This is a genomic window from Terrabacter carboxydivorans (genome assembly GCF_039532035.1).
Lineage (GTDB): Bacteria > Actinomycetota > Actinomycetes > Actinomycetales > Dermatophilaceae > Terrabacter > Terrabacter carboxydivorans.
In genome coordinates, this window is sequence record NZ_BAAARE010000006.1 from 56,556 (window position 1) to 114,226 (window position 57,671).

A 57,671-nucleotide genomic window follows, 5' to 3' on the forward strand; every position below is an offset into this window, starting at 1 on the left:
AGCCCCCGACCTGTCGCCTGCTCGAGAGCCAGGATCGTGGCGCGCTTCGAGAGGCACGCGAACATGCCTGTGGCACATGGGAATCGGGCGACACCGGCTGGTATGCCCACCTTCACCCGATGCGTCCCGCCAATCCTGACCGGTCCGTCGGGAAGGGCGTACGGCCGACCACGCCGAGGTCTAGTTTTGGGCTCGTCCAACAGGGGTCACTCGACGGCCCCTCGTGGCCGTCAAAGCTAGGAGCAGAGATGGCCAGGACATGGCACCATGCACGGTTGTTGCTGGCAGCCGGGGTCGCGGGGACCCTGCTGTTCGGGGCACAGGCAGCAGCCGCCCCAGGGGGAGTCGGGTGGAACTCGGCCGGCGGGGACCGGCAGAACACGAGAGACGCCGCCAACGAGTCGAAGATCTCGCCGACGACCGTCGGCGGGCTGACGAAGAAGTGGGAGCTGACGACCGGAGGGGACGTGTCGGCCACTCCCGCCGTCGACGGCAACCGGGTCTACGTGCCCGACTGGGCCGGGAACCTGTATGCCGTCAACCGCACCACCGGCGCTGTCGTGTGGCAGCACACGATCTCGGACTACACCGGGATCCCCGGTGACAAGGCCCGCGCCACCCCGGCGGTGACCGACGACGCCATCGTCATCGGCAACCAGGGTCCCTTCGGTGGCGGGGGCGCCGTCATGGCGATCAACAAGGACACGGGCGCCCTGCTCTGGAAGACCCAGGCCGACCCCAACCCCGGAGCGATCATCACCCAGTCGGCAACCGTGTTCGACGGCGTGGTCTACGTCGGGGTCGCGTCCCAGGAGGAGGCCTACTCGGCGCTCACGCCGGGCTACGTCTGCTGCAGCTTCCGGGGGAGCATGCTCGCGCTCGACCTCGCGACGGGTCACATCCTCTGGAAGACCTACACGACTCCCGAGGGCTACCCGGGCAACGCCGTCTGGGGCAGCTCACCGGCCATCGACACCAAACGCGGGTCGGTCTACATCGCCACGGGCAACAACTACGACGTGCCGGAGTCGGTGCTGCAGTGCGTCACGGACGCGGGGACCGACACGACGGCCCAAGCCGCCTGCCTGCCCGCGAACGACTACTTCGACTCGATCCTCGCTCTCGACATGAGGACCGGGGCCGTCAAGTGGGCGACCCGTGCCCTGCCGTTCGATGCGTGGACGGTCTCGTGCATCTTCGGCAACCCCGCCAACTGTCCACAACCGTCGGGACCGGACTACGACTTCGGCCAGGCACCAGCCCTGTACACAGCCGTCGTCGAGGGCAAGCGGCGTGACTTCGTCGGGGCCGGCCAGAAGAGCGGGGACTACTGGGCGCTCGACCCGGACACGGGGGCGGTCGTGTGGAAGACGACCACGGGTCCCGGCGGCACGGCCGGCGGCCTGCAGTGGGGCTCGGCCGTGGACGGCAAGCGGATCTACACCGCCAACGCGAACAGCGACCGCAAGCCGTGGCCGGTCGGCTCGACCGACACGCGCGGCATCTGGTCCGGCCTCGACGCGGTGACGGGCGAGATCCTCTGGCAGACCCGTCCGCCCCACGGAGGTGGCACGTCAGGGCCGGCCACGACCGCGAACGGCGTCGTCTTCGGCTGCTCGCTCGACCCCGGGGGCTGGATGTATGCGCTCGACGCGGAGACGGGCACCATCCTCTGGAGCTTCGAGAGCGGTGGGTCGTGCCTGTCGGGCGCAGCCATCTCGAACGGCACCGTCTACTGGGGGTCCGGCTACAGCAACTTCGGTTTCGGCACCCCGAACCACAAGCTGTACGCCTTCGGCCTCTGACGTCCTGACGCCGGAGGAGTCCGTCCCGTCGTGGTGCTCCCGCCACGACGGGACGGCCCGCTGCCCCGGGAAACCTGTCCCTTGCGGTCCGTCGTGAGCATGCGGCCCGCCGAGGTCACCGGGACCACCGGGCCCATCCGGACCATCAGGGTCAGGTCGAGGAGGCCAGTGCGGCGAGGGCCGCACGGGTCGACTCGGCCCGGGCCTCGCCCAGCTCGTCACGGATCACGAGGCACGCCTCGAAGCACGCGACGGCCTCGTCGAGGCGTCCCTCGTCGACGAGGAGCCGGCCCAGGTGGTGCAACGTGTAGTGCTCGAGCACCCGGTCGCCGGACGCGCGGGCGTGCTCGAGCGCCTCGCGGAAGCGCGTCTCGGCATCCGACGCCTCGCCGGCGTAGTGCTCCGCCGTCGCGAGCACGAGCAGGGCCCAGCGGAGCGTCTCGCCGTGGCCGCCGTGGCCGCCGTGCCTCGCGACGCGGACCGCTGGACGGGCCAGCGCCAGGGCCTCCTGCTCGTGTCCCGCGACGGTGAGCGCCTCGGCCAGGTCGACGGCCGCGTCCAGTACTGCGCCGCCAGCCCCGGCGCCCGGCGCTGCCTCGACGGCGGACGTGAGGTCGCGGCGAGCGGCCTCGACAGCCGCTTCGTTCTCGTCCGCCGTCCGGGTGAACCGCCCGAAGTGGGGTTCACCGACGACGAACCTCGCACCGCTCATGCCCGCACGCTACCGACCGGGCGGCCCTGGCGTCCGTCGTGCGTCGTGCGTCGTGCGGGCGGGCGGCCGGTGCGCGGTCGGCGCACCCGGCCACACGGCATACACCCGCGGCTGGTGCCGGGTCAGAAGACGATGGTCCGGCGGCCCGAGAGGAAGATCCGGGACTCGGCGTGGTCGCGGACCGCGCGCGAGAGCACCCGGCGCTCGACGTCCCGCCCGATGGCGACGAGGCGCTCCGGCGACTCGGCGTGGGTGACCCGGACGACGTCCTGCTCGATGATCGGCCCCTCGTCGAGGTCGGCCGTGACGTAGTGCGCCGAGGCCCCGATGAGCTTGACGCCCCGGTCGTGAGCCTGGTGGTAGGGCTTGGCGCCCTTGAAGCCCGGCAGGAAAGAGTGGTGGATGTTGATGGCGCGTCCCTCGAGGGCACGGCACAGGCCGTCGCTGAGGATCTGCATGTAGCGGGCGAGCACGACGAGGCCGACGTCCTCGGTCTCGACGAGGCGCAGCAGCTCGGCCTCCGCGTCGGCCTTCGTGTCCTGCGTGACGGGGATGACGGTGAACGGCAGGCCGTAGTACTCGACGAGCCCGCGGCAGTCCTCGTGGTTGCTGACGACGCCGACGATGTCGATGGGCAGGTCGCCGGACTTCCAGCGGTAGAGCAGGTCGAGCAGGCAGTGGTCGAACTTGCTGACGAGGATGACGGTCCGGCAGTGCTCGTCCTCGGGGCGTGCCGAGAGGTGGTGGTGCGCGATGGCGGGGCTGTCGCGGATGGCCGACAGGACCTGCTCGACCTCGTGCGGCTCGGCGTCGAAGACGGTGCGCATGAAGAAGAGGTCGGTGTCCTCGTCGGAGTACTGCTGGTTCTCGACGATGTTCGCGTCGACGGCGAGCAGCGCCGCGGACACGGCCGCCACGATGCCGGGTCGGTCGTCGCAGGTGAGGGTCATGATGTGCCGAGCCATTGGAGCAGTCTGGACCAGCCGGGCGCGGGGGAGTGAATCGACGCGCGGGGCGTCTCGGGCTGTGGCCGTCCACACCCCTTCAGGCGCAAGGCGGGTTGTCCCCAGCGGGCGCCGGCCGCCCGGTCGAGGGGTCGGCGGGTTCCTAGCGTCGGGGTATGCCGTTCCGACCCTCCCAGCGACCACCTGACCTCGAGCGGGTGGCCCGGGTGCTCGGCGCGGGGGGAGACCGTGGCGGGGCCCGGCCGCGCGACCCGAAGGTGGACCTGCAGCAGCGCGGGCGCGACGGCGGCGGCTGGGTACCGCGAGCCCCGGGGACGCCGGACCCGAGCGGGCCGGATCGGAGTGGGCCGGATCGGAGCGACCCGGACTGCCTTGCCGCCGATGACTGGGACCACGACCCCGGGTCGCTCGTCAGGAGTCCTGAGACGGGTGGGACGAACGGCACAGGGTCTGGCGCGGTCGAAGCGGTGGGCTCGGTGTCGGCTGCCGTCCGACGGCTGACCCAGCGGGCGACCGAGGACGACGAGGTGGCCCGGCTCGACGCGGACCTGCGCCGGGCACGTCGACCAGGTGTGCTGACGGTGCCCGACGAGCTGCGGACCGGACGGCGCACGGTGAGCAGCGCAGCGGTCGTGTCCCTGCTGGCGCTCGCTGTCGCCGTGGGGTGCGCGTTCGTGCTGCGGGTCCTCTGGGCGGAGCGGTCGGCGTCGGTCCCTGACCCGACCGGCGGCCCGTCCCGCTCGGTCCAGGTCATCGGCGGTGCGGCCGCCACGGCGCCGTCGGTCGGCAGGCCGTCGGGCGCCACCGGCGGTCTGGCGAGCCCGTCGAGCGCTGGGTCGGCCACGCAGACGACCGGCGGCGAGCTCGTTGTGCACGTCGTCGGGCAGGTGCTGCGACCGGGCCTGGTCCGGCTTCGGCAGGGCGCCCGCGTGGCCGATGCCATCGCGGCCGCCGGCGGCACCCGCCCGGGCTCGGACCTGGCAGCCCTCAACCTCGCGCGACCCGTCGTCGACGGCGAGCAGATCCGGGTGCCGAAGCCGGGCGAGACGCCGGGACCCGGCAGCGCTGCGGGGGCCGGGACGTCCGGCGCCGGCGCGGCAGGTGGCTCCGGGTCAGCGGGAGGCTCCGGAGCCCCGGTGAGCCTCAACTCGGCCGACGCCGCGGCGCTCGACTCGCTGCCCGGGGTCGGGCCCGTGCTCGCACAGCGCATCATCGACTGGCGCACCGAGCACGGCCGCTTCTCGTCGGTCGATGAGCTCGGGGAGGTCAGTGGCATCGGCGACAAGCTCATGGCCCAGCTGCGCCCGAAGGTGACGTTGTGACGGCGCCGCCGACCCGGCCACCTCGGCCACCTCGGCCACCTCGGCCGGCCAGAGAGGCCAGAGAGGCCAGGGAGCGCGAGCAGCGTCCCCGCGGACCGTCGCTCGTCGTCCTGACCGGTCGTCGAACGGTGCGCCGGGTCCGTCCCCGGTCCGCCCTCCGGCTCGACCTGCGCCTGCTGGTGCCGGTCGTGATCGCGTGGCCGGTCGTCGCGTTCTGGGGACTCGTCGCGCCGGTGTGGCTCGTGACGACGGCTGCCGTCGTGGCGCTCGCGCTCGGTGTCCTGACGGGGGTCGCCGGCACGACTCGTCGGCCCTCGGAGCAACCGGGTGCGCGCGGGGCCTTGCCTCGGGGTGCGGAGACTCGCGCGCCACGGACGGCCGGTCGTCCCGGCCTTCGCGCCGTTGCAGCCGCAGCTGCGGTGCTCGGTCTGCTGCTGGGCGCGGCGGCCGGCCATCGAGCGGTCCGGACTGCCGGTCCCGTCGAGGCCCTCGCGTCGGACCGGGCCGTCGTCACCCTCGATGCCGTGGTCGCGGCCGAACCGCGTGCCGTACGCGGTTCCGGGCCGGCCGGGGCCGGGCGCCCAGCCCCGGCGGTCACGGTCGTCCGGCTCGAGGTGTCGCAGGTGACCGGTCGCGGTCGCACGACGAGCGTCAGTGCGCCGGTCCTCGTCATCGGTCGAGGGCCGGCGTGGACGGCCATGCGTTGGCACGACCACGTGCGGCTCGTCGTGCGCCTGGGGCCGGCAGAGCCGGGCGACGACGTCGTCGCCGTGGCGACCCCGAAGGGCCCGGTGCAGGTGGTGGCCGGAGCGGGCGGGGTCTTCGAGGCCGCCGACACCGTGCGCGACCGGTTCCGTTCGGCCACCACCGCGCTCTGGCCGGATGCCCGGGGTCTGGTCCCTGCGCTCGTTGTCGGCGACACTTCTCAGACCCCGCTCGACCTGACCGCCGCCATGCTCGACACCGGGCTCAGCCATCTCAGCGCCGTGTCCGGGAGCAACGTGACGTTCGTGCTTGCCGCCGTGCTCTGGCTGTGCGGCCTGGTCGGCGTCCGACGCCGCTGGCGACCTCCCGTTGCCGCGCTCGGACTGCTCGGCTTCGTCGTCCTCGCCCGGCCGGAGCCGAGCGTCGTGAGGGCAGCGGTCATGGGGCTCGTGGGTCTGCTCGCACTGTCGACCTCACGACGACGCGCCGGGGTGCCGGCTCTGGCCGGTGCCATCGCCGTGATGCTCGTCTGGGACCCGTGGCTCGCCCGCTCCTATGGCTTCGCCCTGTCCAGCGTCGCGACCCTCGGTCTGCTCGTGCTCGCCCAACCCTGGGGGCGCACCATCGCGAGGCGCCTGCCGGGTCGGTTGAAGCCGCTCGGGCCGGTGCTCGCCATCCCGGTGGCGGCCCAGGCCGTCTGTGCTCCACTCGTCGTGCCGCTCCAGGGCAGCGTCTCGGTCGTGGCCGTCCTCGCCAACCTGCTGGCCGCACCCTTCGTCGCCCCGACGACCGTCGTCGGGGTGGTCGTCGCGCTCGTGTCGGTGCTCTGGGTGACCGGGGCCGGGTGGCTGGCCTGGGCCGCAGCGGTGCCCGCCCAGGCCATCGCGGCTGTGGCCCGGTGGTCGGCCGACCTCCCTTTCGGCAGCATCGGCTGGGGCGACTCCGCAGGTGCCGCAGTGCTGCTCGCGCTCCTCACCGCGGGGGTCGTCGCCACTGCACCGTGGGCGTGGCACCGCACCCGGCACCGGCCCACGGTCGCCCTCGCGGTCGTGGTGCTGACCGCCGGGGTGGGCCTGCCGACCGCGCCGATCGCGTGGCCTCCGCCGGGGTGGGCCGTCATCGCCTGCGACGTGGGTCAGGGGGACGGCCTCGTCGTCGACAACGGCGGCGGCCATGTCGTCGTCATCGACTCCGGCCCGGACCCCGCGGCCATGCGTTCCTGTCTCGACCGGCTCGGAGCCCGGGCCGTCGACCTCGTGGTGCTGACCCACTACCACGCCGACCACGTCGGTGGCCTGGCGGCGGTCCTCGAGCTGCCGGTCGCCGAGATCAGGGCGTCGCCGGTGCTCGACCCGCCGGCGGAGGCGACCCGCGTGGCCCGCTTGGCGGCAGCGGCGAAGGTGCCGATGGGTGAGCTGCGCGCCGGACAGCAACTGACCGTGGGGGCGGTCACGGCCGACGTCTGGTGGCCGGCGCGTCGCATCGACGCGGGATCGGTGCCCAACAACGGCTCCGTGGTGCTGACGATGCACGTCCGCGGGATCTCGATCCTGCTCGCGGGTGACATCGAGCGAGAGGCTGCCGCGCAGGTGCTGAAGGAGGCAGAGCGGGATCCCCGGCTCTGGGGACACATCGACGTGCTCAAGGTGGCGCACCACGGGTCGAGCAACCGCGACGACCGGCTGCTCGACCGGGTCGACGGGCGTCTCGCGCTCATCAGCGTCGGTGAGGGGAACGACTACGGTCATCCGGCACCCGCGACCCTCGATGCCTTGCAGCAGAGGGGGTTCGAGGTCCACCGGACCGACCTCGAGGGCGACGTGGCCGTCGTCGCCGAGGGCGGTGAGGTGAGGGCGGTGGGTCGTTGAAGCGCCGGTGACGAGCTCTCGCCGAAGCTGCGACGGCCCGGGGCTGAAGCCGCGCCGCACAGGGCCGGCGACGAAGCACGCCACCCGGGGCCGAGCCGATGCGAGGCGTGGACCGAGGGGGGCCTGCTCAGGCCGGGTTGGTCGGCTCCGACGGGTCGACGGGCGCGTCGTCGGGACCGGCCGAGGCTCGCTGCACCTCGTCGTCATGGGCCGCCGGGGCATTGAGCTGGAAGTCTGCGAAGTCGAACCCGGGGGAGACCAGGCAGCTGACCAGGGCGTCGGCCGAGCCGGGCACGGTGCGCTGCCACACACCAGCCGGCACGACGACCTGGGCCACGTCGCCCGCGGCCAGGTCGAGACCGAGGGTCGCGACGCTCGCTCCGGCGTCGGCCGGGGGCCGGGCGCCGTCGCCCCCGAGCTCCAGCACGACCGTTCCGGTGTGCGCGAGCCAGACCTCGTCGGAGGAGACGCGGTGCCAGGCGGAGGACTCCCCGGCGGGCAGCAGGAAGTGGATGAGCGTGGCGGTCGCCCGCACCCGGCCGTCCGGCAGGGTCACGCTCTCGGGCGAGACCCACGTCTGGCGGTACCACCCACCCTCGGGGTGCGGCTGCAGGTCGAGGAGGTCGGCGAGTGGCGGGCGCATGCGGTCCATCATCCCCGACCTGCAGCTCGTGCCGTCAGTCGCGGGCCACCGAGGGATCGGCAGGCTTCGGCGGCCACGGGAAGAAGCCGCTCGTGCGTCGCACGTAGTCGGCGTAGTCCGGTCGGCGGTCGCCGATGTCCTTCTCGAGCAGCTTCTTGCCCGTGCCCCCGTAGAGGTTCCACACCATGACGGCCGGGGACAGGATCGTCAGCACGCCCGGCCAGGCGCTGGCCGCCACGAGGAAGAGTCCTGTCCAGACGCTCGCGTCGCCGAAGTAGTTCGGGTGCCGGGTGTAGCGCCAGAGACCGGTGTCGAGCACCGTCCCCTTGTTGGCCGGGTCGTTGCGGAAGCGTGTCAGCTGCAGGTCGCCGACCGACTCGAAGAAGAAGCCGACCGCCCACAGGACGACGCCCACCCACAGCACCGCGCCGACGCCGCCCTCGACGAACATCGCGATCTGGACCGGCAGGGAGACGAACCACATGATGAGGCCCTGCGGGAGGTAGATGCGCAGCAGGGCGTAGACGTTCGTGTTGCCGTCGACCCGCTCGAGCATCGCCTCGTAGCGCGGGTCCTCGCCCTTGCCCCGCGACCGGCTGAAGATGTGCGCGGCGAGCCGCAGCCCCCACACGGCTGTGAGGCCGAGGGCGAGCCAGCGTCGCAGCCCGTCCCCGTGGCCGCCGCTCGTCGCGAAGGCCGTGAGCGCGATGGCGACGAAACCGAGCCCCCACGTCACGTCGATGACGGCCTGCTTGCCGACGCGCAGGGCGACGGCGAACGTGATGCCGAGGACTACGACGACTGCCAGCGCCGTGAGCAGCAGGGTGCGCCCGAAGGCCCCGCCGTCGAAGCCCGCGGCTTCGGCGGCGGGAGCGACGACGGGGGCGATCGTCGTCCGGACCGACGACACGACGGTCACCAGGCCCGGACGGGCGGCATACCGCTGCGGCCGTCGGCCGTCGGCTTGACCGCGAGGATCTGGTCGACGCCCATGCGGCCCTCCTCGAAGGCGAGCGCGCCGCCGACGAGGTAGAGCCGCCAGACCCGCCCGACCTCCTCGCCGACCATCTCGACGACCTTGTCCCAGTTGGCCTCGAACGTGTCGTACCAGGCGTTGACGGTCCACACGTAGTGCTCGCGCAGGGCGTGGACGTCGCGGACCTCGAGGCCGGCCTGCTCGATGAGGTCGACGGTCTCCCCGACGGGCCGCATGTGCATGTCGGGCGCGATGAAGGCCTCGATGAAGGGGCCGCCACCGGGACGGGTCGTGCGCGACATCTGCTGGATCAGGGCCCGGCCTCCCGGCTTCAGCAGACGGTGGATCTGGCCCGTGAAGGTCGGGTAGTTGCGCTGTCCGACGTGCTCGCCCATCTCGATCGAGGAGATCGTGTCGAAGGGTCCGTCGGGGACCTCGCGGTAGTCCTGGAGCCGGATCTCGACCCGGTCCTGCAGGCCCCGCTCGCGGATGCGCTCGTCGATGAAGGCCTTCTGCTCACTGGAGATCGTGACGCCGACGACCTGCGCGCCGAACTTCTCGGCGGCGTGCAACGACAGGGAGCCCCAGCCGCAGCCGATGTCGAGGTGGCGTCCGCCGGGCTCGATGCCCAGCTTGCGGCAGACGAGGTCGAGCTTGTCGCGCTGCGAGTCCTCGACGGTGTAGCCGGGCTCGGTGCTCGTCCAGTAGCCGCAGGAGTAGGCCATGTGCGGGTCGAGGATGAGGGAGTAGAAGTCGTTGGACAGGTTGTAGTGGTGCTCGATGGCGCTGCGGTCGCGGCTCTTGGTGTGCAGGCGCCCTCGCAACCGGGCCTGCGAGACGGGCGGCTCGGGCGGGAGCCCGACGACCCCGAGGTCGAAGGCGGTGCGGATGCCGTTCTTCGCCACGGCGGCGACGGTGATCGCGGACGGCCGGCCGCCCGCGAGCGTGCGCGCCGTCGACCACACGCGGCGGAAGCCGTCGAGCAGGTCGCCCTCGACATCGAGCTCGCCGGTGACGTAGGCCTGGGCGAGACCCAGCTCGCCGGGGTGGCGCACGAGGCGACGGAGGGCAGCGGGGTCGCGGAGCACGACGGTGGGTGCGTCGGTCGGTCCGGCGACGCTGCCGTCCCACGCCTTGAGGCGCACCGGCAGCTGGCCGCCGAAGAGCGGCTCGACGACGGCCGCCAGCCGGGCGCCGATGCCGTTCGGGCGGGAGGACGCTGCGGAGGGGGCGGGAGCGTCGGGGCGGTCGTCGGTCATGGTCATCGGGGTGGCCTCTCGTTGGGGGTCGACGCGAGATGATTCGGTGCCGGCCGCGCGTCGGATGGGGCGGCGCTGCGCACCCTCATGGAGATACCCCCACCGCCGCCTCCCGTCTCGCGTCCCCGGCCGCCACGAGCCCGTCCGGACCCAGCACCGCGGCACCGACGCCGCCGAAGTACATGTGAGGACCGGGATAGCGGTGCGAGGGCAGGCCGCTTGCCTCGACGGCCGCGGCGATGTCGTCCGACGGCTCGTGCTCGACGCGCGGGGAGCCGTCGTCCATGAACCGCACGTGCAGCCGTGGCGCGTCGATCGAGTGCTGGAGGTCGTCGCCGCGCAGGAGTCCTCGCCCGAGCACCTGCATGAGCGCAGTGGTGATCCGGTCGGCCCCCGGCGACCCGACGGCGAGGGCGGCACCTGAGGAGCTGCGTCCCGTCGTCGGCGCCATGTTGGAGGCGAGGCGCGTGCCGGGCGCGACGGCGTGCACGCCGAGCCGGTTGAGCTCGGGCTCACCGAGCGCGTTGTTGAGCAGGATGCCGGTGCCGGGGATCACCATGCCGGCGCCGTAGCCGGCGGACATCGTGATCGCACAGGCGTTCCCGTGCTCGTCGACGGCGGACACGTGCGCCGTGGACGCCGACGTGGGCAGGCCTGCCAGTCCGTGTCGTTCGACCGCCTCGAGGAGGGCGTGCCCGTCCGCATCGAGGTCTCGGGACCGGTCGTGGACGGACAGCCGGTAGGCGAGCACGCGGCGCTGGATGTCGATGACCTCCGCCCAGGTCCAGCTCTCGTGCCGCGCGAGCTGCCCGAGCATCGCGGCGAGCATGGGCCCGCCCACGGAGGGAGGTGGGTTCAGGGCGATGTGCCAGGCCCCGACGGTGCGCATCGTCGGTTCGCGCACGACGGCCTCGTATGCCGTGAGGTCGGCCGCCGTGATGAGGCCGCCGTTGGCGGCCATGTCCTCGACGAGCACCCGTCCGACGGCGCCCGTGGTGAAGAGCGAGGCTCCCTGTGCCGCAAGCAGGTCCAGGATGTCGGCGAGGTCGAGGTTGAGCGAGGTCTCGCCCGGCTCGAGCGGGCCGCCGTCCGCCCCCGTGACGAGTGCGTGCGCTTCGGGGTTGTCGCCGAAGAGCGTGTCGCGGACGATGCCGAGGTAGAGGGCGGCGGCAGCGCCGACGCGGTAGCCCTCGCGGCAGGCTCGTGCCGAGGGCTCGACGAGCCGACGCCACGGCACCTGCCCGAAGCGGTCCCTGGCGGCCGAGAGCGCCTGCACCGCACCGGAGTTCGCCACCGCGGCGTGCCCCGCACCGATGGTCACGCCGCCGCCGTAGTCGGTGGGGACCTGCCGCACGCCGTGACCGAAGGCCGACGGCGCGAGTCCCCGGCCGGGCATCTCGACGTTGCCGTCGATGACGACGGGCGTCTCGCCGGCGAGCCACACGTTGACGAAGGCGCCGCCCATCAGGCTGACGACGCCGGGCTCGGTGCTCATGGCCGCCAGGGAGGCGGAGACCGCCGCGTCGACGGCGTTGCCACCCTCGGCGGCCACCTCGAGCCCGGCCTGCAGGGCGGACGGGCCGGGCGCTGCGAGCGCCACCCGGGTCATGAGGTCGCTCTGCCGCTCGAGTGGTACTCCGGGTTCGGCACGAAGCCGAGCGCCGTCGACACGCGGTTGGTGAGGTTGAACATCCCGACGACCTGGACGAGCTCGACCACCTGGTGGTCGTCGAGGCCGACGTCGCGCAGCGGCTGCAGGTCCGCCTCGGTGACGTCGGCGGGGTGCAGGGTGAGCTTCTCTGCGTAGGAGGCCATCGCCTGCTCTCGGTCGGCGAGCCCGGCCTGGCGCCAGTTCGAGGCGATGAGGTCGGCCGTCACGGGGTCTCCAATGTGCTCGCGCAGGGCCGCTCCGTGGCTCACCTCGCAGTAGGTGCAACGGTTGACGCTGCTGACGACGACCGCGAGCAGCTCGCGGTCGGCGTTGCTCAGGTGTCCCTCCTTGTTGACGAGGAGGTTGAAGTAGCCCCACCACGCCAGGAACTGCTCACCGTTGACCGCCTGGGCGCGGAAGACGTTCGGCACGAAGCCGAAGGCGTCCTGCGCCTTGTCCCAGAGGCGGCTCACGCCCTCCGGGACCGTGTCGCGGTCGGGCACGGGCAGGTAGGAGATGCGCTCGCGGTCACCCATGGAGCCACCGTATGCCGGGTGCGACCTCCGCGCCCGTGGCGCGCCCGATCGCGCCGCCGTGGTGCTCCCTGCCCGTCAGTGGCCGGCCAGCGGCGTTCCAGTGGTTGGCCGGCTATCAGGCCTTGGCGCCCACGAGCTGGGCGGGGGAGACCTTGGGGTCGGATCCGGCGGCCTCGCACAGGGCGTCGAGGGCTGCTGCGACGGCGGGGACGCGCAGCAGGTCCGGAGTGGTGACGGCCAGGATCTGGCGGCGCGAGGCCGGCGAGAGCGGCAGGGTCGCGACCTCGTCGTGCTTGGCGGCGTTGAGGATCAGGTCCGGCACCAGGGCCACGCCGAGGCCGGCGGTGACGAGGCCGAGCTGGGCGACGTAGTCCTCGGTCTCGAAGGCCACGTTGGGTCGGAAGCCGGCGGTGTCGGCCAGGGAGAGCAGGTGCCCGCGGCAGCGGGGACACCCGGCGATCCACTCCTCACCGGAGAAGTCGGCGAGCGTCGCGGCCTCGTCGCCCGCGTGCGGGTGGGTGCCGGGCACGACGAGCCGCACCTCGTCGTCCATGAGGCGACGCGTCACGAGCAGGGAGAGGTCCTCCTCGAGCTCGCCGAGGTCGCCCCCCTCGTAGGCGAACGCGACCGCGACGTCGCAGTCGCCGCGCCGAAGGGCGGCGAGCGACTCGGGCGGCTCGGCCTCGGTGAAGGTGACGGTGATGTCGGGGTGGCGGGCCTTGAGGATGGCGAGCGTCCGAGGGACCAGCGTCGCCGAGGAGCTGGGGAAGGCCTGCAGGCGCACCCTCCCGGCCCGGAGCCCCGCGATGGCCGTGATCTCCTCCTCGGCGGCGTCGAGCGCGGCGAGGACGCCGACGGCGTGGCGTGCCAGCACCTGACCCGCCTCGGTGAGGCGGACCTGGCGACCGTAGCGCTCGACGAGGACCGTCCCCGTGCGCTGCTCGAGGCGCCGGACCATCTGGGAGATGGCCGGCTGGGTGAAGCCCAGGGCGTTCGCGGCGCTCGTGAAGCTTCCCTCGTCGGCAATGGCCTTCATGACCCGCAGGCCGGCAGCATCGATCATGGGAAAATCATAACCGGTGATTATGGAAAAGCGGCGAACCTGGCGGCACGCGAGGGGTCGTCGATCGGCACGTAGGCTGACCGGGTGAAGCAGCCGAACGGCATACCCCCGCAGTCGACCGCGGTCACCCGGCTCTCCACGACGCGCACGCTTCCGCTCGAGACGCACGACCTCGGCACGTTCGACGACCTCGTCGACCTCGTCAGCGGCGGGGGCGTGGTCGTCCTCTCCGGGGCAGGGCTCTCGACCGAGTCGGGCATCCCCGACTACCGGGGGCCGGACGGCACGCGTCGGGTCGAGCCGATGACCTTCGGCGAGTTCGCCGGGTCGAGCGCTGCCCGGCGGCGCTACTGGGCCCGCAGCTACATCGGGTGGCAGCGGTTCAACGCGGCCCGGCCCAACGAGGGCCACCGCGTCGTGACCGACCTGCAGCGGGCGGGCTACGTCGGGCCGATCATCACCCAGAACGTCGACGGTCTGCACCAGGCCTCGGGAGCCACGGACGTCATCGAGCTGCACGGCTCGCTCGATCGTGCCGTCTGCCTCACCTGCGGTGAGAGGACGACGCGAATCGGCTTGCACGAGCGGATGACCGAGGCGAACCCCGGCTTCATGGAGCGCTTCGCCGACGCGGCGCGGACGGTGGGCTCGCAGTGGGGCGAGCAGGTGCGACCCGACGGGGACATCGTGCTCGCCGACTCGCTCGTCGAGTCCTTCCACGCGCCCCGCTGCCTCGTCTGCGGCCACGACACGGTCAAGCCCGACGTCGTCTTCTTCGGCGAGTCGGTGCCCAAGGCCCTGGTCGAGCAGTGCTTCTCGCTCGTCGAGGCAGCCGGGGCCGTGCTCGTGCTCGGCTCGTCGCTGTCGGTGATGAGCGGCTACCGCTTCGTGCGCCGGGCCCACCAGCGGGACGTGCCGGTCGCGATCGTCACCCGCTCGGCGACGCGCGGCGACGCGGAGGCGACGCTGCGCCTGCACGCTCCGCTCGGCCCGACCCTGACCGACCTGCGGGGTGCGCTGGGCCACTGAGCGCCGCGGCTGCCGTGGCGCCGGCTCGTCGGATTGTCCGCTCGTCGGGCTCGGGGTTCGCCCCGTCGCCCGGTCCGTCCGGGCGGCTACTCGACGACGCCCTGAGTCGGCCGGGCCTCGAGGCCGTCGGCGGCACGCAGGTCCCAGAGCTCCTTGGTCTGCACGCCCCAGTAGGTGGCGAAGAGCACGATGACGATGACCTCGGCGATGAGCACCAGGTGGTCGAAGCCGTGCACCGTCAGGGCCGCCAGGACCGTGGTCCCGAGGGCGGCCGCGAGAGCCACGGCGATCGCGATGTATATGCGCTTGTAGACCGTGCCCGCCCCGGCACCCCGGTGCCGGTCCTCGGCGCGCAGCGCGCTCAGCACCATCACGGCGATGACGCCGGCCACCATGGTCCCGGCGGCGATGTCGTGGCTCAGCGCGATGAACCGGTCACGCAGGGCGAGGAAGAGGACGAGCTCGCCGAGCAGGATCGCGCCGCAGACGACCGTCACCACGACCGAGCGCACGGTCGGCCGTTCGGACGAGTCGCGCGTCACGGTGCCGCGCTTGAGCCAGGCGGTCACGCCGGCCGCGAGGGCCGCCACGACGACGAGCGACCAGATGTTGTTGCGCACGGCCGCCGCGATCTCGGCGGGGGTCTGGCTGTAGGCGTTGGGGCCGCAGCGTCCGTCCGGGACGGTGGGCACGAAGGCGACGACGAAGGCCATGAGCCCCGAGAATCCCAGCAGCACGTCCTCCTCCGGTGAGTGGCCCTTGTAGGCGACGAGGCTGGCCCCGAGGGCGCACAGCGAGCCGACGAAGACCGCGCGGGCCGGGGTGTAGTAGTAGGCGCTGATCGACCCGAGCCAGCACGAGTGGCCCCGTCTCCCACCACCACTGGTAGCCGACCGAGAGCAGCAGCATGAGCAGCAGCGCGATCATCGCACCGCGCAGGTAGCGGTAGGTCAGGACGACGTCTCGGGTGCGTGACGAGGGCATCGGCCCGGCCTCAGATGCGGCGCAGGACCGCGGTGACCTTGCCGAGGATCGTGGCGTGGTCGCCGTCGATGGGGGAGAAGTCGTCGTTGTGCGGCATGAGCCACACGTGACCGTCCTTGCGCTTGAAGGTCTTCACCGTCGCCTCGTTGTCGAGCATCGCGGCCACGACGTCGCCGTTGTCGGCGTGCTGCTGCTGGCGCACGACGACCCAGTCGCCGTCGCAGATCGCGGCGTCGACCATGGAGTCGCCGTTGACCTTGAGCAGGAAGAGGTCGCCCTCGCCCACGAGCTGCTTGGGCAGGGGGAAGACGTCCTCGACGACCTCCTCGGCGGTGATGGGGACGCCGGCCGCGATCTGGCCCAGCACGGGGACGTAGGAGGCCTCGGGGCGGGCGTCGCCCGAGTCGGTCTCGGTGTCGTACTGGTCGCCACGGGGTCGCAACGGGGTCGCGTCACCGCCGCGGTAGCCGAGCTCCTCGGCCTTCGCGTCGGGGGAGACGACCTCGAGGGCTCGCGGCCGGTTGGGGTCGCGCCGCAGGTAGCCCTTGGCGACGAGCGCGTTGAGCTGGTGCGAGACGCTCGAGGGGCTGGCCAGCCCGACCGCGTCACCGATCTCTCGCATGCTCGGCGGGTAGCCGCGCCGGTCGACGGAGTTGCGGATGACCTCGAGCACTCGCCGCTGGCGGACGGTCAGGCCGTCACCGGTCTCGCGGTCGGGAAGCTCGGTCACGCCCATGGTGTCCCCTTCGTCGGCTCGTCAGGCCGTGCTCCGACGCTGGGCGGGAGGCCAGTGTCAGTGGTGGCTGATGAGGTCTGTGGTGTGAGGAAAGACTACGGAGTTCGAACACAGTTGCCAAACACCTGTTCGAGGCGTGTCTCGACTTCATCGAACATACGTGCTACAACTCGTACAGACGTTCTATCGAACATGTGTTCGCAAGTTCAGGAGCAAGGGGAGGTCACCATGAGCGCCATCGTCCTCGAGGCCGTTCGTCACCAGCACGCCGAGGGGCCCGCACGGCTCGCGCCGACCGGCCGGCCCCGGCTCGTCCTCGTGCCCACCGGGCCCGACGCTGATCGCCAGGTGCGACGGTCGCGCGCCGTGGGGGACGCACAGCCGCCGCTGCGGCTGACCCGCTTCGGACGGCTCGTCGTGTCCCTGTTCGTGGCGACGGTCGTCTCCGTCCTGGGCGTGGGACTCGCCGGCCAGCTCGCCTCGGCCTCGGGTGAGCCGCGCACCGTGACGGTCCAGTCGGGCCAGACGCTCTCGGGGGTCGCCGCCCGCGAGCTCCCGGAGCTCGCCGTGTCCGACGGTGTCGTCGAGCTCCAGGTCGCCAACGGCCTCAGCACGACGGCGCTCCACGCCGGCCAGCAGCTGGTCATTCCGGCGCGCTGAGTCCGTCGGCCCCTGGGGCCGGTCGATCGCGTATGCCGTGTCCCTGGCAGCCGATCCACCCGTCCCTCCCGATCTGCCGCGTTGGCTCCACCTTCAGCGGCTGGCGGTGGCGGCGCTTCGACCCCGTCGCTCCTGCCCGGACGCCGCACCCCTGACCAGGGGTGCGGCGTTCTGCTGTCCCGTGTCGCTGTCTCGTCTCCCTGTCTCGTCTCACCGTCCCGACTCGGGTCTCGTCTCGCTGTCCCGTCGCGAGTAGGTGCCGTCCGAGTCCCCTTGCGGCGCAACGGCTTCCGTTGCGGTCAGGCGCAACCGTCGATGGTCCTGGCCCGCCGCACGGCGCCGGGGGCAAGCCTGTGGATGGCGCCGGTCCGCCACCCTCCCGTCGGCCTAGCGTGGCAGTCCTCGGGAAGGAGAGAGCATGCGCTACGACGTGGACACGGCGGACCTGCGCGACGACGTCACCTCGATCCGTGAGGTGGTCCTGCGCGTGCAGACACTCGGGATCACCGACGAGCTGGCGCCGATCGCGGCCGCGCTCCCGGAAGGCCGGTGCGCGCCGGGTCTGCGTGACGTCTCGGCGGCCTGGGCTGCGCGGCTGGCGGCGACGCGCTGGGAGCTGCAGGAGCTGGGGCGTGCCCTGGCCGTGGCGGCCGACACCTACGACGCCGTCGAGCAGGTGGCTCGGGCCGGCGTCGGTCGAGCGTCGGGGGCCTCCCGGTGATCGGCGGGGGATCGGCGGTGACCCTGTCGGTGCGGGACATCCGTTCGAGCCGTCCCCAGACCCTGGCGGCCGTCGGCCGCGGACTCGAGGATCGCCGACGACGGGTGCTGGTGCTGGCCGAGCTGGTGCTCTGGCGACGCTCGGCCGCGCCGCGATGGTTGGGTGCCGCCTCGTCTGCCGCGGCGGACCGCTACGGCCTCGTGGTGGCCGGGCTCGGCGGGTTGGCCTCGAGCATCGCCGTCGCCGGCCAGGCCCTGGGGCGGGCCGCGGCCCAGCTGCAGGCGGCGCTGGACCTCATCGGTCGCGCCGACCGACGTGCCGCGGAGGAGGGCGCGTGGGTCGACGGCGAGGGGCGCCTGTTCCTTCCGGTCCGAGCGGTGCTCGGCGAACCGTTGCTCGAGGCGCATCGGGCTTGCCTCGACGAGCTGCTCCGCGCCGAGGTGCATGCGTGTCTGGACCAGGCCCGCCGCGCCGCCGGCCTGGCCGACGAGGAGCTGCTGCGGCAGCTCCTCTCCTCCGCGCGCGGGGCGACGGCCGCCGGCGGGGGCAGCGCGTCGATCCCGGCCACCCTACCGCCACCGCCTCCCGCCGCAAGTGTGGGCGTCGGGGGACAGGCGTTCGCCTCAGCGGCGTGGTGGCGGTCCCTGACCGACGAGGAGAGGCGCACGGTGGTCCGTGACCGGCCCGAGTGGGTGGGTCCTCGCGACGGTGTTCCCGCCGCGGCACGCCACGCGGCGAACCTCGTGCTCCTCGGGCGGGCCGAGCAGGCAGCCCGGGTGCGCTACCTCGAGGCACGTGACGGCGGGTGGGTCGGCAGCGAGCCGCGGCGCCGCCTCGCCTCGCAGGAGGTCGCTGCGTTGCAGGCGATCCGAGACGTCCTGAGCCGCAGGGACGGCGGAGAGCGCCGCCTCCTGCTCGTCGACACCACCGGGCTCCATCCGAAGGCCGTGGTCGCCATCGGGGACGTCGACACCGCCGAGCACGTCGTGACGTTCGTCGGGGGTCTGTCCACGATGGTCGACACCGACCTGCGTCGCTACGACGACACGTTCGTGCGCCTGCGGGCCGAGACCAGGGCGGCGGCTCGCGGGCAGGACGTCGCGATCGTGACGTGGATGGGCTACGAGGCGCCACAGGTGCGCGAGATCGTGACCTCTGTCGACCGGAACGTCCTGAACGCCAAGCTCGCCCGCGACAACGCGGCATCACTGGCCGACTTCGCGACAGGGCTGGAGGCCGCGCGGGACCGGCCTGCGCACCAGACCGTGTGGGCCCACTCCTATGGGGGCCTGCTCGCAGGTTTCGCCTCCCTGCGCACGAGTGCCGTCGACGACGTCGCGGTCTTCGGTGCGCCGGGCCTGCCGTTCTCCGACGCGTCGGCGACGGCGCTCAAGCCCGGCTCCCTCAACGTGCTCGGGGCGCTGGGCGACGACGTGTTCGACTACGGGTCGATCGTGCACGGCACAGCCCCCGGTGAGGTGGTCGGAGCCACGCGCCTGTCGACGTTCGCGCTGAAGGAGCCCGGGACGGGGTGCAACCACTGGCTGCGCGCCCGGGCGGACTTCGTCGACGTCGGCCGAACCTCCGTCGGGCACTCCGACTACCTGCGTGCGGGGACCGAGAGCGCCCGCAACCTCATCGCCGTGGCTGCCGGCCGCCCCGACCTCCGGGTGCTCCAGGGCGCCGACGAGCGAGCCTGCACCACCGTCGGCCCGGGACTCGGGTTCGACGTCCTCCACCTACCGAGGCTGGTCCCGTGAGTGCCGACACCGATCCCTTCCGCGGCGGTCCCTTTCGACTCGACCCCTGCCGCATCCACTCCTGCCGCAGCGATCCGGTCGGCGCCGGCCCGGTCGGCCTCGATGCCGGTTCGGTCGAGCACGGACTCGCCGTGAGCGCACGCCGTGACCGAATGGTCCTGACGGCGTGCCTCGTGCTGACCGTGCTGCAGGCGCTGCCGCTCGTCGCCGTCGCCTACCTCCTCGACGGAGGCCGATCAGCCGGATCGACCGCGCTCTACGCCCTGTCCGCCGCGCCGCTCGTCGGCGTCGTGGCGTTCGGGCTCGTGCTGGCTGCCGGCTTGTCACGTCCCGGCCTGCGTCCCGGCCTGCATCCGGGGCTGCGTCCCGTGCGCAGCCTCGACGGTGATGGCGGGCGTCACTCGGGCGGTTCCCGTCCTGCCCAGGGTCCTGGTCCCGATCCCGGCCCCTCCGCCGCCTCGTCCTCGAGCCCGGCGGATCGCCGCCCTGATAACGGGCTTCGAGAATGGCAGGTGCTCTCGGGCGGTCGGGGGAGTGACCGGCTGCGCCGACTGTGCTGGGCCGTGGGTGCCGCCCTGGCCATGGCGGCGGGCTCGAGTGCGGCCTCTCTGGCCGACCGCATGGCCTACTCCGATGCCCTGGGCGGGGGCGGTCCTGCAGGCGGGCAGTCGGTGTGGTCCCTCTATCCCGTCATCGTCGCCGAGGCCGCCGTCACGGACCCGCGGACGGTCATCGCCCTGGTGGTGGGCGCCGTCGTCCTCATCCGCGCGCGCGCGTCGGTGCCGAGCCGGCGGGAGCTGCCGGCTCCGCGTCCCTGACGACCTCGACCGGCAGCTCGAACCACACGACGGTCCCCGGGCCCTCGGCCCCGCTGATCCCGATCGTGCCTCCGTGGGCCTCGATGATCCGCTTGACGGTGGCGAGGCCGATCCCGCTGCCGTCGACCGACGTCTCGACCCGGTTGAAGAGCTCGAACACCCGGTCGCGGTCCGCTGAGGAGATGCCGATCCCGTTGTCGTGGACCTCGATGTGCCAGCGGTCGCCGCGGCGCTCCGAGCCCACGCGGACCGCGGGCGCCACACCTGGCCGTGCGTACTTCACCGCGTTCGAGACGAGGTTGAGCAGCACCGAGTAGAGCTGCTGTTCGTCGGCCGGCAGCGTCGGCAGGTCTCCCGCCACCACCGTGGCCGAACGTGACTCGAGGGTCGGGGCGAGGTCCTCCAGCACCGAGGCGAGCACCGTCCCGAGGTCGGTGTCGGTCCGGTGCAGCTCGGCCCCGACCTTCGCGTGGGCGAGGATCTGCTCGATCATGCCGGCCATCCGCGTCGCCGAACGGTGCGCTGTGGCGACAAGACGCTCGGCCCACACGTCGCCGGCGACCCCCGCCTGCTGCCCGAGCATCTCGGTGCTCGCCATGATCGCGGTGAGCGGTGTGCGCAGGTCGTGGCTCACCTGGCCGGCGAAGACCGACAGCGCCTCGTTGGAGCGGTGCAGCTCGTCCCTCGTCTCGGTCAGGGCGACGAGTGAGTCCTCCAGCTCGCGCGTGCGCAGCCGCAGCTCGAGCACGTCGACGACGCGCTCGGCGATCGCGACGAGGGCGTCCTCCTGGGCCTCGACCAACGCCCGCGGTTGCGAGTCGAAGACGCACAGGCGGCCGATGATGACACCCCCCGGCGTCGTCAGCGGCGCGGACGCGTAGAAGCGGACGGTCCCGAGAACCCCTGTCACGAAGGGGTTCTCACGGAAGCGCGCATCCAGGCTGGCGTCCGGGACCACGACACGGTCGGTGTGGTCGAGCACCGCCGCGCACATCGAGTCCTCGCGGGCGCAGATCGAGGCGGCGAAGCCGGTCGTGGCGATCTGCTGCTGCTGCGTCGAGGTGATGATGTTGATGGCGGCGCGCGGGACCGCGCACACCTGGGCTGCGATGTCCACCAGAGCCTGCAGCTCGCGCTGCGGCGCGTTGCCGAGGACGTCGTAACCGGCGAGCGCCTCCTCACGTCGCTGCAGCGCGTCGAGGACGTCGTTCGCTGATGTCCGGATTGTCACGGTAGGAGACTCTGTCATGGAGGGCGCCGAGGGCAAGGACCTGCCCAGGTCATGTCGCGGGCGACCCTCGGGTGACAAGTCATACAAGAGGTCTTGTGCATGTGGCCGGGTCGAGGCGAAGGTGGCGGACATGCCTCGACGCCCTGCATCCGAACGACACGACCGGACGACCCCCGTCGCCGAGGGGCAGCTCGGCAGCGAGACGGGCAGCGCGCTCCTCGACGTGCTGACCGCCTTCCACCACCCGACGCGCCGGTGGCTGTGCGAGCTGCTGCTGGTCGAGGGCCCGGCCTCCGTCGGGCAGCTGGCCCGGCGCACCGGTCTGGCGGTGGGGTCGGTCAGCCACCACCTCGGGACGCTGCACCGCTACGGCTTCGTCGAGCCGGCCCCCGAGCTGGCCCGCGACACCCGTGAGAGCTGGTGGCGCAGCCGCCCGCGCCAGGTCTCGTGGGACTCGACGGACTACGGCGAGGGGACCGTGGCGCGCCGGATCGCCTCGAGTGCCGAGGCGGAGAACTTCCGGCACCACGTGCGCGCCGTGCAGCGGTGGCTCGCCGATGGGGAGTCCGCGCCTCCGGACGTGCGCCGCGCAGCCGTGGCCACCGACTCCCTCGTCGCTGCCACCCTCGAGCAGATGGCCGAGCTCAGCCGTCGGCTCACCGAGCTCGTGGTCGAGTGGGGGCAGGAGTGCCGCGCCGACGCCGAGGCGCGTCCCGACGTGCCGCGACTCCCCGTGCGTGTCTCGGCGCGCGTCTTTCCGAGCGCCCCGGCAAAGCCGTGAGCCCCGGCTCCGACGCGCGGGTGCCGAGCCCGACGCAGCCGACACTGCCGATCAGGCCGGAAGGAGCGACCGAGCCGGCGGATGCGACCGAGCCGGCGGATGCGACCGAGCCGGCGGATGCGACCGAGCCGGCGGATGCGACCGAGATGCTCGAGGCAATCCAGCCGGCCCTTCTCGGGCCCCCGCCGCCGCCCCTCACCCGGGACCGCATGGTGCAGACCTGGGTGGGCACGCTGGCCCTGTCGTGGTTCGGCGACGCCGTGTGGACGGTGGCCCTGGCATGGACGGCGGTCCACTCGCTCTCACCCGCGATGGCGGGGGTTGTCCTGGGCGCCGAGATGCTTCCGCAGGCCGTCTTCGTGCTGGTGGGCGGCGTCATCGCCGACCTTTGGGACACCCGGCGGGTCCTCGTCGTGGGCCGCCTCGTGCAGGCGGCCGTCCTGCTCTCCGGCGCCGTCGCGTGGGCCGCCGGCGTGCGGGGTGCGGCGCTGCTCATGACCATGGGGATCCTGCTGGGCACCGCGACCGGCCTCACCCTTCCGGCCGGAGCCACGCTCTCGCGGCAGCTGGTGCGCTCGTCCGACCTCGCCACCGTGAGCGGCTGGAGCCAGATCGGCGGCCGACTCGCCCGCCTGCTCGGCGCTCCCGTGGGTGGGGTGGCCGTCGCCGTCGTCGGCCCTTCTGGGGCGATGCTCGCGAATGCCGTCACCTTCGTCGCGGTCGCGGGCGTCCTGGCGCTCGTCGTGCACCCGCGCTACCGCATGCCACGGTCGCCGCACGCGACCTGGCTCGCGAGCCTTCGGGACGGCGCGGCATACCTGCGTCGCGACGAGTCCGCGCGGCTGCTCGTGCTGGGGCTCGCGGCCCTCAACGTCTTCGTCTCGCCCGTCATCGCCCTGGGGGTCGCCCTGCGCGTCAGCACCTCCGGGTGGGGGCCGGGATGGCTCGGCGCGGCCGACGCGGCGTTCGCGACCGGTGCCATCGCCGGGAGCGTCGTCGCGATCCGCTGGCGCGTCCGGAGGCCGGCGCAGGCGGGGTTCACCGTCCTCGTGGTGCAGGGCGCGTGCATCGCGGCCACCGGGATCGGCTCACGGGTGACGCTCATGGGGGCCATGGCGCTCATCGGGGTGGCGGCCGGCACGGCGTCCGTGTGGCTCTCGGGGACCTACCAGCGCACGATCGCGCCGAGCCACCTCGGGCGGGTGTCCTCGGTCTCCAGCCTCGGCGACATGGCGCTCGTGCCGCTCGCGATCCCGGCGTTCGGGGCCCTCGCCGCGGGCGCCTCCGTGCTCGTCGCGGCGTGCGTCTACGGGGCGGCCATGGCGGCGCTCTGCCTGTGGTTCGCGTGCCGCCCCGGGATCGCCCGGTTGCGCTGAAGGGGACCCGCCCGCCCGCCCGGGCACCCGGCATACGCAAGGGTCGACGCAGCCGCGCCACGGCGGTAGATGCGGGATGCGCGGGCGGGTCGGACCCCAACATGTGGTGGACGACCTGCCCGACACGCCCGATGCCGATGTGACTCGAGTGGCGTTTGTGCAGGTCAGCGACACGCCACGCCGGACGTCGGCGATTCGCTTGCGATCGGGGTCACACCATGCCTACAGTTACCCCAACATCTAGTAGTTACACAGATGTAAGACGTCCACATGTAGTCCCCAGGCAAACGGGGGGTTACGCACAGGTCATCCCCACGTCATCCCCAGCCCCATCCCCAGCCTCGGCCGGCGCCACGAACCCGGCCGGTCGCCCGGTACGGCGTTGGGACGGCATGCGGGAGGGCTGTCCATCGTTGAACGACTGGGTCTCGGGGAAGGGAAGGTGACCAGACGTGCACTGTCCGTTCTGTCGCCACACCGACTCGCGGGTCATCGACTCGCGCACGACCGACGACGGCGCCTGCATCCGCCGGCGTCGCCAGTGTCCCGAGTGCAACCGCCGCTTCACCACGCTCGAGACCTCGAGCCTCAACGTGATCAAGCGGTCGGGCGCCTCCGAGCCGTTCAGTCGGGCCAAGGTCCTCACCGGCGTGCGCAAGTCATGCCAGGGCCGACCCGTCAGCGAGGACGACCTCGCCCTTCTCGCGCAGAAGGTCGAGGAGGCCATCAGGTCGCAGGGAAACGCCGAGATCGAGGCGCACGAGGTCGGCATGGCCGTCCTCGAACCGCTCCGCGAGCTCGACGAGGTCGCATACCTCAGGTTCGCCAGCGTCTACCAGGCGTGGGAGAGCCTCGAGGACTTCGAGGGAGCCATCGCGCTCCTACGAGCCGAGCGCGACGCGCTGGGGGAGGAGCCCACCGCTCCGACCCCGCTCGACGCCCAGCGGTAACCACCCTCCACGCACCACCGGAGCACCCGCCCACTGTCGGTGCTCCACGCAAGACTCATCCCCAGCAGCAGATTCGGTCAGGGAGGCCGCACGACATGACGGAGATCGGTAACCGCAGCTCACGCTCGAAGGCTGGCGCCAAGGGCGTCAAGATCGAGCGCATCTACACCACGCCCGGCGTGCACCCGTACGACGAGGTCACGTGGGAGAAGCGCGACGTCGTCCAGCAGAACTGGAAGACCGGCGCGACGATCTTCGAGCAGCGCGGCGTCGAGTTCCCCGACTTCTGGTCGGTCAACGCCAGCACCATCGTCACCACCAAGTACTTCCGCGGCGCTGTCGGCACCGCGGCCCGCGAGGTCTCGCTCAAGCAGCTCATCGACCGCGTCGTGCTGACCTACGCCGCCGCCGGCAAGAGCAACGGCTACTTCGCCTCGCCCGACGACGCCGAGATCTTCGAGCACGAGCTGACCCACGCGCTGCTGCACCAGGTCTTCTCGTTCAACTCGCCCGTCTGGTTCAACGTCGGCACCAAGAGCCCGCAGCAGGTCTCCGCCTGCTTCATCCTCTCCGTCGACGACTCCATGGACTCGATCCTCAACTGGTACAAGGAGGAGGGGAAGATCTTCCAGGGCGGCTCCGGCGCCGGCCTCAACCTCTCCCGCATCCGCTCCTCCAAGGAGCTGCTCTCCTCCGGTGGCACGGCCTCGGGCCCCGTCTCCTTCATGCGCGGCGCCGACGCGTCCGCCGGCACCATCAAGTCGGGCGGCGCCACGCGTCGTGCCGCCAAGATGGTCGTCCTCGACGTCGACCACCCGGACATCGAGGAGTTCGTCGAGACGAAGGCGCGCGAGGAGGACAAGATCCGCGCCCTGCGCGACGCCGGCTTCGACATGGACCTCGGCGGCAAGGACATCGTCTCCGTCCAGTACCAGAACGCCAACAACTCGGTCCGCGTCAACGACGAGTTCATGAAGGCCGTCGAGGACGGCACCGAGTTCGGCCTGCGGTCGCGCTCCGACGGCTCGGTCATCGACACCGTCGACGCGCGTGAGCTCTTCGGCAAGATCGCCAAGGCCGCATGGGAGTGCGCCGACCCGGGCATCCAGTACGACGACACGATCAACGCGTGGCACACCAACCCCGAGACGGGCCGCATCACCGCCTCCAACCCGTGCTCGGAGTACATGTCGCTCGACAACTCCTCGTGCAACCTCGCCTCGCTCAACCTGCTGAAGTTCCTGCGCGACGACGACACGTTCGACGCCGTCACCTTCCAGAAGGTCGTCGAGCTCGTCATCACGGCGATGGACATCTCGATCTGCTTCGCGGACTTCCCGACCGAGCCGATCGGTGAGACGACGCGCAACTACCGCCAGCTCGGCATCGGCTACGCCAACCTCGGCGCGCTGCTCATGGCCACCGGACACGGCTACGACTCCGAGGGTGGCCGCGCGCTCGCCGCCTCGATCACCTCGCTGCTCACCGGTGCCGCCTACAAGCGCTCCGCCGAGATGGCCTCGGTCGTCGGCGCATACGCCGGCTACGCCCGCAACGCGGACGCCCACAAGCGGGTCATGCGCAAGCACCAGGCCGCCAACGACAACATCAAGACGCTCGACGCGATGGACTCCGACGTCCACAAGCTCGCGACGAAGGCGTGGGACGACGTCGTCAAGCTCGGTGAGAAGCACGGCTACCGCAACGCCCAGGCGTCGGTCCTCGCGCCCACCGGCACCATCGGCTTCATGATGGACTGCGACACGACCGGCATCGAGCCGGACTTCTCGCTGGTCAAGTTCAAGAAGCTCGTCGGTGGCGGCTCGATGCAGATCGTCAACCTCACCATCCCGCGTGCGCTCAAGAAGCTCGGCTACCAGCAGGAGTCGATCGAGGCCATCGTCGAGTACATCGCCGACAAGGGCCACGTCATCGACGCTCCCGGCCTCAAGACCGAGCACTACGAGGTCTTCGACACCGCCATGGGTGCCCGCTCGATCTCGGCCATGGGCCACGTCCGCATGATGGCCGCGACGCAGCCGTTCCTGTCCGGTGCCATCTCCAAGACGGTCAACCTCCCCGAGACGGCCACGGTCGAGGAGATCCAGGACGTCTACATGCAGGGCTGGAAGCTCGGCATCAAGGCGCTCGCCATCTACCGCGACAACTGCAAGGTCGGCCAGCCTCTGTCCGACGGCGGCTCGACGGCCAAGGACAACAAGGCCGCCGCCGACGCCGCTGCCGCGGACATCAAGGTCGAGAAGGTCATCGAGTACCGCCCGGTCCGTCGCCGCCTGCCCAAGCGCCGCAGCTCGCAGACGACGTCGTTCGCCGTCGGCGGGGCCGAGGGCTACCTCACGGCCGGCACCTACGACGACCAGCAGCTCGGCGAGATCTTCCTCAAGTTCGGCAAGCAGGGCTCGACCCTCGCCGGCGTGATGGACGCCTTCTCGATCGCGGTCTCCATCGGCCTGCAGTACGGCGTGCCGCTCGAGACGTTCGTCGAGAAGTTCACCAACCTGCGCTTCGAGCCGGCCGGCCTCACGGACGACCCGGACGTGCGCATGGCGCAGTCGATCATGGACTACGTCTTCCGTCGCCTGGCACTCGACTACCTCGACTTCGACACCCGCTCCTTCATGGGCATCCACACGGCGTCGGAGCGGGCCCGTCAGGTCGAGACCGGCTCCTACGAGGCCACCGAGTCCGACGACTCGGAGGACCTCGAGGACGAGCTCGAGTCGCTCCAGCAGTCGGCGCCGGTCTCCAAGAAGGCCGAGCCGAAGTCCGACGACTCGACCAAGGGCAGCGAGCTCGACGCGACCGAGGTCAAGTCCGGTGCCGGTGCAGCCTCCGCCCGTGAGGCGTCCTCGGACGTGCACAGCTCGGCCGAGCTCCTCGAGAAGTTCGGTGGCATCACGGCCGACGCTCCGATCTGCATGACCTGCGGCACCAAGATGCGTCCCGCCGGCTCCTGCTATGTCTGCGAGGGCTGCGGAAGCACCAGCGGCTGCAGCTGATGTCATCGGCCAAGGAATGTCATCAGGGCCGTGGTCACAGATGACATTCGTCTGGTCAGCACCGTCACGGGTCTGGTCACCCTGACATAGAGACTGCGCTGGGGCGGCACCGTTCATCGGTGCCGCCCCACGTGTCTTCCGCATCGGGGATGACGGTCAGTCCGCCCCGACGATCGCCGAAGCGAGCCGGGCATTCTTCTCAAAACGGCTCCGCGACAGCTGGGCGCCTCCTACGATCCGGGTGAACCCCAGCGCCGATCCCCTCACCGCGCCGCGAGGGTCCGGCTGATCGTTCAGACAGCCGGGACACCGTCGACGTCGTCCCTGACGTCGCACCAGCTGGGAGTCACTTTGAACCAGGTCCGAATCGCCGCGTCGTTCGCCACGTCCGTCGCACTTCTCGCCGTCATGTCCGGCACGGCCAGTGCCGCCACGGGGGGCAACCCGGCCTCCGCGGTCCCGGCCGGCTGCTCCTTCTCACGGGGCATCACCACGTGTACGACGACGACGAGCACGGTGGGGACCCCGATCGTCACCGTCACACCGGCTCCCGCGACGTTCACGTCGACATCCGGACCGGCCTACGACCTCGAGTACGCAGTGAACATCGCGGGCGCCTGCACCCCGGGTGCGCCAGTCCTGACTGCCTGGACGACGACCACGACCACACCCTCGAGCGTGACCACGACCACGACCGCGCACCACGGCGCCCCCGGCAGCCACGGCGAGGAGCTCCCGACCCAGACCAGCACCGTCTCTGGGCCCACGACCACCACGATCAGCACGACGCAGCCCCCTTCGCCCGGCACCATCACCCTCGCCGGCACCACCGCCACCGCGGTCTTCACGGGGCTGCGAGCCAACGCCCTCTACGGCGTCGGCGTCCGTTGCGCCGGCCACGCGGTCGCCTTCTGGACTGACGCGACCGGGGCCGCCACCGTCACCCTTGACCTCAGCCCGTTCACCGGCCAGCAGATCCAGCTCGAGATGTTCGCCGAGCCGAACGACTACTTCGGTCCCGACTATGCCGTGATCGCCCCGCTCACCCCGAGCGCCCCCTGACTGATTCGTGTCCGGCAGCACGGACGTACACCGACGGACTTCGCGCATGCGGCAGCTCCGAGGCCCAGAATGTCACGTGACTGTCGAACGGACATGGTGTGACCGATGACAGCTGACTCGTCGGTCGGCGGATGTCACGAACAGCTCTGCGACGAGTGACGTCCGGTTGGTCGGCAGTGCCACTGACCTGGCCAGCGTGACCCTGAGCTAGCGCGAAGGCCCCGGTTTCCTCGAGGAAACCGGGGCCTTCGGCGTGGACGCCACGTGGGCGATGCAACGGCTGCCGCACTCGCTCGTGGTTCGGGTGGATGCGGGCAGGCTTCATCGAAGCAGACGGGCTTTCTGCCCTGCCATGCCCTGCGGCGGGAGCGTCGTCGAGCTGGTCGACGACGCGCCCGCACGACCGTCAGATGCCGGGCCGGGGCTCGCACCAGGCCCGGACGGGCGAGAGGTGGCGCACCCGCGAGACTGCGAGCGCGAGCGGCTTGCGCAGGACGAGCCAGCCGACGCCCGCCACCCCCGCGCCGAGGACCAGGCCCGCAAGGACGTCCATGGGGTAGTGGGCGCCGACGTACACGCGAGTGGCCGCCATCAGCAGCGCCAAGGCCGCGGCGATGATGCCGAGTCGTCGCGAGGCGATGAGCAGCCCGACAGCGCAGGCGCCGGCCATGACGGAGTGGTCGGACGGGAAGGACCAGTCGGTGCTGCGCGCGACGAGCACGAGGATGCCCGGATGGGTCTGGTAGGGCCGGGGCTCGGCCACCATCGACACGACGGGCTGGTTGACCCCGACGGCCAAGACGGTGGCGATGCCGGCCCACAGGGCAGCCGCGAGCCGCCCGTGATCTGCGTGGCGGGCCTGCCAGACGCCGACCAGGACCAGGACGCCGAAGAGGGCGACGCCGTACTCGGCGTAGCCCGAGGCGAGGCCGTGCAGCCACGGGGTGTGCCGGGCCAGGTCGTTGACCTGGCTGAAGAGGTTCTGGTTGGCGTCGGCGGGTGCAGTCACCGGTGTCCTTCTCGAGAGCAGGGGCAGGAGACGACCACTCGGGCACGGGTTCGTGCCCGGGTCGTCTGGTGGGCCACACGAGAATGCCCCCCGCGGCCTGAACCGATGCTGAACGACGCCGGGGTCCCACCACCCGAGGCACGAGCATCGACCTCTCCAGCCTGCGGTGTCCCGCCCCAGGAGAGGGTGACGACCCCGTCGAGGTCAGGCGTCGTTGCCGCCGGTGCCGCCGGTGCCGCCGTTGCCGGCGGTGACGGCGCGCAGGCGGTACCCCCGGCCGCGGACCGTCTCGAGCGACTCGGTCCCGAACGGGGCGTCGATCTTCTTGCGCAGGTGACCGACGTAGACCTCGACGATGTTGTCGCCGCCCTCGTAGGTCGGGTCCCAGACGTTGTCGAGGATCTGGGCCTTGGAGACGACGTCCCCGACGTGGCGCACGAGGAAGTGCAGGATCGCGAACTCGCGCGCGGTCAGCTGCAGCACCGTGCCGGCGCGCGTGGCCACGTGGCGGGCGGGGTCCACGTCGAGGTCGCCGGCTGTCAGCGTCACCGGTCGCTCCGGGGCGCCTCGGCGCACGAGGGCGCGCAGTCGCGCCACGAGGACCGGCAAGCTGAAGGGCTTGGACAGGTAGTCGTCGGCGCCGAGGTCGAAGGCGTCGGTCTGGTCGTACTCGCCGTCCTTGGCCGTCAGCATCAGAACGGGTGTCCACACCTGCTGGGTGCGCAGGTTGCGCAGCACGTCGTAGCCGTTGCGGCCCGGGAGCATGATGTCGAGGACGACCACGTCGTAGGGGTTCTCGGTTGCCAGCCACTGTCCGGTGACCCCGTCATGGGTCACGTCCACGACGAAGCCCTCGGCGGTCAGCGCCTGCTTGAGCGCTCCGGCGATGTTCACCTCGTCCTCGACGAGCAGCACGCGCATCGGTATGGCACCTCCTTCAGGCGGCACAGTAGCCCGCGAACCCGAGCCAGGACGGACGTGCCGTTCAGCAAGGCTTCAGCAGGGGCCCGCGATCGTGGGTGGTTCATCCGCGCGTGGTTGCACGTGGCGGGTACCGAGCACGTGATCGAAGGAGCACCAGATGTCGTCACGACCGTGGGCTGCCGAGCCCCCGTCGTCGCCGCGCCGGCGTGATGCCGCCCGATGGGCATGGGCGGGGGCCGCCCTGGTCCTGGTGGCCGTGCCCTTCGCGCTGCTCCTCCTGCTCGTCGAGGACCACTTCGGTCCCATGCTGGCAGCGGACCAGGGCGCCCGGGACAGCCTGCATCGCTTCGGGCTGACCCGTCCGCTCTTCGTCGAGGTCATGCGGGTGCTCAGCGACTCGGGGTCGGCGCTGGCGTGGCAGGTCGTCATCGGTGCCTGCGTCGTGTGGCTCCTCTGGCGTCGCCTCTGGCGGCTCGCCATCTTCACCGCGGTGACCGTCGCCGGCTCCTCGCTGCTCAACAGCGCCGTCAAGGCCCTGGTGCACCGGACCCGACCCGTGGTCGACCACCCGTTCGTCCACGAGGCCGGGGCCAGCTTCCCGAGCGGGCACGCCCAGGCGGCGATCGTGGGCTACGGCGTCCTGCTGCTGGTCTTCCTTCCGGTGCTGCCCGTCAGGTGGCGACGTCCCGTCGTGGCGGTGGCGGCGCTTGTCGTCGTGGGGATCGGCTTCTCCCGGGTGGCCCTCGCCGCCCACTACGTCTCCGACGTGGTCGGCGGGTTCGTCCTGGGTGCAGCGTGGCTCGCGGCTCTGACGGCGCTCTTCAGCGCCTGGAGGCTCCAGCGGGGCAGGGCGCCCGTCTCGCCGCGGGAGGGTCTCGCGCCGGAGGATGCCCCCCGCCTCGACCCGACGTGACCTGACAGCACGCCGCGTCAGGCCGGTGCCGGCAGCCGGACCTCGAAACGGCACCACCCGTCCGGGGCGACGTCCGTCCTGACGGACCCGCCATGGGCCTCCGCCAGAGCCTTCACGATGGACAGGCCCAGGCCACTTCCGCCGGTGTCCCGGTCCCGGGACTCCTGGAGGCGGATGAAGCGGTCGAAGATCGCCTCACGCCGATCGGCCGGCACCACGTCGCCGTCGTTGTCGACCGTGACGACGACACTGGCATCGGGTCCCGGCCCGCACTCCAGCCGGATGGAGCTGCGGGCGTGCCGCGACGCGTTGTCGACGAGGTTGCGCACGACCTGGGCGAGCCGGTCCGGGTCTCCGCTGACGCGGGCGGCATGGATGTCGCCGGTGACGGTGAGCGCGCTCGTCGCCCGAAGGTGTCGGATCTCCTCGATCAGCAGGTCGTCGAGGTCGACGTCCTTGTGCTGCAGCACGATCCCCTGGTCGTCCGCCTTGGCGAGGGTGAGCAGGTCCTCGACGAGGCGCTGCATGCGCAGGGCCTCGCCGCTCACGACCGCGGTGCCCGCCGCGTCGATCCCGTGAGGTGAGCTCTCGCTGATGACACGGATGGCGGTCAGCGGGCTGCGCAGCTCGTGCGAGGCGTTGCTGACGAAGGCGCGTTGCGCAGCGTCGGCGCGCTGCAAGCGGTCCAGCATCTCGTTCATCGTCTGGGCCAAAAGGGTGATCTCGTCACCGCCCGGGGGGACAGGCACGCGCACCGGGGATCGGGTCGCGCCGATCTCCGAGACGGAGGCCCTGATCCGCTCGACGCGTCCCAGGGCGCTGCTCAGCACCCGGTTGATCAACCAGAGCAGGCCCGCGAGCAGCAGCAGTGCGAGCACGCCGAGCGCCGTGGTCGCCCCCTCGATGAGCAGCGACTCGGTCTGCAGCGGGGTCGCCACGAGCAGGGTCGTCCCAGTCCCGACGGGGGCACCCTCGGAGCCGGTGCCGAGTCCGCGCCCGACGACGACGTATGCCTCGTGCTCGTTCGTCGGTATGCCGTCGACGCGCGTGCTCACCACCTGACCCGGGGCTGGGTGCAGGTCGGCGAGCGGCTGGTTCGCCGCAGCGACGTCGTTGTACGACAGCACCCGCCCGTCGCTTCCGAGCAGCTGCAGGACGGACCCTCGCGCCGGCACCGAGCGCAGCGTCGAGGCCGGTTCCTTGGCGGCGACGATGATCGAGGCGATCTGGTTCGCCTGCTCCGTCACCGCCGTGGTCGTCGTGTTCCCCACGACGGCCTCGAGCGTCTTCTCGTAGGCACCGAGGGCCACTACGAGGGCGACGGAGGCCGCCGCCGCGGTGACCGCGAGGATGCGGAAGCGCAGCGACCGCACGCGCCACCGGGTCAGCAGGGAAGAGGCCGTCACCTCGACATCGTCTCGCGTGTCGTCACACGCGACATCCTGGGGGCGGACGGCTGAAACACGCCTGAACGCCGTGTGCCGCACTCAGCGCATCAGGTCGACCAGCCGGGTCATGGTGTCGATCTCCTTGGTCTGGCCGTCGATGACCGCCCGGGAGAGCGTCTTGACCTCGGGGAGCCGCCCCTGCTCCAGCTGCGTGCGGGCCATCGCGACGGCGCCCTGATGGTGCTGGATCATCATCTGCAGCCACATCCGGTCGAAGGCCGCGCCGGACGACTGCTCGAGGTCGTGCATCTGCTGGTCGGTCATCATGCCGTCCATCTCCATGCCGCCCATGTCGTGGCCGCTGGGCATCGGGGCGCTGCCCCACGAGGTGAGCCATCCCGTCATCGTCCTGATCTCGGGGTCCTGGGCGTCCTTGATCTGCGCGGCAAGCTGCTTGACGCGCGGGTCCGTCGCCTGGGCCAGGGCGAGGTCGGCCATGGCGATGGCCTGCTGGTGGTGGGGCACCATGCTCGAGGCGAAGGTGACGTCGGCCTGGTTCTGTCCGGCCGTGCCGTCGGAGGAGGCCGTGGAGCCGGACGTGCTTCCCTGCAAGGCCGTCGGCGCTCCTCCCATCCCGTGCCCGGAGTCGTGTGACGCGCCGGGCGTCCCTGAGCTGCAGGCACCTACGGCAAGGGTGGTGGCCAGGGCGGCTGCTGCGGCAAGGGTTCGGAGGGTGCGGTTCATCGGGTTCCTTCCTCGTTGGGTCACGCGGGGCGCGGTGTCGGGACGCGCGCTCTGGTTCCACGCGGGGAGCGGTGTGTGGCTGGCGGTGGTCGAAGGCGTCGCCGTCGAGGGCGTCGCAGGCGGCTCAGCGGGGGTGGGCGTCCGTGGTCCCGCCACCCGGCGACCAGCTCGGGGCAGGGTGCGTCCACATCCAGCGGCTGGGCCGGCCGTCGCACTCACGCATACCGGAGCTCGATCATCATCCCGGACTCGGCGTGGTAGATGTTGTGGCAGTGGAGCATCCATCGACCGAGGTTGTCAGCCTCCAGGTCCAGCGAGAGACGCTCCATCGGTCGCAGCACGACGGTGTCCTTGCGCACCCCGCTGTCCGCGAGCGCGAAGGTGTGGCCGTGCACGTGCAGCGGGTGCATCATCATCGTCCGGTTCGACACGTCGAGCCGTACGCGCTCGCCCTCCGCCACCATCACGGGGGCGTTGCTGCCGTAGGGGGCGCCGTTGATGCCCCATGCGTACGGCGCCATCTGCCCGTCGAAGGTCAGCGGGGTGCTGCGGTCCGGGGTGCGCGCCGGCAGGCGGGCGTCGTCGACCGGAGTCAGGTCGTGCACCATGAGCACCCGGCCGCTCAGCTGGGGAGGTCGAACGCTCGGAGGCGGCGGGGAGCCGGACCCGGTGCGCAGCAGCGCCATCGCCTGGCCCGCGGCCGGACCGGCCATCGGCTGCTTCGCGAGCGGCACCGCGAGGAACGGGAAGACCCCGTCCTTGGCGGTGACCGTGACGTCGTAGCGCTCGCCCATCCCGACGTAGAGCCCGTCCGCGCTCGTCGGCCTGACGGCATACCCGTCGGCGTGGGTCACGGTCATCTCGTGGCCGCCGAGGGCGACGGTGAAGAACGTGTCCGAGGCGGCGTTGATGATCCGCAGCCGGATGCGGTCGCCGGGCTTGGCAGTGAACGTCTCGGGCGACGTGGAGATCCGCCCGTTGACGAGGATGTACGGGTAGGCGATGTCACCGCCGTCCCCACCCATCGAGCCGCCCATGCCGGAGCCGCTTACGCCTGAGTGGTCCATGCCGCCCATGCCGCCCATGCCGCCCATGCCGCCCGTGCCCCCGGTGTCGGTGCCTTTCGGCGACGTGGCGCCCTGCAGCTGCGCCAGCACCTGGTCGGGCCGTGCGGCCCGTCCCGTCGAGCCAGTCGTCCAGCACGAGCAACCACTCGTGGTCGTACGCCCCGGGTTCGTGGGGGTCGTCGATGACGAGCGGCCCGTAGAGGCCCCGGTCGAGCTGCACCCCGACGTGCGGGTGGAAGAAGTAGGTGCCCGGGTCGGGGGCGGTGAACTCGTAGTCGTAGTCCGCCCCCGGCGCGATCGGCGCCTGGGTCAGCCCGGGGACGCCGTCGGCGACGTTGCGCAGCCGTATGCCGTGCCAGTGCACGCTCGTGGGGTCGGGCAGGCGGTTGCGCACGTGGACACGCAGCAGGTCCCCGGCGGTCGCCCGGAGCGCGGTGCCGGCGATCTGGTCGCCGTAGGCCCACGTCCTGACCGTCACGCCTCCGAGGTCAGCGGTGACCGGCCGAGGCTCGAGCGTGAAGGCCCGGACCCGCTGACCCGTCGTGGGAGAGAGCGTCGACGAGGGCGGAACCGCTGTGCGGGTGCCGAGCACCGTCGGGCTCGACGTCCCGGGCTGGGCCGTCGTGCACGCGGCCACGGCGGCCGTGCCTGCCAGGCCGAGCCCTCCGAGGAGCAGGGTGCGGCGTCTCAGCGGGCCTCGGTCGGTGTGACTGTCCATCGGTCCTTCCTGGGTCGAGCGCGAGCTGGGTACGACGGTCCGACGCCGTCGGGGTGCCGTCTGCTGTCGAGCATGCGACGCCGGTGTACAGGTCGGACTGGCTTTTCCTGAAGGTTTGGTCAAGATCGCCGCCGCGCCACCTGCGCACCGTGTGTCCCGGCGAGACTGGCGGCATGAGTGCTGCTCGCCGCCCCCGCGTCTCGTCGTCCCGTGGAGGTGGCAGCGGTGCTGACGGCACACGCGAGCCTGCAGGTCGACCCCTGGCGACCCGTCTGCTGCTGGCCCAGGGTGCCGTCGTGGCCGCGGGCATCGTCACCGCCAGCGTCGTCGCTGCGGTCACCGGGCCGCCCATCTTCCACGAGCACCTCCTGCAGGCAGCGTCGACCGCCGGCGGCAGCGAGATGATGCACGTCGAGGAGGCGTTCAGGGACGCCAGCCTGATCTCCCTCGGAGTGGCGCTCGTCATCGCGCTGGTCTGCGCGCTGGTGGTGACGTACTACGTCAACGGCCGCCTGCAACGACCCCTGGCCAGCCTCACCGAGGCCGCCGACGAGATGGGCCGGGGCCACTACGAGGCGCGGGCCGAGGTGGACGGCGCGGGACCCGAGCTCACGAGCCTCGCCAACGCCTTCAACTCCATGGCGGCCCAGCTGGGCGCGACGGAGGACACCCGTCGCCGCCTGCTCAGCGACGTCGCCCACGAGATGCGCACCCCGGTGGCGACGCTCGGTGCCTACCTCGACGGGCTCGAGGACGGGGTCACCGACTGGGGGCCGGAGACGGCTCAGCTGTTCCGGGCGCACAACGACCGGCTCGCGCGGCTCTGTGACGACATCGGCATGGTCTCGCGTGCCGAGGAGGGACGCCTCCCCATGGCGCCCGCGCCCGTCCGGGTCGGGGACCTCCTCCACGCGGCGGCGCGTCAGGCCGAGTCGGCGTTCGACGCGAAGGGGGTCGGACTCGAAGCCCGGCCGAGCCCCGCCTGGGACGTCGCCGTCCGGGCCGACCGCGAACGACTCGGGCAGGTCATGTCCAACCTGCTGTCAAACGCGTTACGGCATACGCCGTCGGGAGGGCAGGTGACGGTGACCGCCCGGGCCACCACCCAGGAGGTGCGCGTCGTCGTCGCGGACACGGGGGAGGGACTCACGCCCGAGCAGCTGCCCCACGTCTTCGAGCGCTTCTACCGCGGTGACTCAGCACGGACGCGCGACGACCGTGGCAGTGGCATCGGGTTGACCATCGCCAAAGCCATCGTCGATGCGCACGACGGCGCGATCACCGTCAGCAGCGACGGGCCGGGGCAGGGGGCGCGTTTCGTCGTGACCCTGCCCGTCACGACCAGGTGAGGACACGCTCTGGCTCGCGTCGTCACGAGGCGTGGGGCAGATCGCCTCGCGTCCTGTCCTCGGCAGCATGGCCAGGGTCGGCGACGTCGGTCGCAAGCGAGGGCTGGGACTGCACGAGCGTCCGCCGGATGCGTGCGTACTCGTCGACGTCGATCTCGCCGCGGGCGAGTCGGTCCTGGAGCACGGTGAGTGCGGCGTGGGGTTCTGCGGCAGTCGATCCGGAGATTGACCCTCGGCGGTGCGCCTCGGGGTCGAGCGGCTCCGCGGCCGGGGCCCGCCGCGGGCGGGGCCTTGCGCTGAGCAGCCCGCGGACCGCCATGGCGACGACGACCCAGAAGGCCACCGTGCCGAGTGCCATCACGAGCCACAGGCCCGCGCCCATCCCGAGTCCGGTGTTCCACATCATGGGTCCAGCGTGCGCCTGGGACATCGCGGTTCGACTCTCGCTCCATGAAGATCTGACGAAGAATCTGCGCGCTCGCCACAGGTAGCCGGTGGTCGGCTCGAGCCGGGAGAGACTGTGGCCATGACGACCACAGACAGCTCCGAGGGTGCACGCATCCTCGTGGTCGAGGACGAGACGGACCTGGCGAGGATGGTGGGCGCCTACCTGGAACGAGCCGGGTATGCCGTCGAGCTCGTGCACGACGGCGTCGAGGCCGTCGCGTCGGCTCGAGCCGTCACCCCGGATGCCATGGTGCTGGACCTCGGGCTGCCGAGACTCGACGGGATCGAGGTGTGCCGCCAGGTGCGCACATTCTCCGACTGCTACATCCTCATGCTCACCGCGCGCGACGACGAGGTGGACAAGCTCGTCGGACTCTCGGTGGGTGCCGACGACTACATCACCAAACCGTTCAGCCCCCGCGAGCTCGTCGCCCGGGTGCAGGTCGTCCTGAGGCGACCCCGCAGGGCTGCCGCCGTGTCCGGCGACCACACGCCGCTGCGCCGCTTCGGCGACCTCAGCGTCGACGTCGAGGCGAGGCAGGTCCAGGTGGCGGGTCGTCCGGTAGGGCTCACCCGCACGGAGTTCGACATCCTCGAGGTCCTGACCGACCGGCCACGGCTCGCCTACTCACGCCGTCAGCTCATCGACGAGGTCTGGGACCCCGGCTGGGTCGGGGACGAGCACATCGTCGACGTCCATGTCGCACACCTCCGACGCAAGCTCGGCGACGACTCGTCCCGTCCTCGCTACGTCGACACGGTCAGGGGCGTCGGCTACCGCATGGGCACGGGCTGACCACTCGACCGACCGCCCGCGCCACGGCGTCGGAGGGCCTGGTGGCGTGAGCGCCGTCGGCAACGATCTTGACTTCATACCCCAGGGGGGTACCTTGGAGGTATGGACAGACACAGCGACCACTCGGCATCGTCGACGACATCGCTGGTCAAGGACCCCGTCTGTGGCATGGACGTCGACCCTGCGACCAGCGAGCACCACCTCGAGCTGGACGGACACGAGCACGTCTTCTGCTCCGCCGGCTGCCGCGCCAGGTTCGAGGCCGACCCGAACGCGTTCCTGACGGGCTCGTCCGGCCAGCAGCGTCCGGGACACGACCACTCCCACCACGGCGACCAGGTCGACCACGGCGACCAGGTCGGCCATGGGCATGACGCCCGTCGGGCGGCTGCAGGCGAGCCTGCTCCCGGCGACGTGGCGGAGTGGACCTGTCCCATGCACCCGGAGATCCGACGGCCCGGCCCGGGCAGCTGCCCGATCTGCGGGATGGCGCTCGAACCCGTCATGGTGACGGCCGACAGCGGCCCCAACCCCGAGCTCGCCGACATGACAAGGCGATTCACGGTTGCGGTCGTCCTCAGCATCCCCGTGCTCGTCCTCTCGATGGGGCGCGACCTGATCCCGGCGCTCGCGGACGCCGTCTCCCCGACGGTGGCCAACTGGGCCCAGCTCGTGCTGGCCACGCCGGTCGTGCTGTGGGCGGGCTGGCCGTTCTTCCAGCGCGGGTGGGCCTCGGTGCGAACCATGAAGCTGAACATGTTCACCCTCATCGCGATGGGCACCGGGGTGGCCTGGCTCTTCAGCGTGGTCGCCACCCTCGCGCCCGGGGTCTTCCCCGAGGCCTTCCGTATGGACGGCGCGGTCGCGGTCTACTTCGAGGCCGCTTCCGTGATCACCGCGCTCGTCCTGCTCGGGCAGGTCCTCGAGCTGCGCGCCCGGGAGAGCACGTCCGGCGCGATCCGGGCGCTGCTCGACCTCACCCCCAAGACCGCCCACCGGGTCGACCACGACGGGACCGAGTCCGACGTCACTCTCGACCAGGTGCAGGTGGGCGACCTGCTGCGCGTGCGCCCCGGGGAGTCCATCCCCGTCGACGGCGCCGTGCAGGACGGGCGTTCGACCCTGGACGAGTCGATGGTGACCGGTGAGTCGATGCCGGTCACCAAGACGGCCGGTGACGCTGTCATCGGTGGCACCGTGAACCAGACCGGTTCGCTGGTCGTGCGTGCAGACAAGGTCGGGCGCGACACGATGCTGGCGCGGATCGTGCAGATGGTCGCCGACGCGCAGCGCTCGCGTGCACCCATCCAGCGCCTCGCCGACCGGGTGTCCGCCGTGTTCGTGCCCGCCGTCATCCTGGCCGCGCTCATCGCCTTCGTCGTCTGGGCCACCATGGGACCCGACCCCCGCCTGGCGCACGCCCTCGTCGTCGCCGTCAGCGTCCTGATCATCGCCTGCCCCTGTGCCCTCGGACTGGCCACGCCGGTGTCGATCATGGTCGGCGTGGGCCGTGGTGCCTCGTTGGGGGTGCTCATCAAGAACGCCGAAGCGCTCGAGGTCCTGGAGAAGGTCGACACCCTCGTGGTCGACAAGACGGGCACCCTGACCCAGGGACGTCCGTCCGTCACCCACGTCTCGGCCGCCGCGACGACGGACGAGAAGGAGGTCCTGCGGGTGGCGGCAGCCGTCGAGCGCGTCAGCGAGCACCCGCTCGGCCTGGCGGTCGTGCGCGCCGCCGGCGAGGCCGGTCTGGACGTCCCGGACGTGGAGGACTTCGACGCTCCCGTGGGCAAGGGCGTGACCGGGACGGTCGAGGGACGTCGGGTCCTCGTCGGCAGCAGCGCCTTCCTCGCCGCCCAGGGTGCGGACACGGCCAGCATGGACGCCGAGGCCGACCGGCTGCGCGCCGACGGAGCCAGTGCGGTCTACGTCGCCATCGACGGTGTCGTGGCGGGCGTCCTCGCCATCGCCGACCCCGTCAAGGAGACCACCGCCGAAGCGCTGAAGGCGTTGCGCGCAGAGGGAATCGACGTCGTGATGCTGACCGGCGACAACCGGGTCACGGCACAGGCCGTGGCACGGACGCTGGGCATCGGCCGCGTCGAGGCCGAGGTCCTGCCTGACCACAAGAGCGACGTCGTCCAGGCCCTCCGTGCCGAGGGTCGGGTCGTGGCGATGGCCGGCGACGGCGTGAACGACGCACCCGCGCTGACCGCCGCCGATGTCGGCATCGCGATGAGCACCGGCACCGACGTCGCCATCGAGAGCGCCGGCGTCACCCTCCTCAAGGGCGACCTGACCGGTATCGTCCGCGCCCGGGCCCTGTCGGAGGCCACCATGTCGAACATCCGCCAGAACCTGGTGTTCGCGTTCGTCTACAACGCTGCCGGCATTCCGCTCGCCGCCGGGGTGCTGTACCCGGCGTTCGGCCTGTTGCTGTCCCCGATGATCGCTGCCGCTGCGATGGCGCTGTCGTCGGTCAGCGTCATCGGCAACGCGCTGCGACTGCGCACTCAGCGCCTCAAGTGACGTGGGGGCTCAAGCGCACCGGCGCGGCGCGGCGTCAGTGACCGGTGCCTCGGGTCACCAGGTCGTCTGCGCGCAGGCGCTCGACCCGGCGGGCTCGACCTGGAGGGTGGCGTGCTCGATGCCGAAGCGTTCGCGCATGACGGTCGCGGCCTGCGTGAGGATCGCGCCGGTGTCCGTGGGGTCGCCGCCGGGCCGTGCCGCCGCGCTGACGAGGTGCGCGGTGGCCACGTTCATCCCGGAGGTCAATGTCCACACGTGCAGGTCGTGCACCTCGACCACGCCGACGATCTCGGCGAGGGCCTGCTCGGCCTCGTCCGGGTGCATCCCCGCCGGTGCGTGCTGGCCGAGGACGGCCAGTACCTCGCGCCCGAGCATGACGGCCCGGACCGCGACGAACAGAGCGATGGCCAGGGCCACGACGGTGTCCCACCACGGTTGGCCCGTGGTGCCCACGAGGATCGCGGCGGCGATGACGCCGACCGAGCCGACCGTGTCGGCCAGGACCTCGAGGTAGGCGCCCTTGACGTTGAGGCTCTCGCTCGCGCCCCCGCGCAGCAGGGCGACGCCGACGAGGTTGACGACGAGGCCGAGGGCGCCCACGACGAGCATCGGGCCAGATGCGACCTCGGCTTCCGCGCCGATGCGGCCGACGGCCTCGATGCAGATGTAGACGGCGACGCCGAGCATGAGCAGGACGGCCAGCCCGGAGGCGAAGACCTCGGCCCGGTAGGAGCCGAAGGTCCGGCGCCCCGTCGTGTCCTTGCGGGTCGCGATGCGTGTGGCGACGATGGCCGAGCCGAGTGCCACGACGTCCGCCGCCATGTGGCCGGCGTCGCTGATGAGGGCCAGTGAGCGAGAGCTCAGACCGACCACCAGCTCGACGACGAAGAAGACCGCGACGAGGCCGAAGGCGAGCTGCAGCCTCCAGCGGTGCGCACCCGCCGCGGAGCGGCCGTGGTCGTGGCCGTGCCCGTGGCTCATGCCCGGACCTCCGTGCGCCGGGCGCCGGCGGCCCGGCGAGCAGGCTGGACCCGGCCGACCTCGGCGGCCTGCTCGGACCCGTTCCCCACCGCAGGATCGTGCGTCATGTGCTCACGGGTCAGGTCGAGGAGCATGCGCACGTGGGCGTCGGCGAGCCGGTAGTACATGAGGCGACCGTCGCGACGAGCCGTCACCACCTGCGAGGCGCGCAGCAGACGCAGGGACTGCGACACGGTGGTCTCGGCGACGCCCGTGGAGGCGGCGAGATCGCAGACGCAGAGCTCACCCGCCTCGAGCAGCGCGTAGAGAAGCTTGGCCCGCGTCGGGTCGCCGAGGAGCTTGAAGACCGCAGAGACCCGGACGAGGTCGTGCTCGGGCAGGGCTCGAGATCGGACGTGCCGCACCGTCTCGGGGTGGACGCAGTGGTCGGTGCACCCGTCCATCCCGAGCACATTCTCATCTGAACGCATGATCAGATGTTAGGGGCACCGGTGACGGGCGGCGACACGGTCCACTCCGGCCGGCGGGAGCTGACCAGCCACCGGGTGGCAGCGGACACTCGACGTCGGCCCGGCCGTCCCGGCCGTGAGGTCAGGGCGCGGGGCCGATCACGGCGGCGAGCGTCGCGAACGTGTAGCCGCGAGCCCGCAGCTCACCGATCATGCGGGGGAGCGCGTCGGCGTCGAGGGTGGAGTGGTCCGTCGGGTGGGCGCCGACGTGCATCAGGACGATCTCGCCGGTCCGGGCCGCGGACGTGACGCGGGAGACGACGGTGCTGACGGACTGGCCGCTCGAGGTCCCCTTCCAGCCGAGCGTGTCGACGGTCCAGCGGAAGGGCACGTAGCACTCGGCGTTGACGAGCGAGATGGTTCGAGCGTCGACGGCGCCGAAGGGGAAGCGGAACCACGGGCGGGGGTCCTGGCCTGTCACGGCCTTGATGCGCGTGGCGGCCGAGCGGATCTCGCTCCGGACCCGCGACGACGACAGCGTGGTCAGGTCGGGGTGGGTATAGGTGTGGTTGCCGACGGGGTAGCGCGACGCGATGGCCCGCGCGCTCGCGGGGAAGGCGTCGACGAACTGGCCGGTGAGGAAGAAGCTGGCCGGCACGTGCTGGGCCTCGAGCGTCCGGAGAATGGAGGCGACGCCCTCGTTGCCGCTGCCGGCGTCGAAGGTCAGGGCCACGACCTTGCGATCGGTGCCCAGCGTGGTCAGGTCACGACCCAGCAGTCGCGTGGGGATCGAGCAGGTCGCGGGCGGGACGGTGGTCGTCCTCGTCGGCGTGGCCGTCGGTCGGGCGGTCGGGGTGGATGCCGTGGGCCTCGGCGTCGTGGGGCGTGGCGTGGGGCGTGTCGTGGGGCGTGGCGTGGGGCGTTGAGAGGTCGGCGGGGCAGGACGGGTGCCGGTCGACGTCGGCCGGGTGGTGACCGGACTGCTCGTCGTGGAGGGTGACGCGCCCGACGTCGAGCTGGTGGCGCCCGTGGGTGAGGTGGCCGACGTCGCGGGCGCGGGTCCGCCCGAGCCCTGGCAGGCGCTGAGTGCCAGGGCGAGCGTGGCAGCCGCGGTCAGGAGCCGCAGCCGCGCGGTGCGGCCGGTCATGGTTCCTCCTCCTCCATCCCACGCCATGACGCCGCCCCTGGAGCGCCGATGTGCTCGACGAGACACTCGCGACACCCTGACCTGATCGCGCCTCTCGGGTGGAGGATGGGCCGGTGAGGCACTGCCGCTTCGCACGAGAGGACTGACATGGCCACCCCGAGCCCTGGCTACTCGATCACCGTCCGCGTCGAGGTGCCTGCCGCGGCCAACGCGACCGCGGCCCTCACCACGGCTGTCGCCTCGACGGGTGGTGCACTGACGGCGCTCGACGTCGCCGAGAGCCGCACCGACCGTCTCGTCGTCGACGTCACGTGCGACACCCGTGACGAGGCGCACGGGCACCTCATCACGGACGCGATCGCGGCGATCCCCGGCGCAGTGGTCCACAAGGTCAGCGACCAGACGTTCCTGCTGCACCTCGGCGGCAAGATCGAGGTCAACCCGAAGGTGCCGCTGAAGCACCGTGACGACCTGTCGCGGGCCTACACGCCGGGCGTGGCGCGCATCTGCCGGGCCATCGCGGAGCATCCGGAGGACGCCCGCCGGCTCACGATCAAGCGCAACACCGTCGCCGTCGTCACCGACGGCTCGGCCGTGCTGGGGCTGGGGAACATCGGCCCTCTCGCGGCACTACCGGTCATGGAGGGCAAGGCGGCGCTCTTCAAGCAGTTCGGGGGCGTCGACGCCTGGCCCGTCTGCCTCGACACGCAGGACCCCGACGCCATCGTCGCCACCGTGAGGGCGATCGCTCCGGTCTACGGCGGGATCAACCTCGAGGACATCTCTGCCCCGCGGTGTTTCGAGATCGAGGCCCGGCTGAGGGAGCTGCTGGACATCCCCGTCTTCCACGACGACCAGCACGGCACGGCCATCGTCGTGCTCGCCGCCCTGAAGAACGCGCTCCGGGTGGTCCACAAGTCCATCGACGACGTGCGGATCGTCGTCTCCGGCGTCGGGGCGGCGGGCCACGCGATCATCCGTCTGCTGCTCACCCAGGGAGCCAGGGACATCGTGGCGTGCGGACGCGCGGGTGCGGTCCACAACGGCAACGAGGGGATGGAGCCGTTCCGCCAGTGGATCGCCGACCACACCAACGCCGGTCACGAGAGTGGCAGCCTCAAGGAGGTCCTCGTCGGCGCGGACGTCTTCATCGGTGTCTCGGCGCCGGACCTGCTCACCGGTGACGACGTCGCGACCATGGCGCCCGACGCGATCGTCTTCGCCCTGGCCAACCCCGTCCCCGAGGTGGACCCCATCGCGGCGAGCGAGCACGCCGCCGTCGTCGCGACCGGCCGCTCCGACGCCCCGAACCAGATCAACAACGTCCTCGTCTTCCCCGGCTTCTTCCGCGGGCTGCTCGACGCCCACGTCTCCGACATCACCGACGCCATGATGGTGGCGGCCGCCACCGCGATCGCCGACTCGGTCCAGCCGGAGGAGCTGAACGCGAGCTTCATCATCCCGAGCGTGTTCGATGCCACCGTGGCCCCTGCGGTCGCCGCGGCCGTATGCCGTGTCGCCGGCTCTGCCTAGGCCGCACCGTGCGGACTCGGCAACCGGGCCCACCGGTCGTCCGTGAGCCCGGGCACGGCCGCCGGTGACGGCGCCGCCGGGCAGCAGCGCGCGGTCCCCGGCGGTGATGGACGGCCCGAGCGAACCCCGTGACGACCGCGCGCGCCGGTGGCAACCTGAGAGGGACGCGAGTACCTCCCGCGCCGCACGGGCAGCTCCGGAAGGACAGGGCCATGATCGCGGTCATCGGCGGCACCGGCCGCCTCGGTCGTCTCGTCACCGAACGCCTCGTCGACCAGGGCGAGCAGGTCAGGGTCGTGGCCCGCTCGGCCCCGGACAGGCGCGTTCCGGGGGCGCACTTCGCCGCAGCAGACCTGCGCGACCCGAGCACGCTGCCGCCGGCGCTCGACGGGGCCGATGTCGTCGTCGCCGCGGCGCACGGCATGGACCCGGGCAGGGGCGAGTCGCCGGCCGAGATCGACCGCGACGGGAACGTCGCCCTGATCGACGTCGCCTCGGGCCGCGGAACGGACGTCGTCCTGCTCTCCGTGGTCGGCGCCGCCGCGGACCACCCGCTGGAGCTGTTCCGGATGAAGTGGGCGGCGGAGCAGCACCTGAGGGCCAGCAGCGCGTCGTGGACGATCGTGAGGGCCTCGGCCTTCGCCGAGATGTGGCTGGAGCTGCTGGGGGACTCGGCCAGAGGTGGGAAGGGCCCGCAGGTCTTCGGAGCGGGCGACAACCCGATCAACTTCGTGAGTGTCGACGACGTGGCCGTGGCGGCCGCACGGGCAGCGACCGACCGTTCGTTGCGAGGCCGGACCATCGAGGTCGGGGGTGAGGACCTGACGCTCAACGAGCTGGCCCGCCTCGTTCGCCCGGACCTGCCTCCGCGTCATGTGCCCCGCGCTGCCCTGCGCGTCCTGGGTCAGCTCGCCCGACCCGTACGACCCTCGTTCGCACGGCTGGCCCGGGCGGCCGCGACGATGGACAGCACCGACCTGCGCTTCGAGGCCTCGACCGGCAGGGAGGCCTACCCGTGGCTGCCCGGCACGTCGGTGCGCGAGCTCGCCCAGCGGGGCGGCTCCTGACGTCGGACGTGAGGAGCCGCACCCGGGCAGGACGGCGGCGCGTCGTCAGGCAGCGCGGCGGCGGCTGGAGCCGGCGCGTACCACGGCGCCACTCGGGACGAGCTCGTCGGAGTCGACGCGCGCTCCGTCCCAGACGTGGGTGTCGGAGCCGATCTTCGCTCGTGCACCGATGCGTGCGTCGCGGCCGATGACCGCGCCGGACGCGACGTGCGCGCCGGTCCCGATGGCGGCTCCGGAGTGGATGACGGCGTCGCGCTCGATCCAGGCGCCGTTCGCGACTCGGACGCCGGTACCGACCACGGCGCCGCGGTCGACGTAGGCCGACTCACCGATGTAGGCCGTCGGGTCGACGTGGGCGTGCGACTCCACGAAACCGCCACCGTTGTCGTGGCGGGCGTAGCGCAGCACGGTTCCGTTGTCAGCCTCGAACTCCTCGTACTTCCTTCGCCTCATGGTGCACCCCCTTCGGGTTGGTCGTGGGCACGGTGCCCACGCTCACCTTGCCGGTATCAACATTCAAGTCTGCTTGAAGATTCCGTCGAGGTGGTGACTGGTCACTACCCGCCCAACGCGCCGGACGACCCCCCGGTTCCACAGGCTGGACAACGTTCTGGTCACACGCCGAGCGCACCTCGCGGACGCCACGACCTGCGTCCTGACGGGGTCATGGACGCAGCCGTGTGCCGCCTCCGTCCGGTGGCGGCACACGGCTGCGTGCTTCGGGGCGCTCGGGCGGTCAGACGCCCTCCTGCACCTCGTAGATGGAGTCGGCGACGAGCCCGTGAGCGTCCCGGTGCACGGTGTTCGCGGCCTCGGCGTCGGGCGCCTCGACAAGGCAGAAGATCTGGCCCCTGCGCTCGTCCACCCAGTAGCGCAGGTAGTTGACGCCATGGGGCTCCTGGGTGGCGAGGTCGGCCTGGTGGGCCTGGGCGACGGCGTCCATGGTGACCCCGTCTCCGAGGGTGTGGACGTCCATGAAGAGCGGCATGCTCGTGGTCCTTTCCGGTTGCGAACTGGGATGCTCCAGCGTCGACCCCGAGGACTCGGCGGGTCATGGGTGGCGGCTACCCACTCACGCCGTCGCCCCACCCATCTTGAGCAGCTCGCGCCGACTCTCCACCCCGAGCTTCGTCAGGACGGAGGCGACGTGGTGCTCGGCCGTGCGGCGGGAGATGACGAGGCATTCGGCGATCCCGGCATCGGTGTGACCCTGCTCCAGCAGCTCCAGGACCTCGGTCTCACGCGGGGTCAGCCCCGAGGGGTGCTTGCGCGTCGCCGGCCGGGGCGCGCGTGGCGCGGTCCAGCCCCTGGCGCGCAGGTCGGCTCGCGCTCGGGCGGCAGCGGCATGCGCACCGATCCGCTCGAAGATCGCGACGGCCTCGGTGAGCGAGTCGCGGTCACCGCTGCGCGCCAGCGCCAGGCCCTCGTCGAAGGGGCATCCGAGGGACCGCCAGATGGTCGCGGCCTCACGCCAGGCACCCGCGACCTCCGCCGCGAACGGCGGAGCCAGGGGTCCGGCCACCGCAGACCGGACCAGCGTCTCGACGGGGCCGACGGGACCGACCGAACCCGGGGCGCCGCCCTGGGCGCCTCCGGCCCCGTCTGCGCCTGGGCCGACGAGCCACCGCGCCACGGACCCGCGGTTCCACGGGCAGTCGGCAGACTCGGCCAGCGGCCACGCCTCGGCGGCGACACGAGTTGCTTCACCGAGATCGCCTGCGAGCCAAGCGAACTCGCATCGAACCGCGACGACCGGCGCCACCCGCTGCAGCTCCTGCATGCCCCACGCCAAGGACCACGCGCGGTCCAGCAGCTCGTCTGCCCCGGCGTCCCCGACCCGACCGCGCACGTGGGCGAGCGCGACGAGGGGCTCGACTTCGCCGACGCTGGCGATGTCGGGATGCCGCAGCAGCGACTCGGCCTGGTCGCGGGCCGCAGCGAGATGCCCGCTGTCGAGGTCCAGCTGTGCCTGCCAACCCTCGAGATACAGCGTCCACGAGTCGAGGTCGCGGTCGGAGCAGTACTCGATGCCCTCCCGGAAGTAGCGCCGGGCGTCCTCGTGCCGCCGCTGGAGCACGGCGCTGGACGCCAAGTTGCAGTAGGCGCGCGCTGCGTGCTCGTGGAGGTCGGATGCGCGTGCCTGCTGCAGGCTGTCGGTGAGCATCACGGATCCGGAGACGAAGTCGCCGGCAGCCATCTCGATCGTGCCCAGGTTGTTGAGGGCGTGCACGCGCACCTCCGTGCGCCCGGCTCCGTCATCGAGCCGGTCGGCGAGGTCCAGGGTGCGGTGGGCCCACTCGCGGGTGCCAGCCAGGTCGGTGGCCAGCATCCGGAGCTGGGCACGGTTGCTGTAGGCCAGTGCCAGCTCGAACGACGCCGACCCCTCGAGCACGTCGATGGCGATGGCCGCCTGGGCCTCCGCGTCGTCCTTGCGCCCGGCGAACCAGCTGAGCCTCGAGAGGCATCGCCAGGCGTCCCCGACCCGGGTGGCGTCGCCGGCGCCGTCCCAGATGCGGCGCGCCGCCTCGACGGACTCGATCGCGTCCTCGATGTGGTCGGTGAGGTAGAGCTCGTAGCCGAGTGACCACAACAGCTCGGCCCGACGCGCCGGGGCCACCTCGTCGACGGGCAGGGCTGCCGCGTGGTGCAGCGCGCGTCGGTACTGGTCGACGGCCTCCCGGTGGGCACCCAGCCGAGCGGCCCGCGCCGCGGCCTCCGGGGCGTGTGCCAGCACCGAGCGGCTGTCGCCGGCGACGTCGGCGTGGTGCGCGAGGCGTGCGGGGTCGGCGCCTCGGCTCTCGAGCGCGGCGAGGAGCCGCCGGTGGATGTGGATCCGCCGACCGGCCGGCACCTCGCCGGCGACCGCGAGCCGGCCGAGCTCGTGACGGAACATGACCTCGTGGCCGGTCATGACGAGCAGTCCCCGGTCGAGCGGCTCGTCGAGGACGGACAGCCCGTCGCTCAGCAGCCCCTCGAGGAGGTCGGTCTCGGCTCTCGAACCGGCGAGGGCCACGACCTCGAGGGCCCTTCGGGAGCTCTCGTCGAGGCGCGCGACCCGGGCGAGCACCGCGTCGCGCACGGTGGGCGGCACGCCGACGGAGTCTCCGGAGAGCACCTCGGTGACGAAGAAGGAGTTGCCGCCGGTGACGTCGTGCAGCCGCGCCGCGTCGACGGCTCCGGCGTGCGAGTGGTCGCCCGAGCGTTCGGCCATGAGCGTGGCGACCGCTCGCGGGCTGAGCGGGGGCAGGTCGATGCGTCGCGTCCCGCTGGCGGATGCGGTGTCTCCCAGGAGCATCCGGAGGGCACCACCCGCCGTGGCATCCTCCGGGCGGTAGGTCACGAGCACGAGCGCACGGCAGCCGTGGATGCGACGAGCCAGGTGGCGCAGGAGGTCGAGGGTCGCCTCGTCGGCCCAGTGCGCGTCCTCGACCACCAGCAGGTAGGGCTCCTGCCGTGGCGGCGTCCGCAGGACGTCGACGAGTCGCGTGAAGACGTCCTGGCGGTCGGCCCCGTCCGGCCACAGGTCGGCCGGGAGCAGTGGCAGCATGTCGCGGAGCGGGCCGAGCGGGACCGGGGTGGCGGAGCCGTCGCAGCCACCGACGGCGACGCGCGCCGCGGACCGGGCCGCGGTGGCGGAAGCGGTGACGAAGCTCGTCTTGCCGATCCCGGCCTCGCCCGAGACGTAGACGAGCCTCCCGTGCCCCGCACGGGCGTCGTCCAGGTACCCGGCGACGGCGCGCAGGTGCTCGACGCGCTCGAGAAGCGTCACGTGCCGATCGTACGTGCGTCGCGCCCTGCGGGAGCGGGGTCGGCGCAACCTCGGTGACGGCATACGGTGGAAGGATGAACTTCCGATACCTCGGCAACAGCGGACTCAAGATCTCCGAGATCACCTACGGCAACTGGCTCACCCACGGCTCGCAGGTCGAGAACGACGTCGCGACCCAGTGCGTGCAGGCTGCCCTCGACGCCGGCATCAGCACCTTCGACACGGCCGACGTCTACGCCAACACCAAGGCCGAGACGGTCCTCGGCGAGGCCCTCAAGGGCGAGCGACGCGAGAGCCTCGAGATCTTCACGAAGGTCTACTGGCCCACCGGCCCGGGGGGCAAGAACGACACCGGCCTGTCTCGCAAGCACATCATGGAGTCGATCAACGGCTCGCTCGAGCGCCTGCAGACCGACTACGTCGACCTCTACCAGGCCCACCGCTACGACACCGAGACGCCGCTCGAGGAGACGATGCAGGCGTTCGCCGACGTCGTGCGCCAGGGCAAGGCCCTCTACATCGGCGTCAGCGAGTGGACGGCCGACCAGATCCGCGAGGGCGTCACTCTCGCAAAGGAGCTCGGCTTCCAGCTCATCTCGAGCCAGCCGCAGTACTCCATGCTGTGGCGCGTCATCGAGGACGAGGTCGTCCCGACGTGCGAGGAGCTCGGTGTCAGCCAGATCGTGTGGAGCCCCATCGCGCAGGGCGTGCTGACGGGCAAGTACCAGCCCGGCCAGCAGCCGCCCGAGGGCTCGCGCGCCGCCGACGAGAAGGGCGGCGCCGACATGATCAAGCGCTTCATGAACGACGACGTGCTGACCCGCGTGCAGAACCTCAAGCCGATCGCCGACGAGGCGGGCCTGACCATGGCACAGCTGGCCGTCGCCTGGGTGCTCCAGAACCCCAACGTCGCGGCGGCGCTCGTCGGCGCCTCGCGTCCCGAGCAGGTCGGCGAGAACGTCAAGGCCGCCGGCGTGAAGCTCGAGCCGGAGCTCATGACGAAGATCGACGACGTCCTCGGCGACATCGTCGAGAAGGACCCGGGCAAGACCAGGGAGACCGCGCCCCAGCAGCGCGTCGCCTGATGATCGCCCCCTGAGAGGGGCTGACAGACGAGGGCGTATGCCGTCCCGCCGCGTTCCGTCAGGACGCGCCGCACGGCATACGCCCTCCTTGCCGTCCCCTCCCGCTACGGTCACGCCATGGTCAGGGTCGTGGGGGAGACGCCGCGCTTCGCGCACGAGTCCGAGCGGTTGGTCTGGGACCGTCTGTGTCGCTCGGCGGCCGACGACACGGTGCTCATCCCCAACCTGAGGCTGACCTCGGCGCTGAAGGACCACGAGCTCGATGTCGTCTTCATCATGCCCGGGGTGGGTGTGGTCGTCGTGGAGGTCAAGGGCGGCAGCGTCTCCGTCGACCCGCAGGGGCAGTGGTGGACCGGGGGCGGCACCCGCCGCAGCCGCCCGGTCGACCAGTGCCGCGACGGCAAGTACGTGTTGCGGACGTTCGTCGAGGCCGACCCTCGGTGGAAGGCCAGGCACAGCCGGGTCCGGTGGGGGCACGCGATCGTCGTGCCCTACACCGACATCGCCGACGACTTCGCGACCACCGACTGTCCCCGGTGGATGATCAGTGGACGCGCTGACCTGGATGACCTGGCCGAGCGGCTGGTGGACGTGTGTGCGCTGCAGGAGAACTCGCAGCGGGTCCCCAACGCCGACGACGTCGAGCTCAGCCTCGAGATCCTCACCGGCCGGAGCTTCCCCGTGTACGACCTCGCCGGTGAGGCCGACGAGCGGGAGGCCGCTGCCGACCGACTCACGCAGGAGCAGGCGACGCTGCTGTCGGTGACGAGGCTCATCCGGCGCATGGAGATCCGCGGGGGAGCCGGCAGCGGGAAGACGATCCTGGCCCTGACCCAGGCCAAGGACCTGACCCGAGGCCAGGGGGAGCGCAAGGCCCAGCGCGTCGCTCTCGTCTGCTACTCGATCGGGCTCTCGCAGTACTTCAAGCGGCAGCTGGCGGGGGTGCCGCGCCACCACCGGCCGGCCTTCGTGGGGTCGTTCGAGGATCTCGCCAACGAGTGGGGCATCGACACGGCCTCGCACGACCGCAACGATGCCGACTTCTGGGAGAGAGACCTCGCAGCAAGCATGGCGGAGATCGCTGCGGGCCTGCCTGACGGCAAGAAGTTCGACGCCGTGATCGTCGACGAGGCGCAGGACTTCGCCGACCACTGGTGGCGCCCCCTCATGGCGGCGCTCCGCGACGAGGACGAGGGCGGCCTCTACGTCTACTCGGACGAGAACCAGCGGATCTTCGCCCGGTTCGGCCAGCCCCCGGTGCCCCTCGTCCCGCTCGTGCTGGACCACAACCTGCGCAACACCCAGCAGATCGCTCGCGCCTTCGGGCCGCTCGCTCCCATGCGGATGCACCTGCGCGGGGGCTCGGGAGCCGACGTCCGATGTGTGCCGTGCGCTCAGGAGGAGGCGATCAGCACCTCCGACGACCAGGTGGACCTGCTCCTCGAGGCCGGCTGGCAGCCCCAGCACGTGGCCCTGCTGACGATGGGATCACGCCACCCCGCGCAGGTCGAACGTCAGGAGGCAGACGGCCATGTCGGCTACTGGCGGTCCTTCTGGGACGACGATGACGTCTTCTACGGCCACGTCCTCGGGTGCAAGGGTCTCGAACGTCGCGCGGTCGTGCTCTGTGTGAACGCCAAGAGCACCGACCGCGCCCGCGAGATGCTCTACGTGGGGATGTCCCGAGCCACGGACCAGCTCGTCGTCGTCGGTGACCCCGACGTCATCCGGGAGATCGGCGGCGACGAGGTCGCGCACCGTCTCGGCATCGCCTGAGCCACCTCCTGACGCCCCTGCGGGTAGGCGGCAGGGTGCGGCGGGCGGCCCACCGCGAGGGCTGGGGACAACGCCGGCGAGACGATGGCCGGACCGGTGACCATGGCAGGCATGACCTTTCAGGACCTGCCGCCTCGGGCCAGCGAGATCGCCCTCACCGACCGTCGTGTCGCCGCAGACGTCATCGACCTCATCATCAGCGACGCCGACCGCGCCAACGGCAGCGTCGGCGTCATGATCTGCGATGCCGAGCACCGCGGCATCCAGCCGGTCGTGCTCCACGACGTGCCGCCGGACGCAGGTGTCAGCGGCCTGGCACAGCTGCTCGATCTGCTGCTGCCCCTCGTGTCCGAGAGCGGTGGCTCGGTCCTCATCGGCCGCGGGCGGGCTCGCGGCGCCGCGCCGAACGATCTCGACCGAGCCTGGCACGAGATGGCAATCGCTCGATGTGCCGAGCACGAGGTCGCCCTCCTGGGCTACTACCTCGCGACGACCGACGGTGTCTTCCGGCTGCCAGAGCCACTCTCGGCAGCATCCTGACGCCGGACCGGAGGCCCTTGCGGAACTCCGTGCGGAATGCCGGACTGAACCGCCGGACTCGTGACTCAGAAGGGCGGCGGGTCGTCCCGCGAGGAGCGGGGACCGGCGGTGTTCACCACCGGTGGCGAGACGGGATCAGCGTCACGGACCGCTTCGAGCCAGTCCTTGGGGTAGCTGTCGTAGATGCGAGCAGCCTTGGTGCGCCACCGCACCCGGTCGCCCTCGCGTCGCACGAGCCAGTGGCCGTGCGTGTGCACGTTGTGGTGGTGGCGATGCTTGCTCGTCAGGTTGGTGACCTCGGTCGGGCCGTGTGGCCACGGGATGTCGTGGTCGAGGTCGCACCGAGCGGCGGGCACGGTGCAGCCCGGGGCGCGGCAGGTGCCGTCGACGGCTTCGACCTGGGCGCGCATCGTTGCGGTCGGCCGATAGGCGCGCGGCTCGAGCTGGCGAGCAGCGCCGCTCTCGGCGTCGACGCCGAGGCGCTGCCAGGTCGCGCCGTCGTTGAGCATCATCTGGCGGGCGTGGTCGGCCGTCACCCACCCGTGGCCGACGACCTCGCACGGTGCGTCCGTGAGGCCGACGGCGGTGCTCCAGGGCACGACGAGCCTCACCACGGCCGCCGGGCGGCGACCCAGTCGCTCGAACCAGTCACGGGCCGCGGGGGACGTGTCCTTTGAGGTCGTCGCCGGCTCACGAGTCCCACCGCAGGCGGGGCTCTGGGGCCAGCCGAACATCAGGGTGTCGGTGATGATGTCGGCGCGGAGCGAGTCGAGGTCGCGAGGGTCGCCGGCCGCCCGCGCCGCCCGGGCGATGGCATCGACGCGCTCCATGGCGGCCACCACCTTGTCTGCGTCGTTGACGAGGTTGAGGACGCCGAGACCGTCACGGTCGATCTGTGCGTGCGCCCCGCGGCGGCATCGGGCCCGGCGGCGACGGTCGGCGGCCTCGCGGTCGGCTGCCAGGCAGGCCCGAGTCAGTCGTTGACGGAAGAGAGCGGGGGAGGGCGGTGCCCCGTCCTTGGGCCGCAGGGTGGCGTCGACCACGTCAGGGCCGCACTCGAGCGGCAAGGCAGCGATCTCGCTCTGAATGGTGCAGGCACGGTAGAGACTCACGGCGCCTCGCTGAAGGCGACCGCGCAACGATGCGGCACCCGGCGTCGGTGCGGTGGCGAGGGCCAGGCGCGCGCGCACGTCGTGCGCGCCGAGCCCGGTTGCCGTGCACACCTCCATGGCGGTCAGCTCGTCGGCGTCGATCCACCCGGCGGGCCTCTTCCGGCCGAGGTCGGCGAAGCGCGCGAGCTCGCTCGACTCGATGGTCGAGCGCAGGCGAGCGAGCGCCTCGAGGCCGACGGCGTCGAGGACCGCCTTGCAGCGCTCCACCGACTCGACCACCCTGAGCTCTGCATCCGCCTGGGCCTCGAGCTGCGTGAGCGGCTCCTGCTCCGCGCGCGGTGAGAGGTCGTCGGCGACGGCGTCGAGCAGCTCGCCCACGAGCGCGGGCACCAGGTGGGTGAGGAGGGACTCGGCCACGTGCTTGCGCAGGGTGCGCTCGAGCAGGGGCAGGTCTCGCTGACGGACGGGCTCCCGACGGCTCGCGCGGCTCCGGAAGAGGTCGGCCAGGCGCTCGAGCTCCAGCGTGCCGTCGACCTCGTGGAGGGCCGTCAGCGGTCGGGCATCGGCCCCCGTTGTGCTGTCGTCCATGCTCCAGTCGAACACATGTTCGAACTCTCGTCAAGATCCTGGAGCCCGCCGTCAGGCCTCGACGGAAGACGAATCCCCTGGTGGGAGTCGGACCTCCTCCCCACCCACTACCACCGTCACAGCCCCGTCAGGGCGGCGAGCTCCCCCTCGAGGTGCGACGCCAGGCTGCCTGGGTCCGCCACCACGTCCGGGTCCGAGACGACCGTGATCCCCAGGGTGCCGGCATACGACAGCACGTCGAACGTCACCCCGACGTTGCCCGGCGTGACGGCGACGGGGACCACCCTGCTGACGGTGTGCCCACAGAAGCGCCACGGTTGGGTGGGGCCACGCACGTTCGTGACGAAGGTGTTGACGAGTCGCTGGTGGTCGACGAACCACTGGAGCGCCCCCAGCCGTGCGAGCGCCCTGAAACCCGCACCGAGGGGTGCGGCGGAGGCCGCGCGCGGCCGACCTCGCTGAGCCCGCGACAGGCTCGCCACCGCCCTGAGGCGGGACTTGCGATCCAGCTCGAGTGGGATGCGGAAGGGCACCACCCCCGTCTCATTCCCGAGCCGGCCCGCATCGCCCGGCGTACGACCCGAGTAGGGGACCGAGACGACGAGCTCGCGTGGCCTCTCGCCGCGGTCCGCCAGGGCCTGGCCCATCGCCGAGGACACCGCTGCGAGCACGACGTCGTTGACGGTCGCCCCGGCGCGGTGGGCTGCGGTGACGATCTCGGGCAGGGGAGCCTCCACGAGGGTGAGCCGACGCAGCGGCCCGCTGGGGCGGTTGAACGACGTGCGGGGGCACAGCCGGGGGATCCGGCGGTCGACGCCGAGGTCACGGGCGCCGGCGCTCGCCAGCCGCACCCGTCCGGCCAGGGTGTCGAGGTCGCTGATCCGCGCTCGCCAGGCGTCGCGTGCCAGGGCACGGCGGGCGTATGCCGGGTGGCGCAGCCGCCGGTCACCCGTCCTGTCGCGAGCGCCTCCATCCAGGGCTGCAAGCACCGTCAGCCCCGAGAGCCCGTCGGCCAGGACGTGGTGCGCGACGACGACGAGCGCGGCCGCTCCGTCGTCGAGCCCCGTGAGCCAGGTGGCCCGCCACAGGGGTCGGTCGGACGGGAGCCGCCGGCACGCCAGTGCCGCGACCTCGGTGAGCAGGTGTGCGTCGTCGACGCGCCCGAAGGCGACGTGTCGCTCGATCGGCACGTCGTCGTCCACCCAGTACGGCCGTCCGCAGCCGAGCGGGACGGGTTGGAGCCGGTGGTGCAGCCTGGGCACGTCGGCGGCCGCTGCTGCGAGGGCGCGCTGCACCTCGGGCCTCTCGATGCTGGAACCCTGCTCCACCACGAGGACGGCGGCGATGTTCATGGGGGCCGGGCCCCGGTCGCTCACCAGGGTGGTCAGGTCGTTGCGCGAGATCCGGTCGATCCTGTCGCGCAGGAGACGACCTGACCGCCGAGCGCCGGTGTCCACCCTTCGACGCTAGGCCGATCGCGGCGCGGGCGCACCGACTGTCGGGGCGCAGGCCCTGTCGGGCCGGTCACGTCGACCTCGGGTCGTGCCCGGCGGCGCAGCCTGCTGCCCCAGCGGACTCCCAGCCGCGACCCAGCAGAAACTGACCAGCCCTTGACCTACCGGCGCGTAGCCCGACGGGCGGCTGGCTCGTTGAACCCGTCGAGCGAGGGCGCTTGCCACCGCTCGACGGCCTCGGCCGGACGCCTCGGGGGTGTCCCCGTCCCTGGATCCAGGAGCTGCCCGCATGTTGCCCACCTCGTTCCGCACCTCGTTCAGCAGGAAACCATCGCGCGCCCTGCCGCTCATCGCGGCGGCCGGCCTCGTCGGAGCCCTGGGCGTGGCGGCCCCGGCGCTCGCCGCGACGCCCGACTCGGGCACCGTGTCCGACACGAGCACCAGCGTCCAGTGGACGGCCGGTCCCTTCGCCGCGCCCAACGTCACCGGGACGACCGGCTCCGTCACGTGCGGTCCCGGGCTCTGCGACGACTTCGCGCTGCACGTGTCGACGCCGAGCACCTACGGCGACACCCATCAGCTGACCGTCAAGGTCGGGTGGGCGAACGCAGCAGCGGACTTCGACATCTACCTGCTCGACCAGAAGGGTGCGGTCGTGGCGTCCTCCGCGTCGAGCTCCGACCCAGAGACGATCGTGACGCCGCCCACGAGCGGCGACTACACGGTGCGCGTCGTGCCCTACGCGCCGCTCGGCGAGTCCGTGACCGGCACCGCGACGCTGACCGAGGTCCCCGCCAACCCGGCGCCGAGCACGGCGACGCCGCCGACGTACAGCCAGTACGGCGCCCCCCAGTCCTTCCCCCGGGCGCACGACGCGGGCGAGCCGTCCATCGGCAGCAGCCACACCACCGGCTCGACCTTCTACCAGGCGCTCTACGACACCTACAAGGCCACGTGGGACGACAGCGTCACCCCCTCGAAGGTCACGTGGACCAACGTGTCGGCGACGCCGACCAACGGGTGCCTCACCGGCGGCCTCAACTCGCTCGACCCGATCGGGTTCACCGACCCAAGGACGGGACGCGTCTTCGAGAGCCAGCTCGCGGGCAAGACGTCGCTGATGTGCTACTCGGACGACGAGGGGAAGACGTGGTCGCCCAGCCAGGGAGGCGGCTTGAACTCCGGCGTCGACCACCAGACGGTCGGCGGAGGGCCCTACTCTCCCAACGGTGTCGGCGCACTCCCGACCTCCAGCTACGCGAACGCCGTCTACTACTGCAGCCAGGACATCGCCGACGCCAACTGTGCCTCGAGCCATGACGGCGGCACGACGTTCGGGCCGGCGGTCCCGATGTACTCGCTCCTCGACTGCGGCGGCCTGCACGGCCACGTCAAGGTCGCTCCGAACGACGGCACGGTCTACGTCCCCAACAAGTCGTGCGGTGGCAACCAGGCGGTCGCCGTCTCCGAGGACGGCGGCACCACGTGGTCGGTGCGCAAGGACCCTGCCAGCACGGCGGGTGACTCGGACCCCAGCGTCGGTGTCGGCGCCAAGGGCACGGTCTACATGGGCTACCAGGCTGCCGACGGCACGCCTCGCGTGGCCGTGAGCCGTGACAAGGGCAAGACGTGGACCGACGACCAGAATGTGGG

General features: G+C 71.8%; 47 protein-coding genes and 1 pseudogene (1 of these 48 only partly in view). 23 read left to right on the forward strand and 25 right to left on the reverse strand.

What is annotated here, in order from left to right; genetic code table 11:
- The first annotated feature begins 275 nt into the window (after positions 1-275).
- A complete protein-coding gene (locus tag ABD297_RS07905; protein ID WP_344254315.1) occupies positions 276-1,805 on the forward strand; it encodes an outer membrane protein assembly factor BamB family protein in 1,530 nt (509 codons plus the stop codon).
- Between the two features lie 151 nt (positions 1,806-1,956).
- Here the strand turns inward: ABD297_RS07905 and ABD297_RS07910 are convergent, their stop codons facing one another.
- Both ABD297_RS07910 and purU read right to left on the reverse strand, forming a co-directional pair.
- Positions 1,957-2,517: a tetratricopeptide repeat protein gene (locus tag ABD297_RS07910; protein WP_344254316.1), complete on the reverse strand. Its 561-nt coding sequence runs from the start codon at positions 2,515-2,517 to the stop codon at positions 1,957-1,959.
- A gap of 122 nt (positions 2,518-2,639) precedes the next feature.
- Entirely contained in the window at positions 2,640-3,482 is an 843-nt protein-coding gene (gene purU, locus ABD297_RS07915) for a formyltetrahydrofolate deformylase (protein WP_344254317.1), read from the reverse strand.
- A gap of 476 nt (positions 3,483-3,958) precedes the next feature.
- Here purU and ABD297_RS07920 point away from each other — a divergent pair, with 476 nt between their 5' ends.
- Positions 3,959-4,804: a ComEA family DNA-binding protein gene (locus tag ABD297_RS07920; RefSeq protein WP_344254318.1), complete on the forward strand. Its 846-nt coding sequence runs from the start codon at positions 3,959-3,961 to the stop codon at positions 4,802-4,804.
- A 128-nt stretch (positions 4,805-4,932) separates the two neighbouring features.
- On the forward strand, positions 4,933-7,377 hold the full coding sequence (locus ABD297_RS07925; RefSeq protein WP_344254319.1) for a ComEC/Rec2 family competence protein: 2,445 nt from the start codon (positions 4,933-4,935) through the stop codon (positions 7,375-7,377).
- A 127-nt stretch (positions 7,378-7,504) separates the two neighbouring features.
- Here the strand turns inward: ABD297_RS07925 and ABD297_RS07930 are convergent, their stop codons facing one another.
- The 6 genes from ABD297_RS07930 to ABD297_RS07955 all read right to left on the reverse strand — a co-directional run bounded on the left by ABD297_RS07930 (position 7,505) and on the right by ABD297_RS07955 (position 13,505).
- Positions 7,505-8,020, reverse strand: a complete 516-nt coding sequence (locus ABD297_RS07930; RefSeq protein ID WP_344254320.1) for a cupin domain-containing protein — start codon at positions 8,018-8,020, stop codon at positions 7,505-7,507.
- Positions 8,021-8,054: 34 nt separating this feature from the next.
- Positions 8,055-8,930, reverse strand: a complete 876-nt coding sequence (locus ABD297_RS07935) for a DUF1295 domain-containing protein (protein ID WP_344254321.1) — start codon at positions 8,928-8,930, stop codon at positions 8,055-8,057.
- 5 nt (positions 8,931-8,935) lie between these two features.
- Entirely contained in the window at positions 8,936-10,261 is a 1,326-nt protein-coding gene (locus tag ABD297_RS07940; RefSeq protein WP_344254322.1) for a class I SAM-dependent methyltransferase, read from the reverse strand.
- A gap of 79 nt (positions 10,262-10,340) precedes the next feature.
- Positions 10,341-11,864, reverse strand: coding sequence for a gamma-glutamyltransferase (locus ABD297_RS07945; protein ID WP_344254323.1), 1,524 nt, complete (start codon positions 11,862-11,864; stop codon positions 10,341-10,343).
- Positions 11,861-12,442, reverse strand: a complete 582-nt coding sequence (locus tag ABD297_RS07950; RefSeq protein ID WP_344254324.1) for a peroxidase-related enzyme — start codon at positions 12,440-12,442, stop codon at positions 11,861-11,863. Before ABD297_RS07950 ends, ABD297_RS07945 begins: the two co-directional genes overlap by 4 nt.
- A 115-nt stretch (positions 12,443-12,557) precedes the next feature.
- On the reverse strand, positions 12,558-13,505 hold the full coding sequence (locus ABD297_RS07955) for a LysR family transcriptional regulator (RefSeq protein ID WP_344254325.1): 948 nt from the start codon (positions 13,503-13,505) through the stop codon (positions 12,558-12,560).
- A gap of 84 nt (positions 13,506-13,589) precedes the next feature.
- Between ABD297_RS07955 and ABD297_RS07960 the strand changes: the two genes are divergently transcribed.
- The gene (locus ABD297_RS07960; RefSeq protein ID WP_344254326.1) at positions 13,590-14,534 is read left to right on the forward strand and encodes a Sir2 family NAD-dependent protein deacetylase; all 945 of its coding nucleotides are present in this window, start codon (positions 13,590-13,592) and stop codon (positions 14,532-14,534) included.
- 86 nt (positions 14,535-14,620) lie between these two features.
- Here the strand turns inward: ABD297_RS07960 and ABD297_RS07965 are convergent, their stop codons facing one another.
- The gene (locus tag ABD297_RS07965) at positions 14,621-15,271 is read right to left on the reverse strand and encodes a hypothetical protein (RefSeq protein WP_344254328.1); all 651 of its coding nucleotides are present in this window, start codon (positions 15,269-15,271) and stop codon (positions 14,621-14,623) included.
- A gap of 257 nt (positions 15,272-15,528) precedes the next feature.
- Positions 15,529-16,254 (reverse strand): transcriptional repressor LexA, encoded by a 726-nt coding sequence (gene lexA, locus ABD297_RS07970; RefSeq protein ID WP_344254330.1) that lies wholly within the window; start codon positions 16,252-16,254, stop codon positions 15,529-15,531.
- A 228-nt stretch (positions 16,255-16,482) separates the two neighbouring features.
- On the opposite strand from lexA, the gene ABD297_RS07975 reads away from it, so the two are divergent.
- The 4 genes from ABD297_RS07975 to ABD297_RS07990 all read left to right on the forward strand — a co-directional run bounded on the left by ABD297_RS07975 (position 16,483) and on the right by ABD297_RS07990 (position 20,213).
- The gene (locus ABD297_RS07975; protein WP_344254331.1) at positions 16,483-16,914 is read left to right on the forward strand and encodes a LysM peptidoglycan-binding domain-containing protein; all 432 of its coding nucleotides are present in this window, start codon (positions 16,483-16,485) and stop codon (positions 16,912-16,914) included.
- Positions 16,915-17,332: 418 nt separating this feature from the next.
- A complete protein-coding gene (locus ABD297_RS07980; protein ID WP_344254332.1) occupies positions 17,333-17,635 on the forward strand; it encodes a hypothetical protein in 303 nt (100 codons plus the stop codon).
- 17 nt (positions 17,636-17,652) lie between these two features.
- The gene (locus ABD297_RS07985) at positions 17,653-19,395 is read left to right on the forward strand and encodes an alpha/beta hydrolase (RefSeq protein WP_344254333.1); all 1,743 of its coding nucleotides are present in this window, start codon (positions 17,653-17,655) and stop codon (positions 19,393-19,395) included.
- Complete coding sequence (locus ABD297_RS07990) at positions 19,392-20,213, forward strand: hypothetical protein (RefSeq protein WP_344254334.1); 822 nt, start codon at positions 19,392-19,394, stop codon at positions 20,211-20,213. The genes ABD297_RS07985 and ABD297_RS07990 overlap by 4 nt, the downstream gene beginning before the upstream one ends.
- Here ABD297_RS07990 and ABD297_RS07995 read toward each other — a convergent pair.
- Positions 20,155-21,444, reverse strand: coding sequence for a sensor histidine kinase (locus tag ABD297_RS07995; protein ID WP_344254335.1), 1,290 nt, complete (start codon positions 21,442-21,444; stop codon positions 20,155-20,157). The two genes, ABD297_RS07990 and ABD297_RS07995, sit on opposite strands and share 59 nt — an antisense overlap.
- A 130-nt stretch (positions 21,445-21,574) precedes the next feature.
- Between ABD297_RS07995 and ABD297_RS08000 the strand changes: the two genes are divergently transcribed.
- The 5 genes from ABD297_RS08000 to ABD297_RS08020 all read left to right on the forward strand — a co-directional run bounded on the left by ABD297_RS08000 (position 21,575) and on the right by ABD297_RS08020 (position 28,633).
- A complete protein-coding gene (locus ABD297_RS08000; RefSeq protein ID WP_344254336.1) occupies positions 21,575-22,225 on the forward strand; it encodes an ArsR/SmtB family transcription factor in 651 nt (216 codons plus the stop codon).
- A 146-nt stretch (positions 22,226-22,371) separates the two neighbouring features.
- Complete coding sequence (locus ABD297_RS08005) at positions 22,372-23,601, forward strand: MFS transporter (RefSeq protein ID WP_344254337.1); 1,230 nt, start codon at positions 22,372-22,374, stop codon at positions 23,599-23,601.
- A 452-nt stretch (positions 23,602-24,053) separates the two neighbouring features.
- Positions 24,054-24,551 (forward strand): transcriptional regulator NrdR, encoded by a 498-nt coding sequence (gene nrdR, locus ABD297_RS08010; protein WP_344254338.1) that lies wholly within the window; start codon positions 24,054-24,056, stop codon positions 24,549-24,551.
- A gap of 95 nt (positions 24,552-24,646) precedes the next feature.
- Positions 24,647-27,571, forward strand: coding sequence for a vitamin B12-dependent ribonucleotide reductase (locus tag ABD297_RS08015; RefSeq protein ID WP_344254339.1), 2,925 nt, complete (start codon positions 24,647-24,649; stop codon positions 27,569-27,571).
- Between the two features lie 351 nt (positions 27,572-27,922).
- Positions 27,923-28,633: a hypothetical protein gene (locus ABD297_RS08020; RefSeq protein WP_344254340.1), complete on the forward strand. Its 711-nt coding sequence runs from the start codon at positions 27,923-27,925 to the stop codon at positions 28,631-28,633.
- 406 nt (positions 28,634-29,039) lie between these two features.
- Here ABD297_RS08020 and ABD297_RS08025 read toward each other — a convergent pair whose 3' ends face one another.
- Together ABD297_RS08025 and ABD297_RS08030 are read right to left on the reverse strand one after the other, a co-directional pair.
- Complete coding sequence (locus ABD297_RS08025; protein ID WP_344254341.1) at positions 29,040-29,642, reverse strand: phosphatase PAP2 family protein; 603 nt, start codon at positions 29,640-29,642, stop codon at positions 29,040-29,042.
- 204 nt (positions 29,643-29,846) lie between these two features.
- A complete protein-coding gene (locus tag ABD297_RS08030) occupies positions 29,847-30,563 on the reverse strand; it encodes a response regulator transcription factor (RefSeq protein ID WP_344254342.1) in 717 nt (238 codons plus the stop codon).
- A 160-nt stretch (positions 30,564-30,723) separates the two neighbouring features.
- Here ABD297_RS08030 and ABD297_RS08035 point away from each other — a divergent pair, with 160 nt between their 5' ends.
- Entirely contained in the window at positions 30,724-31,479 is a 756-nt protein-coding gene (locus ABD297_RS08035; RefSeq protein WP_344254343.1) for a phosphatase PAP2 family protein, read from the forward strand.
- Positions 31,480-31,496: 17 nt separating this feature from the next.
- On the opposite strand, the gene ABD297_RS08040 is transcribed toward ABD297_RS08035, so the two are convergent.
- The 3 genes and pseudogenes from ABD297_RS08040 to ABD297_RS08050 form a co-directional block, all read right to left on the reverse strand.
- Positions 31,497-32,885: a sensor histidine kinase gene (locus ABD297_RS08040; protein ID WP_344254344.1), complete on the reverse strand. Its 1,389-nt coding sequence runs from the start codon at positions 32,883-32,885 to the stop codon at positions 31,497-31,499.
- A gap of 81 nt (positions 32,886-32,966) precedes the next feature.
- The gene (locus ABD297_RS08045; protein ID WP_344254345.1) at positions 32,967-33,479 is read right to left on the reverse strand and encodes a DUF305 domain-containing protein; all 513 of its coding nucleotides are present in this window, start codon (positions 33,477-33,479) and stop codon (positions 32,967-32,969) included.
- A gap of 347 nt (positions 33,480-33,826) precedes the next feature.
- A pseudogene (locus ABD297_RS08050) lies at positions 33,827-35,396 on the reverse strand (multicopper oxidase family protein).
- 173 nt (positions 35,397-35,569) lie between these two features.
- Here ABD297_RS08050 and ABD297_RS08055 point away from each other — a divergent pair.
- Positions 35,570-36,745: a sensor histidine kinase gene (locus tag ABD297_RS08055; RefSeq protein WP_344254346.1), complete on the forward strand. Its 1,176-nt coding sequence runs from the start codon at positions 35,570-35,572 to the stop codon at positions 36,743-36,745.
- Positions 36,746-36,767: 22 nt separating this feature from the next.
- Here the strand turns inward: ABD297_RS08055 and ABD297_RS08060 are convergent, their stop codons facing one another.
- Positions 36,768-37,151 (reverse strand): SHOCT domain-containing protein, encoded by a 384-nt coding sequence (locus ABD297_RS08060; protein WP_344254347.1) that lies wholly within the window; start codon positions 37,149-37,151, stop codon positions 36,768-36,770.
- Positions 37,152-37,271: 120 nt separating this feature from the next.
- On the opposite strand from ABD297_RS08060, the gene ABD297_RS08065 reads away from it, so the two are divergent.
- Together ABD297_RS08065 and ABD297_RS08070 are read left to right on the forward strand one after the other, a co-directional pair.
- Positions 37,272-37,988: a response regulator transcription factor gene (locus ABD297_RS08065; protein WP_344254348.1), complete on the forward strand. Its 717-nt coding sequence runs from the start codon at positions 37,272-37,274 to the stop codon at positions 37,986-37,988.
- A 102-nt stretch (positions 37,989-38,090) separates the two neighbouring features.
- Positions 38,091-40,517, forward strand: a complete 2,427-nt coding sequence (locus tag ABD297_RS08070; RefSeq protein ID WP_344254349.1) for a heavy metal translocating P-type ATPase — start codon at positions 38,091-38,093, stop codon at positions 40,515-40,517.
- Between the two features lie 54 nt (positions 40,518-40,571).
- On the opposite strand, the gene ABD297_RS08075 is transcribed toward ABD297_RS08070, so the two are convergent.
- The 3 genes from ABD297_RS08075 to ABD297_RS08085 all read right to left on the reverse strand — a co-directional run bounded on the left by ABD297_RS08075 (position 40,572) and on the right by ABD297_RS08085 (position 43,094).
- On the reverse strand, positions 40,572-41,498 hold the full coding sequence (locus ABD297_RS08075) for a cation diffusion facilitator family transporter (RefSeq protein WP_344254350.1): 927 nt from the start codon (positions 41,496-41,498) through the stop codon (positions 40,572-40,574).
- On the reverse strand, positions 41,495-41,968 hold the full coding sequence (locus ABD297_RS08080) for an ArsR/SmtB family transcription factor (RefSeq protein ID WP_344254351.1): 474 nt from the start codon (positions 41,966-41,968) through the stop codon (positions 41,495-41,497). Before ABD297_RS08080 ends, ABD297_RS08075 begins: the two co-directional genes overlap by 4 nt.
- Before the next feature lie 121 nt (positions 41,969-42,089).
- Positions 42,090-43,094 carry a polysaccharide deacetylase family protein gene (locus tag ABD297_RS08085; RefSeq protein ID WP_344254353.1) on the reverse strand — a complete coding sequence of 335 codons (1,005 nt, stop codon included), beginning with the start codon at positions 43,092-43,094 and terminating at the stop codon, positions 42,090-42,092.
- A 147-nt stretch (positions 43,095-43,241) separates the two neighbouring features.
- Here ABD297_RS08085 and ABD297_RS08090 point away from each other — a divergent pair, with 147 nt between their 5' ends.
- Positions 43,242-44,627, forward strand: coding sequence for an NAD-dependent malic enzyme (locus ABD297_RS08090; RefSeq protein ID WP_344254355.1), 1,386 nt, complete (start codon positions 43,242-43,244; stop codon positions 44,625-44,627).
- A 212-nt stretch (positions 44,628-44,839) separates the two neighbouring features.
- Positions 44,840-45,694 (forward strand): SDR family oxidoreductase, encoded by an 855-nt coding sequence (locus tag ABD297_RS08095; RefSeq protein WP_344254356.1) that lies wholly within the window; start codon positions 44,840-44,842, stop codon positions 45,692-45,694.
- A gap of 45 nt (positions 45,695-45,739) precedes the next feature.
- On the opposite strand, the gene ABD297_RS08100 is transcribed toward ABD297_RS08095, so the two are convergent.
- The 3 genes from ABD297_RS08100 to ABD297_RS08110 all read right to left on the reverse strand — a co-directional run bounded on the left by ABD297_RS08100 (position 45,740) and on the right by ABD297_RS08110 (position 49,463).
- Positions 45,740-46,147: a GlgC family sugar phosphate nucleotidyltransferase gene (locus ABD297_RS08100; protein WP_344254357.1), complete on the reverse strand. Its 408-nt coding sequence runs from the start codon at positions 46,145-46,147 to the stop codon at positions 45,740-45,742.
- A gap of 283 nt (positions 46,148-46,430) precedes the next feature.
- The gene (locus ABD297_RS08105; RefSeq protein ID WP_344254358.1) at positions 46,431-46,682 is read right to left on the reverse strand and encodes a DUF4242 domain-containing protein; all 252 of its coding nucleotides are present in this window, start codon (positions 46,680-46,682) and stop codon (positions 46,431-46,433) included.
- A gap of 84 nt (positions 46,683-46,766) precedes the next feature.
- Positions 46,767-49,463 (reverse strand): ATP-binding protein, encoded by a 2,697-nt coding sequence (locus tag ABD297_RS08110; RefSeq protein ID WP_344254359.1) that lies wholly within the window; start codon positions 49,461-49,463, stop codon positions 46,767-46,769.
- A 74-nt stretch (positions 49,464-49,537) separates the two neighbouring features.
- On the opposite strand from ABD297_RS08110, the gene ABD297_RS08115 reads away from it, so the two are divergent.
- The 3 genes from ABD297_RS08115 to ABD297_RS08125 all read left to right on the forward strand — a co-directional run bounded on the left by ABD297_RS08115 (position 49,538) and on the right by ABD297_RS08125 (position 52,864).
- On the forward strand, positions 49,538-50,548 hold the full coding sequence (locus tag ABD297_RS08115; protein WP_344254360.1) for an aldo/keto reductase family protein: 1,011 nt from the start codon (positions 49,538-49,540) through the stop codon (positions 50,546-50,548).
- Between the two features lie 117 nt (positions 50,549-50,665).
- Positions 50,666-52,324, forward strand: coding sequence for an NERD domain-containing protein (locus tag ABD297_RS08120; protein WP_344254361.1), 1,659 nt, complete (start codon positions 50,666-50,668; stop codon positions 52,322-52,324).
- A 111-nt stretch (positions 52,325-52,435) separates the two neighbouring features.
- Entirely contained in the window at positions 52,436-52,864 is a 429-nt protein-coding gene (locus ABD297_RS08125; protein WP_344254362.1) for a hypothetical protein, read from the forward strand.
- A gap of 65 nt (positions 52,865-52,929) precedes the next feature.
- Here the strand turns inward: ABD297_RS08125 and ABD297_RS08130 are convergent, their stop codons facing one another.
- Positions 52,930-54,564, reverse strand: a complete 1,635-nt coding sequence (locus tag ABD297_RS08130; protein WP_344254363.1) for an HNH endonuclease signature motif containing protein — start codon at positions 54,562-54,564, stop codon at positions 52,930-52,932.
- A gap of 116 nt (positions 54,565-54,680) precedes the next feature.
- Positions 54,681-56,021 (reverse strand): wax ester/triacylglycerol synthase domain-containing protein, encoded by a 1,341-nt coding sequence (locus tag ABD297_RS08135; protein WP_344254364.1) that lies wholly within the window; start codon positions 56,019-56,021, stop codon positions 54,681-54,683.
- Between the two features lie 286 nt (positions 56,022-56,307).
- Between ABD297_RS08135 and ABD297_RS08140 the strand changes: the two genes are divergently transcribed.
- Positions 56,308-57,671 carry the 5' portion of a CARDB domain-containing protein gene (locus ABD297_RS08140; protein WP_344254365.1) on the forward strand. The gene runs 739 nt beyond the window's last position, so 1,364 of the gene's 2,103 nt are visible here — the first part of the coding sequence; it begins with the start codon at positions 56,308-56,310; its stop codon lies beyond the right edge, outside the window.

Coding starts and splice junctions, on each gene's coding strand:
- ABD297_RS07910 (WP_344254316.1), bottom strand. CDS start 2,517: ATGAGCGGTGCGAGGTTCGTCGTCGGTGAACCCCACTTCGGGCGGTTC.
- purU (WP_344254317.1), bottom strand. CDS start 3,482: ATGGCTCGGCACATCATGACCCTCACCTGCGACGACCGACCCGGCATC.
- ABD297_RS07930 (WP_344254320.1), bottom strand. CDS start 8,020: ATGCGCCCGCCACTCGCCGACCTCCTCGACCTGCAGCCGCACCCCGAG.
- ABD297_RS07940 (WP_344254322.1), bottom strand. CDS start 10,261: ATGACCATGACCGACGACCGCCCCGACGCTCCCGCCCCCTCCGCAGCG.
- ABD297_RS07945 (WP_344254323.1), bottom strand. CDS start 11,864: ATGACCCGGGTGGCGCTCGCAGCGCCCGGCCCGTCCGCCCTGCAGGCC.
- ABD297_RS07950 (WP_344254324.1), bottom strand. CDS start 12,442: ATGGGTGACCGCGAGCGCATCTCCTACCTGCCCGTGCCCGACCGCGAC.
- ABD297_RS07955 (WP_344254325.1), bottom strand. CDS start 13,505: ATGATCGATGCTGCCGGCCTGCGGGTCATGAAGGCCATTGCCGACGAG.
- lexA (WP_344254330.1), bottom strand. CDS start 16,254: ATGGGCGTGACCGAGCTTCCCGACCGCGAGACCGGTGACGGCCTGACC.
- ABD297_RS07975 (WP_344254331.1), top strand. CDS start 16,483: ATGAGCGCCATCGTCCTCGAGGCCGTTCGTCACCAGCACGCCGAGGGG.
- ABD297_RS07980 (WP_344254332.1), top strand. CDS start 17,333: ATGCGCTACGACGTGGACACGGCGGACCTGCGCGACGACGTCACCTCG.
- ABD297_RS08000 (WP_344254336.1), top strand. CDS start 21,575: ATGCCTCGACGCCCTGCATCCGAACGACACGACCGGACGACCCCCGTC.
- ABD297_RS08005 (WP_344254337.1), top strand. CDS start 22,372: ATGCTCGAGGCAATCCAGCCGGCCCTTCTCGGGCCCCCGCCGCCGCCC.
- ABD297_RS08015 (WP_344254339.1), top strand. CDS start 24,647: ATGACGGAGATCGGTAACCGCAGCTCACGCTCGAAGGCTGGCGCCAAG.
- ABD297_RS08030 (WP_344254342.1), bottom strand. CDS start 30,563: ATGCGCGTGCTGCTCGTCGAGGACGAGGTGAACATCGCCGGAGCGCTC.
- ABD297_RS08035 (WP_344254343.1), top strand. CDS start 30,724: ATGTCGTCACGACCGTGGGCTGCCGAGCCCCCGTCGTCGCCGCGCCGG.
- ABD297_RS08055 (WP_344254346.1), top strand. CDS start 35,570: ATGAGTGCTGCTCGCCGCCCCCGCGTCTCGTCGTCCCGTGGAGGTGGC.
- ABD297_RS08060 (WP_344254347.1), bottom strand. CDS start 37,151: ATGATGTGGAACACCGGACTCGGGATGGGCGCGGGCCTGTGGCTCGTG.
- ABD297_RS08065 (WP_344254348.1), top strand. CDS start 37,272: ATGACGACCACAGACAGCTCCGAGGGTGCACGCATCCTCGTGGTCGAG.
- ABD297_RS08070 (WP_344254349.1), top strand. CDS start 38,091: ATGGACAGACACAGCGACCACTCGGCATCGTCGACGACATCGCTGGTC.
- ABD297_RS08075 (WP_344254350.1), bottom strand. CDS start 41,498: ATGAGCCACGGGCACGGCCACGACCACGGCCGCTCCGCGGCGGGTGCG.
- ABD297_RS08080 (WP_344254351.1), bottom strand. CDS start 41,968: ATGCGTTCAGATGAGAATGTGCTCGGGATGGACGGGTGCACCGACCAC.
- ABD297_RS08085 (WP_344254353.1), bottom strand. CDS start 43,094: ATGACCGGCCGCACCGCGCGGCTGCGGCTCCTGACCGCGGCTGCCACG.
- ABD297_RS08090 (WP_344254355.1), top strand. CDS start 43,242: ATGGCCACCCCGAGCCCTGGCTACTCGATCACCGTCCGCGTCGAGGTG.
- ABD297_RS08095 (WP_344254356.1), top strand. CDS start 44,840: ATGATCGCGGTCATCGGCGGCACCGGCCGCCTCGGTCGTCTCGTCACC.
- ABD297_RS08100 (WP_344254357.1), bottom strand. CDS start 46,147: ATGAGGCGAAGGAAGTACGAGGAGTTCGAGGCTGACAACGGAACCGTG.
- ABD297_RS08105 (WP_344254358.1), bottom strand. CDS start 46,682: ATGCCGCTCTTCATGGACGTCCACACCCTCGGAGACGGGGTCACCATG.
- ABD297_RS08115 (WP_344254360.1), top strand. CDS start 49,538: ATGAACTTCCGATACCTCGGCAACAGCGGACTCAAGATCTCCGAGATC.
- ABD297_RS08120 (WP_344254361.1), top strand. CDS start 50,666: ATGGTCAGGGTCGTGGGGGAGACGCCGCGCTTCGCGCACGAGTCCGAG.
- ABD297_RS08125 (WP_344254362.1), top strand. CDS start 52,436: ATGACCTTTCAGGACCTGCCGCCTCGGGCCAGCGAGATCGCCCTCACC.
- ABD297_RS08130 (WP_344254363.1), bottom strand. CDS start 54,564: ATGGACGACAGCACAACGGGGGCCGATGCCCGACCGCTGACGGCCCTC.